The sequence below is a fragment of the Reyranella aquatilis genome (assembly GCF_020880995.1).
Lineage (GTDB): Bacteria > Pseudomonadota > Alphaproteobacteria > Reyranellales > Reyranellaceae > Reyranella > Reyranella aquatilis.
Genome location: NZ_JAJISD010000011.1, coordinates 1 through 57671, shown reverse-complemented (window position 1 = coordinate 57671; position 57671 = coordinate 1). Strand labels below are relative to the sequence as shown.

Annotated in this window: 43 protein-coding genes and 1 pseudogene (1 of these 44 running past the window's edge); 23 read left to right on the top strand and 21 right to left on the bottom strand. The window is 62.6% G+C overall.

The window, feature by feature from the left end:
• The 4 genes from LJ725_RS22300 to LJ725_RS22285 all read right to left on the bottom strand — a co-directional run.
• A protein-coding gene (locus LJ725_RS22300) for a nucleotide sugar dehydrogenase (RefSeq protein ID WP_230553154.1) crosses the window boundary here: on the bottom strand, nt 1-852 show its 5' portion. Its footprint begins 432 nt before the window's first position; 852 of the gene's 1284 nt are visible here — the first part of the coding sequence; its start codon is at nt 850-852; its stop codon lies beyond the left edge, outside the window.
• Between the two features lie 43 nt (nt 853-895).
• Entirely contained in the window at nt 896-1060 is a 165-nt protein-coding gene (locus tag LJ725_RS22295; RefSeq protein WP_230553153.1) for a hypothetical protein, read from the bottom strand.
• A 345-nt stretch (nt 1061-1405) separates the two neighbouring features.
• Entirely contained in the window at nt 1406-2758 is a 1353-nt protein-coding gene (locus LJ725_RS22290; RefSeq protein WP_230553152.1) for an aminotransferase class I/II-fold pyridoxal phosphate-dependent enzyme, read from the bottom strand.
• Complete coding sequence (locus tag LJ725_RS22285) at nt 2755-10176, bottom strand: type I polyketide synthase (RefSeq protein ID WP_230553151.1); 7422 nt, start codon at nt 10174-10176, stop codon at nt 2755-2757. Before LJ725_RS22285 ends, LJ725_RS22290 begins: the two co-directional genes overlap by 4 nt.
• Before the next feature lie 372 nt (nt 10177-10548).
• Here LJ725_RS22285 and LJ725_RS29235 point away from each other — a divergent pair, with 372 nt between their 5' ends.
• The 6 genes from LJ725_RS29235 to LJ725_RS22255 all read left to right on the top strand — a co-directional run bounded on the left by LJ725_RS29235 (nt 10549) and on the right by LJ725_RS22255 (nt 18661).
• Complete coding sequence (locus LJ725_RS29235) at nt 10549-12471, top strand: glycosyltransferase family 2 protein (protein WP_230553150.1); 1923 nt, start codon at nt 10549-10551, stop codon at nt 12469-12471.
• 2 nt (nt 12472-12473) lie between these two features.
• Nucleotides 12474-14006 (top strand): glycosyltransferase family protein, encoded by a 1533-nt coding sequence (locus LJ725_RS22275; protein WP_230553149.1) that lies wholly within the window; start codon nt 12474-12476, stop codon nt 14004-14006.
• On the top strand, nt 14003-15565 hold the full coding sequence (locus tag LJ725_RS22270; RefSeq protein WP_230553148.1) for a glycosyltransferase family 2 protein: 1563 nt from the start codon (nt 14003-14005) through the stop codon (nt 15563-15565). Before LJ725_RS22275 ends, LJ725_RS22270 begins: the two co-directional genes overlap by 4 nt.
• Before the next feature lie 136 nt (nt 15566-15701).
• Nucleotides 15702-16652, top strand: a complete 951-nt coding sequence (locus LJ725_RS22265; RefSeq protein ID WP_230553147.1) for an OmpA family protein — start codon at nt 15702-15704, stop codon at nt 16650-16652.
• 137 nt (nt 16653-16789) lie between these two features.
• Nucleotides 16790-17362, top strand: a complete 573-nt coding sequence (gene rfbC, locus LJ725_RS22260; RefSeq protein ID WP_230553146.1) for a dTDP-4-dehydrorhamnose 3,5-epimerase — start codon at nt 16790-16792, stop codon at nt 17360-17362.
• 90 nt (nt 17363-17452) lie between these two features.
• Complete coding sequence (locus LJ725_RS22255; protein ID WP_230553145.1) at nt 17453-18661, top strand: polysaccharide biosynthesis/export family protein; 1209 nt, start codon at nt 17453-17455, stop codon at nt 18659-18661.
• A 168-nt stretch (nt 18662-18829) separates the two neighbouring features.
• On the opposite strand, the gene LJ725_RS22250 is transcribed toward LJ725_RS22255, so the two are convergent.
• Together LJ725_RS22250 and LJ725_RS22245 are read right to left on the bottom strand one after the other, a co-directional pair.
• Nucleotides 18830-19165: a hypothetical protein gene (locus tag LJ725_RS22250; protein ID WP_230553144.1), complete on the bottom strand. Its 336-nt coding sequence runs from the start codon at nt 19163-19165 to the stop codon at nt 18830-18832.
• A gap of 376 nt (nt 19166-19541) precedes the next feature.
• Nucleotides 19542-20480, bottom strand: a complete 939-nt coding sequence (locus tag LJ725_RS22245) for a glycosyltransferase family protein (protein WP_230553143.1) — start codon at nt 20478-20480, stop codon at nt 19542-19544.
• A 218-nt stretch (nt 20481-20698) separates the two neighbouring features.
• Between LJ725_RS22245 and LJ725_RS22240 the strand changes: the two genes are divergently transcribed.
• Nucleotides 20699-21931 (top strand): LLM class flavin-dependent oxidoreductase, encoded by a 1233-nt coding sequence (locus tag LJ725_RS22240; protein ID WP_230553142.1) that lies wholly within the window; start codon nt 20699-20701, stop codon nt 21929-21931.
• A 37-nt stretch (nt 21932-21968) separates the two neighbouring features.
• On the opposite strand, the gene LJ725_RS22235 is transcribed toward LJ725_RS22240, so the two are convergent.
• The gene (locus LJ725_RS22235) at nt 21969-23069 is read right to left on the bottom strand and encodes a glycosyltransferase (RefSeq protein ID WP_230553141.1); all 1101 of its coding nucleotides are present in this window, start codon (nt 23067-23069) and stop codon (nt 21969-21971) included.
• 121 nt (nt 23070-23190) lie between these two features.
• On the opposite strand from LJ725_RS22235, the gene LJ725_RS22230 reads away from it, so the two are divergent.
• On the top strand, nt 23191-24813 hold the full coding sequence (locus LJ725_RS22230; protein ID WP_230553140.1) for a hypothetical protein: 1623 nt from the start codon (nt 23191-23193) through the stop codon (nt 24811-24813).
• On the opposite strand, the gene LJ725_RS22225 is transcribed toward LJ725_RS22230, so the two are convergent.
• The 3 genes from LJ725_RS22225 to LJ725_RS22215 are packed head-to-tail and all read right to left on the bottom strand — an operon-like array spanning nt 24810 to nt 28189.
• Nucleotides 24810-25994, bottom strand: a complete 1185-nt coding sequence (locus tag LJ725_RS22225; RefSeq protein ID WP_230553139.1) for a hypothetical protein — start codon at nt 25992-25994, stop codon at nt 24810-24812. The two genes, LJ725_RS22230 and LJ725_RS22225, sit on opposite strands and share 4 nt — an antisense overlap.
• On the bottom strand, nt 25994-26746 hold the full coding sequence (locus tag LJ725_RS22220) for an SDR family NAD(P)-dependent oxidoreductase (protein WP_230553138.1): 753 nt from the start codon (nt 26744-26746) through the stop codon (nt 25994-25996). The genes LJ725_RS22225 and LJ725_RS22220 overlap by 1 nt, the downstream gene beginning before the upstream one ends.
• Nucleotides 26747-28189: an FAD-binding oxidoreductase gene (locus LJ725_RS22215; RefSeq protein ID WP_230553137.1), complete on the bottom strand. Its 1443-nt coding sequence runs from the start codon at nt 28187-28189 to the stop codon at nt 26747-26749.
• Nucleotides 28190-28207: 18 nt separating this feature from the next.
• Here LJ725_RS22215 and LJ725_RS22210 point away from each other — a divergent pair, with 18 nt between their 5' ends.
• Entirely contained in the window at nt 28208-29071 is an 864-nt protein-coding gene (locus LJ725_RS22210; RefSeq protein WP_230553136.1) for a decaprenyl-phosphate phosphoribosyltransferase, read from the top strand.
• Nucleotides 29072-29077: 6 nt separating this feature from the next.
• Here the strand turns inward: LJ725_RS22210 and LJ725_RS22205 are convergent, their stop codons facing one another.
• Genes LJ725_RS22205 through LJ725_RS22195 form a run of 3 tightly spaced genes read right to left on the bottom strand, consistent with a single transcriptional unit; the run spans nt 29078 to nt 31735 of the window.
• Nucleotides 29078-29470 carry a GtrA family protein gene (locus tag LJ725_RS22205; protein WP_230553135.1) on the bottom strand — a complete coding sequence of 131 codons (393 nt, stop codon included), beginning with the start codon at nt 29468-29470 and terminating at the stop codon, nt 29078-29080.
• 10 nt (nt 29471-29480) lie between these two features.
• Nucleotides 29481-30791, bottom strand: coding sequence for an NAD(P)/FAD-dependent oxidoreductase (locus tag LJ725_RS22200; RefSeq protein ID WP_230553134.1), 1311 nt, complete (start codon nt 30789-30791; stop codon nt 29481-29483).
• Between the two features lie 2 nt (nt 30792-30793).
• The gene (locus LJ725_RS22195; RefSeq protein ID WP_230553133.1) at nt 30794-31735 is read right to left on the bottom strand and encodes an NAD-dependent epimerase/dehydratase family protein; all 942 of its coding nucleotides are present in this window, start codon (nt 31733-31735) and stop codon (nt 30794-30796) included.
• Between the two features lie 461 nt (nt 31736-32196).
• On the opposite strand from LJ725_RS22195, the gene LJ725_RS22190 reads away from it, so the two are divergent.
• On the top strand, nt 32197-35568 hold the full coding sequence (locus tag LJ725_RS22190) for a glycosyltransferase (protein ID WP_230553132.1): 3372 nt from the start codon (nt 32197-32199) through the stop codon (nt 35566-35568).
• A 5-nt stretch (nt 35569-35573) separates the two neighbouring features.
• Here LJ725_RS22190 and LJ725_RS22185 read toward each other — a convergent pair whose 3' ends face one another.
• Nucleotides 35574-37421 (bottom strand): glycosyltransferase, encoded by a 1848-nt coding sequence (locus tag LJ725_RS22185; RefSeq protein ID WP_230553131.1) that lies wholly within the window; start codon nt 37419-37421, stop codon nt 35574-35576.
• Nucleotides 37422-37429: 8 nt separating this feature from the next.
• Nucleotides 37430-38116: a hypothetical protein gene (locus tag LJ725_RS22180; RefSeq protein ID WP_230553130.1), complete on the bottom strand. Its 687-nt coding sequence runs from the start codon at nt 38114-38116 to the stop codon at nt 37430-37432.
• Between the two features lie 79 nt (nt 38117-38195).
• On the opposite strand from LJ725_RS22180, the gene LJ725_RS22175 reads away from it, so the two are divergent.
• A complete protein-coding gene (locus tag LJ725_RS22175; RefSeq protein ID WP_230553129.1) occupies nt 38196-38567 on the top strand; it encodes a hypothetical protein in 372 nt (123 codons plus the stop codon).
• Between the two features lie 191 nt (nt 38568-38758).
• On the opposite strand, the gene LJ725_RS22170 is transcribed toward LJ725_RS22175, so the two are convergent.
• Entirely contained in the window at nt 38759-39781 is a 1023-nt protein-coding gene (locus tag LJ725_RS22170) for a hypothetical protein (RefSeq protein WP_230553128.1), read from the bottom strand.
• 292 nt (nt 39782-40073) lie between these two features.
• On the opposite strand from LJ725_RS22170, the gene LJ725_RS22165 reads away from it, so the two are divergent.
• Genes LJ725_RS22165 through LJ725_RS22155 form a run of 3 tightly spaced genes read left to right on the top strand, consistent with a single transcriptional unit; the run spans nt 40074 to nt 43586 of the window.
• On the top strand, nt 40074-41447 hold the full coding sequence (locus tag LJ725_RS22165) for a hypothetical protein (protein ID WP_230553127.1): 1374 nt from the start codon (nt 40074-40076) through the stop codon (nt 41445-41447).
• Nucleotides 41448-41494: 47 nt separating this feature from the next.
• Nucleotides 41495-42592, top strand: coding sequence for a GDP-mannose 4,6-dehydratase (gmd, locus tag LJ725_RS22160; protein WP_230553126.1), 1098 nt, complete (start codon nt 41495-41497; stop codon nt 42590-42592).
• Between the two features lie 31 nt (nt 42593-42623).
• The gene (locus tag LJ725_RS22155) at nt 42624-43586 is read left to right on the top strand and encodes a GDP-L-fucose synthase family protein (RefSeq protein WP_329958384.1); all 963 of its coding nucleotides are present in this window, start codon (nt 42624-42626) and stop codon (nt 43584-43586) included.
• Here LJ725_RS22155 and LJ725_RS22150 read toward each other — a convergent pair.
• Nucleotides 43579-44193 (bottom strand): class I SAM-dependent methyltransferase, encoded by a 615-nt coding sequence (locus LJ725_RS22150; RefSeq protein ID WP_230553125.1) that lies wholly within the window; start codon nt 44191-44193, stop codon nt 43579-43581. The two genes, LJ725_RS22155 and LJ725_RS22150, sit on opposite strands and share 8 nt — an antisense overlap.
• 82 nt (nt 44194-44275) lie before the next feature.
• Entirely contained in the window at nt 44276-45358 is a 1083-nt protein-coding gene (locus LJ725_RS22145; protein WP_230553124.1) for a hypothetical protein, read from the bottom strand.
• Between the two features lie 375 nt (nt 45359-45733).
• On the opposite strand from LJ725_RS22145, the gene LJ725_RS22140 reads away from it, so the two are divergent.
• From LJ725_RS22140 to LJ725_RS22120, 5 genes are all read left to right on the top strand, one after another.
• Nucleotides 45734-46834 (top strand): hypothetical protein, encoded by a 1101-nt coding sequence (locus LJ725_RS22140; RefSeq protein ID WP_230553123.1) that lies wholly within the window; start codon nt 45734-45736, stop codon nt 46832-46834.
• Nucleotides 46835-47106: 272 nt separating this feature from the next.
• Nucleotides 47107-47304, top strand: a complete 198-nt coding sequence (locus tag LJ725_RS22135) for a hypothetical protein (RefSeq protein ID WP_230553122.1) — start codon at nt 47107-47109, stop codon at nt 47302-47304.
• Between the two features lie 372 nt (nt 47305-47676).
• On the top strand, nt 47677-48465 hold the full coding sequence (locus LJ725_RS22130) for an ABC transporter permease (protein ID WP_230553121.1): 789 nt from the start codon (nt 47677-47679) through the stop codon (nt 48463-48465).
• Nucleotides 48466-48700: 235 nt separating this feature from the next.
• A complete protein-coding gene (locus tag LJ725_RS22125) occupies nt 48701-49837 on the top strand; it encodes a hypothetical protein (protein ID WP_230553120.1) in 1137 nt (378 codons plus the stop codon).
• Nucleotides 49838-49943: 106 nt separating this feature from the next.
• Nucleotides 49944-50087: a hypothetical protein gene (locus LJ725_RS22120; protein ID WP_230553119.1), complete on the top strand. Its 144-nt coding sequence runs from the start codon at nt 49944-49946 to the stop codon at nt 50085-50087.
• An 86-nt stretch (nt 50088-50173) separates the two neighbouring features.
• Here the strand turns inward: LJ725_RS22120 and LJ725_RS22115 are convergent, their stop codons facing one another.
• The gene (locus LJ725_RS22115; RefSeq protein ID WP_230553118.1) at nt 50174-51253 is read right to left on the bottom strand and encodes a hypothetical protein; all 1080 of its coding nucleotides are present in this window, start codon (nt 51251-51253) and stop codon (nt 50174-50176) included.
• 874 nt (nt 51254-52127) lie between these two features.
• Between LJ725_RS22115 and LJ725_RS22110 the strand changes: the two genes are divergently transcribed.
• Nucleotides 52128-53261 (top strand): FkbM family methyltransferase, encoded by a 1134-nt coding sequence (locus tag LJ725_RS22110; RefSeq protein ID WP_230553117.1) that lies wholly within the window; start codon nt 52128-52130, stop codon nt 53259-53261.
• A gap of 846 nt (nt 53262-54107) precedes the next feature.
• On the opposite strand, the gene LJ725_RS22105 is transcribed toward LJ725_RS22110, so the two are convergent.
• A complete protein-coding gene (locus tag LJ725_RS22105) occupies nt 54108-54344 on the bottom strand; it encodes a hypothetical protein (protein WP_230553116.1) in 237 nt (78 codons plus the stop codon).
• A 148-nt stretch (nt 54345-54492) separates the two neighbouring features.
• Here LJ725_RS22105 and LJ725_RS22100 point away from each other — a divergent pair, with 148 nt between their 5' ends.
• The 3 genes and pseudogenes from LJ725_RS22100 to LJ725_RS22090 all read left to right on the top strand — a co-directional run bounded on the left by LJ725_RS22100 (nt 54493) and on the right by LJ725_RS22090 (nt 57396).
• The gene (locus LJ725_RS22100; protein ID WP_230553115.1) at nt 54493-54681 is read left to right on the top strand and encodes a hypothetical protein; all 189 of its coding nucleotides are present in this window, start codon (nt 54493-54495) and stop codon (nt 54679-54681) included.
• A gap of 288 nt (nt 54682-54969) precedes the next feature.
• Nucleotides 54970-55275: pseudogene (locus LJ725_RS22095) on the top strand (DDE-type integrase/transposase/recombinase); the annotation flags it as partial.
• Between the two features lie 396 nt (nt 55276-55671).
• Nucleotides 55672-57396 carry an ATP-binding cassette domain-containing protein gene (locus LJ725_RS22090; protein WP_230553113.1) on the top strand — a complete coding sequence of 575 codons (1725 nt, stop codon included), beginning with the start codon at nt 55672-55674 and terminating at the stop codon, nt 57394-57396.
• 70 nt (nt 57397-57466) lie between these two features.
• On the opposite strand, the gene LJ725_RS22085 is transcribed toward LJ725_RS22090, so the two are convergent.
• The coding region (locus tag LJ725_RS22085) for a phosphomannose isomerase type II C-terminal cupin domain (RefSeq protein WP_230553112.1) at nt 57467-57671 on the bottom strand (205 nt) is incomplete at its 5' end.

Here is a 57671-nt window from a genome sequence, read left to right as displayed (position 1 = left end):
CCGGCGGCCCGAGTGGATGACATGCGGGTGATAGCCCACTTCTTCGGCCTTGTGGGCGATGTAGAAAGGATCGACGCCGATGCAGTGCCCGCCGACGAGGCCGGGCTTGAAGGGCAGGAAGTTCCACTTGGTGCCGGCCGCGTCGAGCACGTCACGTGTATCGATGCCGAGACGATCCGAGATGAGCGCGACTTCGTTGATTAGCGCGATGTTGATGTCGCGCTGGGTGTTCTCCAGCACCTTGGCGAACTCGGCCACCTTGATCGAGCCGGCGCGGTGCGTCCCGGCCTTCACCACGGCGCGATACGTGGCATCGACGATCTCGAGCGTCTCCGGCGTGTCGGCCGACACGATCTTCAGGATGCTGTCGAAACGCCGCTCCTTGTCGCCGGGATTGATGCGCTCGGGCGAGTAGCCGACGTTGAAATCGACCTTCCATCTCAGCCCGGATGATTTCTCGAGCACGGGGATGCAGACGTCTTCCGTAACACCGGGATAGACCGTCGATTCATAGACCACGATGTCGCCGCGCTTCAGCGTTCGGCCGATGGTCTCGGAGGCGCGCTTCAGCGGGCCGAGGTCGGGTTGCTTGCTGGCATCGATCGGCGTGGGAACCGTCACGATGTGGAAGTCGGCGGCGGCCAGATCCCGGGGATCCGACGAGAAGCGCAGGCCCGGTGCCTTGAGCATTTCGGGCTCGACCTCGCCGGTGCGGTCGTGGCCGCCGGAGAGTTCGGAGATGCGGCGCTGATCGATGTCGAAGCCCAGCACCTGGTAGCCGATGCGACCGAAGCCGGTGGCGACAGGCAGGCCGACATAGCCGAGCCCGATGACGGAGATCTGACGTTTCATCGCGACAATTTTTGACAGGTCACGGCGCCGCTGGCATCCAATTTCAGCCGTCCTTTGCGTCCGGAGGCTCTTCGCGGGCGAACTGCCGGAGCTGCGCGATCATGCCCGCTCCATAGAGCCCCAGGGTCACCGCGATCCAAACGAGGCCGAGAAGATCGCCATAGCCGAGGTTCAGGCCGGCGACCTCGAACAGGGTGGGCGGCTTCACGAAGAATGCAACGTTGAGGGCGAGCGATACGCCTCCGTCACACTTGATCTCACCTGTGGGCCTGGATCGACCATCAATCCCGGCATTGCTCCCAGCAGGTCGACCGGAGCCTGCTGTTCTAGGTCTTGCAGGAAGACCAAGAGACCGTCCACGTCCGAGACGTCCAGGCTCGCGCCCTGGCAGGTCGGGCCGTTCGCGTGACTGCCGTTGTCATGCGCTCCCGACGTTCGCCATTTTGGCCAAACAGGTCCAGCGTACGATCAGGTGCGGCAAGCGACCGTACGAGAGCGGCGCCGCTCCCGCTGGATGCGTCGGTGATAACGATCGTTGCGAAGTCCATGCCTGTCAGCGGCCGACGATGGCGCCGACGATCGAGGAGTTGCTACGGATGCTGGGCAGTTCCTCGGCTACCGCGTCGATCACGCTGTTGATCTGCACCGGGGTGTGCTCCGACGTGACGAAGAAGCGGAGGCGCGCCTGGTTTTCAGCGACGCCCGGAAACACCGCCGGAACGACGTTGAAGCCCCGCTTCAGCAGTTGCTCCGAGAGCATGATGGTCTGGCCGGAATTGCCGACGATCACCGGCACCACGGAGGCGCCAATGCTCAGTCCCGTATCGAGACCGCGCGACCTGGCCTTCGCGAGCAGCGAGCGTCCGTTGCGGCGCAGCGCGGCGGCGCGTTCCGGCTCCCGCATCATCACGTCGACCGCAGCGGTGGCTGCCGCGGCGACGGGAGGCGAAAGGCCGACGCTGAAGACGAAGCCCGGCGAGGTGTACCGGAGCAGTTCGATCAGAGCCCGGCTGCCGGCGACATATCCGCCTGCCGCGGCCAGCGTCTTGCTGAGGGTGCCCATCCAGATCTCGACGTCCGCGGGATCGATGCCCTGTTCCTCGGCAATTCCCCGGCCGGTCGCGCCGAGCGCACCCGTCGCGTGTGCCTCGTCGACCATCAGCCAGGCATTGTATCGCCGCTTCAGCCTGATCAGGCCGGCCAGGTCGGGAACGTCGCCGTCCATGCCGTAAAGCCCTTCGACGACGATCAGCGCCCGGCGATAGCGCGCCCGATTGAGGCGGAGCGCCCGCTCGAAGGCGTCGAGATCGCCGTGCGGACAGAGAATGCGCTTCGCGCCGGAGAGCTTGGCACCCTCGACGATGCTGTTGTGGATAACGGCGTCAGCCACGATGAGATCTTCGGGGCCAAGCAGTTCGCCGATCACCGACACGTTCGTGCCGTGCCCGCTCACGAAGGCGATCGCGTCCTCGGTTCCGCTGAGGCGGGCGAGGGCGGCCTCCAGGTCGCGATGGACCTGTCGTTCGCCCGACGAAAGCCGGCTGGCGGACACGGAGGTGCCGTAGCGGTCGATCGCGGCCTTGGCCGCCGCCGCCACTTCGGGATGGCCGTTGAGCCCGAGATAGTCGTAGGAGGAGAAGTTGACGATGGTACGCCCGTCGATCGACGTGGTGTTCGACGCGCGGCCGTCGTGCAGCCGGTAGAAAGGGTTGCTGATGTGGGTGAGGTCACCCACCGCCTTCCAGACCTTAAGGATCTCGTATTCGGGCAGGCTGGAGAAATCGAATTCCCTGCGGGCACCGCCCGCCGTGGGATTCGGGCGGGTTGGGGCGGCGGCGGTCTGGCCCAAAGCCTGCCGTACGCGATCGACGGTTTCCTGTGCGGCGTTCGATCGCGGCTGGTTCATAACGGGCCGTCTATCTGCTTGACCCTCTGGAGGACGGCGCTGACGGCCGCCCTTTGCTCGGAGGGCGAGGCCGCCTGGGCTTCCTCGGCCAAGTGGCTGGCGGACAGCGCTGCAAGCGAGCCGGGAACGGCATCGCGGGGCGCTTCGCCCGTCACCAGCGGCGTGACACGTCGCGCGACGTCGGCCGGCGTGATGCCGCTCGCCAACGACATCATCGGCAGCTCGATCTGCAGGGATGCTTCGACCGTCGTGCGCAGTTCCAGCATCATCAGCGAATCCATGCCGATGTCGGCTAGCGGCCGATGGCGATCGATCTCCTTCGGGGGCAGGCGAAGGACACGCGCGATCTCGTCGACGACGATGTCGAGAAGCGCAGCGGTCGCTTCCTCCGCGGGCATCGCGCGCAGGCGCTCGAGGGTGACGGCGGCCTGGCCGGACTGCCGCGAGGCTCCACCGGCATCGATGGCGTTGAAGGTCGGTGCGCGAACTGCCGCCAGTTCCCGCTTTGCCATCGTCCAGTCGACGCGGGCGATCGCGCAGACGTCGGCAATCTGCCGGCCATCGGCGTCGAAGGCCCAGTCCAGCCCGTTGAGCGCCATGCGCGCGGGCATGAGCGTCGAGGCGAAGCGGCGCTTGAGGCTCGCATTCGCCTCGATGTGGCGTGCGAGATAGCCAGCATCTTCGATCGCTCCCCAGGCCACGGCAAGCGCAGGTAGTCCCCGGGCACGCAGGCGTCGGGCGACACCTTCGACGTAGGCGTTGCCGGCGACGTAGTTGAACTGGCCCGGGTTGCCGAACAGCGTGGTGGCCGACGAGAAGAGCAACAGGTAGTCGAGTTCGAGCCGATCGGCGAGACGTTCGAGATTGAGTGCGCCGCTCGCCTTGGGGCGTAGAACGGCTTCGATCGATTCCCGATCCGTGCCCTGAATCAGGCGGTCGTCGAGAACCATGGCGGCGTGGACGATACCCTTGATCGGCCGTCCCCGGCCGAGCTGATCGATGAAGCGGTCGAGGGCGCCCGCGTCGGTGACGTCGACCGCTGCGACTTCGACGCTCACACCCTTGCCGCGCAGGGCTTCGACCTGTTCGGCAACGGCATCGGAGAGATGCCCCGAGCGGCTGACGAGCGCCAGGTGACGGGCGTCGCGGTCGGCGAGCCACTCGGCCGTCGCAAGTCCAAAGCCGCTGGTGCCGCCGATCACGACATGCCAGCCCTGCGCGTCGACGGGGAAGCTGTTGACCGGCGCTGCGGCGCCGCTCGCCTGGCGTGCGGGCGACACGATGATCTTGCCGATATGGCCTGCACGCTGCATCAGCCGGAAGGCCTCGGCGATGTGCGCCCCGTCGAAGATGCGGTGCGGGAGAGGCGAGAAGTCGCCCTGCTCAAAAAGCCCGACGATGTCGGCGAAGAGCTGCTGCGAGAGCGACTTGTGGGCTCCGATGAGTTGGTCGACGTCTACTCCGAAGTAGCTCAGGTTGCGGCGAAGCGGCCGCAGGCCGAGATGCGTGTTGGCGTAGAAGTCGCGCTTGCCAAGCTCGATGAACCGGCCGAACGGCTTCAGGCAGTCCATCGAACGGATCATCGCCTCGCCCGCCAGCGAGTTCAACACGACGTCGACGCCCTTGCCGCCTGTGAAGCTCATGACTTCCTCGGCGAACGCCAGGGTGCGGGAGTTGCAGACAAAGTCCGCACCGAGATTGCGCAGAAGTGCGCGCTTCTCGCCGGTCCCCGCGGTGGCGATGATCGTTGCGCCGCGACGCTTGGCGACCTGCAGGGCGGCGAGGCCCACCGCGCCGGCGCCGCCATGAATCAGGACGGTCTCGCCGGCTTCCAGACGCGCCAAGTGGACGAGCGAATAGTAAGCCGTCAGGAAGGCGACGGGCAGGGTGGTGGCGTCCTCGAGTGAAAGCTGGCTTGGCAGTTTGCTCACGGCAAAGGTGCGGGCGATTACGTGGCTGGCGAAGGCACCTGGCACGAACGCGAGCACACGGTCGCCCACGCTGAAGTCGTTCACCCCGGGGCCGACGCTGACCACGGTGCCGGCGCACTCCATGCCGAGGCCGGGCCCCGCGTAGCCGTCCTCCAGTGCCTCTTCAGGCAGCAGCCGCAGATTCCACATGACGTCGCGGAAGTTGAGACCCGTCGTGGCGACCTCGATTTCGACCTCGTCCGCTTCGGGAGTCTTTCGCGGCTCCGGAACCCAGCCCAGGACGCCGCGGCCCGCGCCTTGGCGCGGCGCCAGGCGCAGTGCTACCCCGTCGGCAGGCGTCTCCAGCGGGCGTGGCGGCGTGGCGCCCCGCTCGACCCGGAAGACGATGCGCTGCCTGCCCGCGAAGAACAGTTCACGTTCTTCCCCAGGTGCCAGCATTTCCTCCGCGGCTTGCTCGACGACGCGCTGCCTCGGCTTGCCGGCGAGGCCGACACATCGGATATGCAGGCCGGGATACTCATTGCGGGCGACGCGGGCCGCAGCAACGAGGGCACACCAGAGGGGCTGTTCGAGCGGGGCGGTCTCGTCGTTGCCGAAGTCGACCACGATCCAGAGCCGGGCGGGTGCATCCGCCAAGCGTCTGCACAGTTCGCCAATGTCGTCGAGATGGCCACCGAGGGTCGCGACGGGATCTCCGCCGTCCCCGGATGCCGGGATCGCCAGCACGAAGTCGGTGGGCGCAGGCCGGTCCGTCCGCGAGGCGTCACCCGGGGCGGTCGCCATGCGCAGGTCAGCCGCTGTTTCGCCCTGCCACGCAAAAATGACAGGCTCGGAAGAGGCCGAAGCGGTCCGATCCGCCGGCCCGCCTGAGCGACCGCGGACGATCACGCCGATCCGCGCCTCGCCCTGGACGGCCGATACGGACACGCCCGTGAATCCCGCGCCGGCGAGCTCTTCGATCCATTCCTGATCGGTCAGCAGGGCTCCGACAGGAAAATCTGTACTGGCAGAGCGGCTCCACCAGCGGCGCCGGCTTCCGCGAACGATGTCCCAGAAAATGCCAGGCGCAAGTTCGCCGGCGATGATCGGCGCCTGCGGCCGCAACAGCCGCGTAAGGACTGTGAGCCCTTCGTCCCGAACACAGGCGATCTCGCTCAGTGCGTCGATCGCGAAGGCCAGATCCAGTGACGCCGGCGCGAGCGTTTCGAGATGCGCCCACGCCATGCAGCGCACCAGCGGTGCCTCGTGGGCGATGGTGGCCTTCGCCTGTTCGAGACGATCTTCGTCGAGATCGGTCAGGATGATCTCGACGTTCGGAAGCCGTGCACTGAGATCGACTGCCGTGGAGGAGTGGTCGGCGCCCACCATCAGCAATCTCAGGAGGTGCTTGCCGTCTTGGCGCGACACGGCAGCCAGCACATCCGTCGTCACGGCATCGCGAAGCCAGCCGATCTGGTTCGAGGCTACTCCCAGATTGCGCCAGTGAGCCGAGCCGAGTTCACTCACGGCGCTGGGATCGCCCTTGCTCAGCCGGCCGATAATGCTCTCGAGACGCGAGACGCTGGCCGCCTCGGCCGCCATGGTCGGATGACGCACCAGGAGCGTGCTCGCGATGGAGTCTATCTCCGGAAGATCGCACGTGGCCGAGAGCGTACGCACGCCGTCGCGTTCGGCGGCAAGGTTCTTGGCTTCGAGGTGCCAGAGGAGGGCTGACCGAAGATAGCTCGACCAGGGAGAATCGTCGTCCGACGCGGGCTCGTCCACGCGCTCCGGGGAACTGTCCTCCAGCAGCGCTGACCAGCTCGCGCGCAACGCTCCGGCCTCCACCAGGAGGAGCGCCTCGGAGAGCGCGGCCGCCTTGCCGGCGGGGCGTTCGAGGTCGACGTTGCCGGGCGTAAGGGTGGACGGCGTGCCGGGACGGTCGAGCATCCAGGAAGCCGTGCGATAGCTGAGCGACTTGGGATCGACGGCCAGTTCGGCCGGTGCCTCGACAAGCCTGACGTTCTGAGCCGCCACGACGATCCTGCCGTTCTCGTCCCAGAGATCGATGTCCACCACCATCGAGCTGAGCGACTGTCGGAGCGTACGCGCGGTCACCCGGGTGGCGATGGCGCCGCTGTCGAAAACGCGGACATTGCCGAAGCGGACAGGCAGCATGCGCTTCATGGGCATGTCCGCCACGCCGGCTTCCTCGGAAGCGAACAGGGCGTGGAATGCGGCATCGAGCGCTGTGATGTCGATAATCTTCGTCCCGGCCACGAGTTCGCCGGGATCGTCCAAGGCGGCGATTGCCAGCTTGGGCTGCGGGAAGACCACCTGCCGGGTCCGTTGAAAGGTCGGTCCGTACTCGAAGCCGAGCTCGCGCGCCCAAGCGTAGACGCTTCTCCGCGGGACGACGATCGCATGGTCCGGCGCTTCCGGAACGACGACCGTCTTTCCGACGATGGGTGAGCGCCCGACGATTCCGCGCGCATTGAGAGTCCAGCCGCTGCCGCCTCCGCCGCGCTGCCGCGAAAGGAGCTCGACGATTCCGGTCTCGTGGGCAAAGCGAACCGATGTCTCGAAGGAGGTCTTTCCCTCGAAAACGAGAGGACGGAGGATGTCGAGATCGCGGAGTTCCAGGGCCCCTTCGGGATAAATCTGCCGCGCCGCGGCCAGCATCGTCTCGACATAGGCCGTCGCGGGAAGAACGGGAACGTCGCCGACCTTGTGATCGGATATCCACGGGAAGAGGGCGGGATCGACCGTCGAGAACCACTCCGCACCGTCCAGCCGCGGACGCGCACCCAGGAGTCGATGGTTGTGCGCCTCCGCAAGAAGCGGGGTGGTGGCTTCCTCGGTCACAGGAAGTTTGAGGTGCGTGTGTTGCCAGGGATAGAGCGGCAGGACGACGGCCGCGGCAGGTGCGGGACCGAAGAAGCGCTGCATCTCGACTTTGCCGCCGGACAGGGCAATCCTGGACGCCGCGCGCTCGATCGGATCCGACGCCTTCTGACTGTCGCCCTCGCTCATCGTCTCGACGACGACACCGCGCGTCCCCGACTCGCGCAGCACGTCGCGTACGTAGCTCGTCAGAATGGGGCGAGGTCCGATCTCGACGAACACACGCATCCCGTCGCTGAGCAGGACGTTCAGGGCGGGTTCGAACTGCACTGGCTCGCGGACGTTACGCCACCAGTGCTCGGCGCCGAGCATCTCCGGTGTGGCGATCGTGCCGGTCACCGAAGACACGAAACGCTTATGGACCGGCAGCGGTCTCAGCCCCTGCAGTTCGCGCAGCAGCGGCGCCCGCACGGGGTCGATCAACGCGCTGTGGAATGGATAGTCGAGATCGAGGCGTCGCGCGCTTATCCGCATGTCGGACGCCGCCTGCAGCACGCGGTCGATGTCGGCGATGCTTCCGGACACGGTGACGCTTCGCCAGCTGTTGACGGCGGCGATCTCGACGCCGGCTGCGCCTGCGGTCTTGAGGAAACGGCGCGCCTCGCGGTCGCTCAACATGAGCGCGGCCATGCTGCCGCTGCCGCGAACGCCTTCCTGATGGCGGCTGCGGGCAATCACCACGTCGATCGCCTGGTCCAGACTCAGGGCGCCGGCGCACCACGCTGCGGCAATCTCGCCGACGCTGTGTCCGAGCGTGGCCGCCGCGACGACGCCGCGCTCTTCGAGCGCACGCACGGTAGCAACCTGCAGGGCGAGCAGCAGAGGCTGCGAATAGGTCGCCCGCCGCAAGCGGACAGCCAGGTCTTCGGCGAACAGCGTATCGACGATGGACCAGTCTTGGACCTTCGAGAAACGGGCGTCGATGTCCCGCAGAGCGTTCTGGAAGACCGCATTCGTCCCCCAGGCGTCGCGTCCCATACCGGCCCACTGCGAGCCGTTGCCGGAGAACAGGAAGGTCAGTGGCTGGTCGCTGCCCAGGGCTTGCCCGGTGAGAACGGATTCCGAATCTTCTCCCCTCGCGAAGGAGGCGAGATGGTGACGGATCTCGTCGGTCGTCCGCCCCCGGGCGACGAGGCGGTGCGGCAGTGCATCGCGAAGGTAGGCGCTGGCCGAAATGAAGGAGGCGGCGTCGCGCGTGGCAGCGGGCCACTTCTCGACATAGTCGGCGGCCAGGGCCTTCAGGGCCTCGCCGCTGTGCGCCGTCAGCAGCAGGGGAGGCGGCGTTGCGGTGTTGTTGACCTGTACGAGGTGGGCGACCGTCCGGTCGCTGCGCAGGATGACGTGAGAGTTGGTGCCGCCGAATCCGAACGAGTTGATGCCGACGAGTTCCGGTCCACGCTGGTCCGGCAGTTGGCGGTTCTGGCCCACGACCTGGAGGTTGAGGTCGTCGAAGGGGATGTCCGGATTGGGCGCCCGCTGGTGCAGCGTCGCCGGGAGGAGGCCGCGATCCAGAGCGATCACAGACTTCAGGAGACCTGCCAGTCCCGAGACCGGTTCCAGATGGCCGACGTTGGACTTGACCGAGCCGATGGGGAGCGGGTGCGTCCTCTTCTGGCCAAGGCCCTTGCCCAGGGCGTCCGCCTCGATCGGATCGCCGACCCGTGTGCCGGTTCCATGCGCCTCGACGAAGCTGAGGTCGGCAGGATCCACGCCGAAGTCGCCGTAGACCTGCTCGAGAAGCCGTCGCTGCGAATCGGCGGAGGGCAGTGACATGCCAGTTGTGCGACCATCCTGGTTCACGCCGGAACCCACGATCACGGCATGCACGCGGCTGCGGGCCTTCAGCGCCGACGACATCGAACGGAGCACGACGACAATTGCGCCCTCCGCGCGCACATATCCGTCCGCCGAGGCGTCAAACGGGCGGCAAAGCCCGGTCGGCGAAAGCATCGACGCGCGTGAAAAGCCGATGTAGGAAAACGGCGACAGAAGGAGGTTGACGCCCCCGACGATGGCCGTGTCGATCGAGCCGTTGCGAATGGCTTCTGCGGCCATGTCCAGGGCGACCAGCGACGAGGAACAGGCCGTATCGATCGCAAGGCTCGGACCCCGCAGATCGAAGGTATATGAAATTCGGTTTGCCATGATGCTGAGCGAGTTGCCCGTCATCATGTGAATTCCGGCCGCCGACGGATCGGCAAAGAAATGAGCGGCGTGGTCGACCGAAGAGGCACCCACGTAGACGCCGATAGGTTGGCCCGCCAATGTCGAGGGGCGGATACCCGCATGGGCAAGCGCATCGTGCGCCACCTCGAGCAGGTGCCTGTGCTGCGGATCGACCTGCTCCGCTTCACGCGGGCTCATGCCGAAGGCGGTTGCGTCGAAGCCCCAGATGTCGTCGATCACGCCGGCGGCGAAGGAGTAGCTTCGTCCAATCTGGTCTGGGGAAGGGTGAAAGTACGCCTGGGTCGGAAAACGGTCCGGAGTGATCTGGCTGACGCTGCAACGATTGTTGCGAAGCAGCTTCCAGAATTCGTCGCTGTTCCGAGCACCCGGGAGGCGGCAGGCGTAGCCGACGATGGCGACCTCGTCGCGACGTGTCATTCCGAGGCCTGCCTGCCGGCGTACTTCTCCGTGGTGTTCGACCGTACGCAAGTCATCTGAAATCCCCAGCTCCCAACGGCGATGCCTTAGCCACTTTCATGGTCAACTTCAAACCACTATGCCGCGATTAAACGGTGATTGTGGTGTTCTTGCGTCAGCCGTGCCGATCAGTCTCTGCTTCCCTTCGGACGGCGGTTGGGGTTGGTATATTGGACGCTGCCTCGCAGCGTTACTGAATCGCAGCATCTTCTGGGGACAACGGGAAAGTGAGAGACGCGTCAGCTTCGAAAGCGACCCCGGCAGGCCACTTTGATTGAAAAGCGGGCCCCGCTCCGAGCGGACGGTCTCCCTGTCTCTCGAGTTGCAGATCGTGTGCAATTCGATATCCCGGCAGCGGTCGATACGTCAGCAGGCGGTTGGCTGCGCCTCCGCTATCAGATGGCTCTGTGCCGGTCGGCGGCGCGACCGGTCATTCGCTTCGATCTCGGTGGCGAGGAGATTCAGGTGGCGATGGGTGCGGGGCTGTTCGGGGCGGGTGAATGGGTCGGTCCGATTCCACTCCTTGCCCGCCACGTCCGGATTGCCCTGCCGCCCGGATTGCCGGCCACCGGCTTTTCGCTGACCTCCTGTGAAGTGCTGGCATTCCCCAAGGTCCTGGCGCTTGCCGGGAGGCGGAGCGTCTTCAGGACGATTGCCGCGGCCGGATTGCGGTTGCTGGGCCGGAGGGCAGACGCCGTCGGCCTGCTCGAAGAAACGCTGAATGCGACGCCGATGTCCCGGTATCATGAGTGGCGCACCAGTAGCGAGCGACCGCTCGATCCACAGGGCCTGGACGCCAGCGAGGAAGGCTTGCGGGAGGGCCCGCATCTCCGCGTGCTGATCGGCGCTGAGGGCGGACGCGGCCGGGAAATGCTGGCGGCCACGCTGGCATCGCTCCGGCGTCAACCCTACGCGAATTGGTCGCTTTTCGTTGTCGGCGATGCCGTATCGCAGGCCGGCGATCCGCCATGGACGTGCATAGAGGGTTCGGACAGCGCAGCACGACTCTGGGCCGGTCTCGAATCCACGGACCTCGTCCTGCCGATACTCGCAGGGGATACCGTTCCCGATTTCGCGCTGGCCACCCTTGCCGGTTTCGCTCTTTCTCATCCCGGCGCGTCGCTCTTCTACGCGGACGAGGACTCGGTCACCACCAGCGGGCGGTATGTCGCTCCGGAACTGAAGCCGGACTGGAGCCCGATCCTTCAGAACGCCCGCGCCTATGTCGGCCGGGCCGTCTACTTCAGGCGGCACGGCCTCGAAGGGCAGGGTTTGCTTTCGGCGGCGGATTTCATGCGGCCTCTGACGTGGAATGGGCTTTTTGCGCGCGAACGAGGACCCGTCGGGCACATTCGGCGTGTCCTCCTCACGAAGAGGGTCGAAGCTTGGCGGCCTGACGAGGCCGTCACGGCCATTCCAGCCCGGACTCCTGTGGCGGAGCAGCAATCGACCGCAACGCTCATCGTTCCGACGCGGGATCATGCCGACCTTCTGGCAGTATGCCTTGCCAGCTTGGGCAAAACGAGCCCGGACGATCTCGAACTGGTGATCGTTGACAATGGCAGCGAGCAGCCCGCTGCGCTCGAGTTGCTCGAGCAGTTCCGCAAGAAGCCCAACGTTCGCGTTCTCGACGCTCCAGGGCCGTTCAACTTCGCGTCCCTCTGCAACCGCGGCGCAGCGCTGGCGCACGGGAGCGTCCTCGTCTTCCTCAACAACGATACAGAAGTGTTTCAGCCCGAGTGGCTCTCTCGCCTCGTTCGGTGGGCGGTACAACCTGATATCGGCGCAGTCGGACCGAAGCTGGTGTACGGTTCCGGCCGGGTGCAGCATGCCGGGCTGGTGCTCAGCCTCGGGGGATATGCGGCGCACATCGACGCCGGCGCGAGCCCGGCCGAAGAAGGTTATCTTGGGCGCCTCTCGGTCCCGCACGAGGTCTCCGCGGTCACCGGCGCCTGCCTGGCCGTCGAGAAGGAGAAGTTCGACGCCGTTGGCGGGTTCGATGCGAAGAAGTATCCGATCGAGCTGGGCGACGTGGACCTTTGTCTGCGTCTGGCCGAGCGCGGATGGAAAAGCGTGTTCACCCCTGAAGCGGTCCTGATCCATCGCGAGTCGGCGTCGCGTGGCAAGACGGCCGCGAAACGCTACGCGTGGGAGCGGCGGCACTTCCAGTCCGACTGGAAGGACGTCCTGGCCGACGATCCATATTTCCACCCGGCGCTGTCGCTTGCGGCGCTGCGGACGAGCCTCGACCGCTAGCGGTGCGTATCCAGACACCATCGAGGTATGCCCCGTACGGCAGGAAATCCGACCGGATTCGACGCCGCCTTCAGCGCGCGCTGGAGGCGGCTGCCGCATGGCTCGGTGGGTTCCTGGTGGAAGGCGTTCTGCTTGGGAAAATACTGGGCGGCGTGCTGTGGCCTGCGGCGTTGCACGTTCTCGCGCCCCGTCTGGCGGTGATGGAGCTGGGCTTCGATCGGGATTTCTATCTTCGGCAGTTCAGTGACGAGCGCCAGCGCGAGCGCGTCGCTCGCGCGCCCCTCCTGCACTATGCGCTGATCGGCTGGCGGACGCAGCGTGCGCCAGCGCCCGGCTTCGATCCGGCATTCTATCAGCGTCGCACCTTCGATCGGCCGTCGGGAATGGACCCCTTGTTTCATCATCTGGGAGGGCCCGACGCGCGCAAGTCACCCAGGAACGAGGTGGAAGCGCGAGCCGATCGCGCGCCGTGGCGGGAAGGGGCCGAAGCGGTCCTGGTGTTTCATCACGGTCGCGGCGGTGGCAGCAGCCATTTCCTGGAGATTTACGAGCGGACGATCGAACGGGAAGGACGCAACGTCTTGCGCGCCCGCGCCGTGTTGCGCGCGCCTACTCTGACGGTGGTGAACGACAGGACATTCGATCTGGCAACGGGCCTTGCCCGGCTGCTCGACTTCGGCCGCCGGCACGGCGTCAGCAGAATAGTGGTCAATCACATCGTCGATCGGCCGACCGCGATGATCGGATGGGTTCGGGATCTCGCGAAGGGGCTCGACGTACCCTACGACGTCATCCTCCACGATTATTTCATGCTGTGCCCGAGGGTCGATCTCATCACCGGAACAGGCGAGTTCTGCGATGCCGCGCCCCCCGAGGCCTGCCTTGGATGCGTGACCAAGTACGGCGCGGAAGCACAGGACTTCGACCCGCTGTCGTGGCGGCGCGACCATCTCGCCTTTCTCGCGGGAGCCGGCTGCGTCATCGCGCCGAGCCGGGATCTGGCGACGCGGATGCAGCGCTTCCTGCAAAGGGAGATCGCCGTCTGGACACCCGAATGCGAATCCGGATTTCCCGCGGAACGGATACCCCGCCTGGCGCCGGACGAGAGTCTGCGTGTCGTCACCCTCGGGGCGCTGAACGTCGCGAAGGGCGTGCGTGTCGTCGCGGCTTTGGCGGAGGCGGTGGACAAGGCCTCGGCGCTGCTCGACATCGCCGTTCTGGGGGGTGTGTCGGAAGCTCTTCCGGCGAGCGTCTCGGTCAGTGGTCCCTATCGGTCGGAAGAACTGGGGAGGCTGCTCTCGCGGGCATCGCCGCATCTCGTCCTGCTGCCGGCCATCTGGCCGGAGACCTGGTCCTTTGTCCTCACCTCCGCGCTCGAACGAGGATTGCCGGTCGTCGTGTTCGACATCGGCGCACCCGCGGCGCGCCTGCGCGCGCTGGGACGCGGCCATATCCTGCCAGTGGACATTTCGAACGACGCCGGCAAGCTCATGGCCGCGCTCCTCGAACTGCGCCAATCGTGGATCGTGCGATGAATGACACGCGTTCGGCCAGGACCATGGGCGAAGTCCTTATCGAGGCGCTGCAGCATTCAGGTCTCGCTTCCTTCGCGGCGAGTATCCTCCCTGGGTGGGCTGACCAGCTCTGTGTTCGAAACGGCCTTCCGCGTGGCACGGTCGATGTCGATCACTATGAGCGCATGTCGGGAAGGAGGTTTGCGTCCCCGGCTGCCGCCACTTTTCATTATCTGTCTGTCGGATCGGCGAGGGGCTGGTCTCCCCGAGCGGATTTTTCGCCGGCGCGATATCGCCGTCTCAATCCGGATGTCGAACTTCAGGGGTATGAGCCCTTCGCGCACTGGCTGAGGTTCGGTCAGGCAGAGGGGAGGGACGCGAAGGTCCCCGAGGACCCGGCGCCGCTCGACCTCGCACGTCTGCTCGCGTACCGCCGCCCCGATCGCAGCGCGGCAAAGGTCGATGTGGTCATGCCCGTATACGGCAGCCGTGCGCTCGCGTTGCAGGCGATCGACAGCGTGCTCGGGGCCGAAACGCGCGAGGCCTACGAACTAGTGGTGGTCGACGACGCATCGCCCGATCCAGCGCTGCGTCGCGAACTGGAGGCGCTGGCGGCGGCTGGCCTGATCACCCTGCTCGTAAACGAGCGCAATCTCGGCTTCGTGCAATCCGTCAATCGCGGCTTTGCCGCCCATGCCGACCGCGATGTCGTCCTGCTGAATTCGGACACGAAGGTGTTCGGCGATTGGCTCGACCGCTTGATGGCGGCGTTGCGAACGGCGCGCACGGCGACGGCGACGCCGCTTTCCAACGCCGCGACCATCCTCAGCTATCCCGCGACGCTCTGCGACAACCGCCTCCTGCCCGATGACCGGGTCGCGAAATGGGATGAGTTCTGCGCGGCACTCGACAGGCCGCCCGTCGAGATTCCGACGGGTGTGGGATTCTGCATGGCAGTCAGCCGGCGCTGCCTCGATCAGATCGGCGCTTTCGACGGCGAGCGCTTCGGGCGTGGATACGGCGAGGAGAACGATTTCTGCCTGCGGGCGACGGCGGCGGGGTGGCGTCATGTGGCGGCGACCGGGCTGTTCGTCTGGCACCGTGGCGGGGCGTCATTCGGGGGCGAGCGGGACGCGCTCATCGAGGCGGCGCAGGCCATCCTCGAGCGGCTCCATCCCGGCTATGCCGAAACCGTGGGCCAGTTCATCCGGCGCGATCCTCTGCGTGCTGCCCGGACGGCCATCGATCTGGCCAGGATCCGGCGCGATCCGCGCCCGAAGCGCCTCCGCCTGGGGATAAGCAGGGCGCGGCCCTCGACCGAACTACTCGAAATCGTCCTGACACCCGATCTTCCCCCCTATCGGGGACAATATCGACTGATCCCGGCGGGGAGTGGCGCCTATCCCAATCTGCCCCGCTGCAGCCAAACCTCTCCTGTCTCGTACCTTGTTACCGTTCTTGAGGGCCTCGGCGTCCAGGAGTGCGTCGTCGGAGAGGAATCCGATGCCATTCAGCCTCTATTATCGCTGCTCAGAGAGGCTTGCCGGGGCTGCGGCGTCGATTGGAACTCCCGGCGATGAGGGCCAACTGTTGCCTCGCAGCAACAGTCCGGCACTTTGCGAAGACTAGGGCGCAACTGTCGCCGGGCAGGGCCCACCGCTTGTGGTAAGGTTCACGTAATACGGCGTCGTTTTACCTTCAGTGCTGGGGAGAAATATGAAGAAAGCTGGTTTGGCTTTGCTCGGACTGGGCATGCTGCTGCCGACCGTGGCCGGTGCGCAGGCGATCAATGCACAGGAAGGCTTCTACATCGGCGCCGGCGGCGGTGCCGCGTGGTTCATCGGCTCGAACCCCAATACGACGACCTCGACCGGCTGGTCGGCCGGCGGCAAGGTCGGTTACGACTTCGTCGGTCCGCGTCTCGAACTCGAAGCCGGATACGGCGAAATCCCGACCTCGGCCAACATTCCGGGCACGGCGATCAACGGTAAGGTCGGCCAGCTCACCGTGATGGCGAACCTGCTGTATGATTTCATGCCGACCTCGATCATCACGCCGTATGTCGGCGCCGGTGTCGGCATCGCTTTCATCGACAGCAACGCCGCGCTGGGCAGCACCCAGTTCGCCTATCAGGCGATGCTGGGCGTCGCCTACAACGTGAGCGAACAGTTCCGCTTCATGGTGGAAGGCCGCTACGTCGGCACGACGAACCCCAGCGTGAACACGCCGATCGGCAATGTCACGTTCCAGAACCAGAACATCCTGGCCCTGGCGGGCGTGACCTACAAGTTCGCCGCGCCGCCGCCGCCGCCGCCGCCGCAGGCTGCTCCGGTCGCGCCGCCGTCGTTCATGGTGTTCTTCGACTGGGACCGCGCGAACCTCTCGGCCCAGGCGCTCACCACGATCAAGCAGGCTGCCGGCGCCTATAAGACGAAGGGCAATGCCCGCATCACGGCGACGGGTCACACCGACACGTCGGGCGCGCCGGCGTACAACATGGCGCTGTCGCTGCGTCGCGCGAACGCCGTCAAGGACGCCCTGGTTCGCGAAGGCGTGCCGGCGACCGCGATCGCGGTGGTTGGCCGCGGCGAGCAGGGCCTGCTGGTCCAGACCGGCCCGAACGTCCGCGAGCCGCAGAACCGCCGCGTCGAGATCGTCATCCAGTAAGCTGCCACAGCTCTGGGCGACCGAGAAAAGGAAAAGGCGGCCCTTACGGGCCGCCTTTTTTGTGGATGACCGGACGGCCGTCTCATTGCTGCCCTTTCGAGCTTCTATCGTCAGCCAAGCAGGGGGGCAGACGCATCGTGGACGTGGTGAGATTCGAAATCGAGGGGCCGATTCTCTTCACGCCCCTTCGACACGGAGACGAGCGCGGATTCGTCTCGGAGACGTTCAGCGTCCGTCGTCTCGAACAGCACACCGGCCCACTCTCAGTCGTGCAGGACAATCACACGCTGTCGCGCGCGGCGGGTACGTTGCGCGGGCTTCATTTCCAGGCCCCGCCCATGGCCCAGGCCAAGCTGGTGCGGGTGGTGCGAGGCGCGGCCTACGACGTAGCTGTGGATATCAGAGTCGGTTCTCCGACATACGGGCGTCATGTCGGTGTCGAACTGAGCGCCGCGAACTGGCGGCAGTTCTGGATACCGAAGGGCTTTGCCCATGGGTTCTGTACCTTGGAACCTGACACCGAACTCGAATACAAGCTCACAAGCTACTATAGCCCCGAGCATGATCGCGGGATCGCCTGGGACGACCCCGATCTTGCGATCGCCTGGCCCCACAAGGCTGACGGTCCGCTGCTTTCGGCTAAGGATCGCACGCAGCCGGCTTTTTCCACACTGCCGGCCTATTTTCAGTGGTCCCCAAGCCAGAAGTGATATGCTCGACGACAGGGTGCCTCCGGTTCTTCGGAACACGGGGCGGAGGCACGATCTGGATCACTTCACCTGTCGTGAGTGCGTGACCGCATGTCGTTGTCAAAGCTCGTCGTCCTGCTCGTAGGTGCCTTGGCCCTGGCCGGGTGTGCTCTTCCCTCAGCTGGTCCGACGAAAAGTCAGGTCGAACGATCGAGCGATCCCACACTCGACGTCTATCTCGTCAAGGTCACGCCGGCGGTAGTGCGGGCGCTGGCGCAATACAAGACCGACGGTTTCCCGGGATCCTTCCGATTGCAGAACCATCGTCCGACGGTGGCTCTGCAGCCGGGCGACGTGGTCGGCGTCAGCATCTATGAGGCCGGCGGGTCACCCTTGTTCGGCAACTCGACGGGTGGCGCCGCGACGCAGCTTCCGTCTACGGGGGCGCAGGGCACGAACCTGCCCGGACAGTTGATCGAGCCCGACGGCCAGATCCTCATCCCGTTTGTCGGTCGGGTGCGGGTGGCCGGTCGTACGCCTACCCAGGCCGCCGACGAGATCGCCCGCCTTCTCGCGCCCGAGACCGTGAAGCCTCAGGTCCTGGTCACGGTCCTCAACAACAATTCCAATACCGTCTCGGTGGGCGGTGAAGTCAACAAGGCGGGTCTCGTTCCGCTGACCCTGCGCGGCGAGAGGCTGCTGGACGTCATCGCGCAGGCGGGTGGGCCGCGCTACCCGGCCTTCGAAACCGACGTGCGGGTCATGCGCGGCGGCACGGTTGCGTCGATTCCGCTCCAGCAGGTTCTGGTCAGCCCGCCTGACAACATCGTCGCGCGGCCCAACGACACCGTGGTGCTCACGCGCAATCCCAAGACGTTCGTTGTCCTTGGCGCCGTCACCAAGGTCGCGCAGTATGGAATGGAGGCTGAGCGGGTGACCCTCGCCGAAGGCATTGCCCGGGCCGGCGGAACCATGGACGCCTATGGTGACCTTTCAGGCATCTACCTGCTGCGCAACGAACCCTCGGCGCTGGCCCGCTCGGTCATCGCCTCCGACACCGCCGCGGTGGACACGGCCTATGTCCAGACGAGCGAGACCCGCAATCTGAGCGGGCCGCAGACCCGCGTGATCTATCGCATCGACCTCACGCAGACCAATGGTTACTTCTTCGCGCAGAACATGGAGTTGCGCGACAAGGACATCGTGCTCGTGGCCAATGCCGAGACGGCCCAGATCCAGAAGGCTCTGACGCTGTTGCGCGGCTTTACCGGCGCCTACTTCGACGTCAGCCGCGGAGCGACCTACTACGCGCCCCAATAGCGCAGGTCCGGGCGACCGACCTGGCACTGACGAGGCATACATCGCGCCCCATGGGGCATGGCTTCGATGGAGCATGAGAAGGGCGTGCGTCGGGCCAGGGTAAGGCTCTGGCCTTCCGGGAGCCCTGCGGGATCGTCGGCGCCGAGCGGAGGGCGACGCTTCAGAGCCTCAAGGATCGTTCTCGTAGCCCGGTCGGGCAGGGGTCAGGATCAGCCCGTCGGCAGGGTACGGAATACCCGGCAGACCGTCAGGAGGCCGGATCGCCTGACCGTAGGACGGCATGTCGCTGCCCGGCAGACCGGTGGCATAGGGGTACAGCGGAGCGTCTGGCGTACTGCCGACGGTCGAACCGACTGCCGATCCTCCGATCGGCTGGCCTACGGTCGATCCAATGGCACCGCCGACCGCTCCTCCCTCGGCTCCCTGACCCCCTTGCGCGACCTGTTGCGCCAGCGCGGGCATGGCCAGGACGAATCCCGTGAGCAGGAACAGCGATGCCTTCATGGAAGCCCTAATGTGCCCGCAGGCTGGTGACCGATGATCGGGAGTTTGGCGCGCCCCGGCGCCCGCGACAATCCTTCTTGCCGCCGACCTCATCTCGCGAGCGTTCTCAGGGTCTCGTCGACCACCGCGAAGTGCCGGGGCCAACTCGGCGCTGACCGTGCGCCTTGTCTCCGAATCCGCCGCGGCATAGTCGAGTATTGCGGCACGCCACGCTTCGGTGTCGGTCGCCGGCAGGTAGTCCGGAGTGTCTGCGCCGACTTCCTGGAACACCGGCAGGTCGCTACTGAGCACGGCGTGCCTTGACTGAGGGCCTCAGCGAGAGAGAGGCCATATCCCTCGGCAAAGGAGGGGAGCAAAAGGGCGCGCGCTCCCTCGATCAGGCCAGCGATCGCCGCATCGGGCAATCGTCCCAGCTCCTCGACCTTGCCGCGAGGGGGTGCGTTTCGCCCATCATCTCGATGATGTGGCGATTCTTCCATCCGCGGCTTCCCACGAGGAGCAGTCTGGGTGTCTCCTGTCCGTGCTCGGCGTACAGTTCGCGCCACAGGTTCAGGACCAGGAGGTGGTTCTTGCGCGGCTCGATCGTGCCCAGCATCACCAAGTAGGGCTCCGTGGGCGGCTGATGCGAGACATCTACCTTCCTGCAACGGGTGATGCCGAGCGGCGCGACCACGAGCTTTTCCGGCGCCATGTCCCTGCCGAGCCGTTCCTTGAAAGAGACAGCCGTAGCCCATGAATTCACGATGATCGCGTCCGCCAGCCGGGCGGCATTCTCCATGCGGCCGCGGTTGCGATCCTCGGCACCGTCGGGGAAATTGGCCGGCATGAGGCTCGGAAGGATGTCGTGAACGAAGTAAACAAGCTTCAGGTCGCCGGCCGCTTTCGGCCCCGCGATAAGCGAGGAATGCTCGATCTGAAGTTGGGATGGAATGACGTAGATCGAGCGCCCTCCATGCGCCGCGACGAGCCTTCGCAGATCGCCCCAAGGTCTCAAGATCAGCACGGTGTGAATCCAGAGCGCGAGCAGGACGATGCGGAGATAGGCCCGCGTCGATCCCACGTCGCCTTCCCAGTAGCCGGCGATTTCCCGCACGAAGCGGATGGCCAGACGCCCGTCCACGGATCGAAGCCGGCGGAAGGCGTCGAGAACGGTAAAGTGCAGCCGATCCGCCGCAGTCGCGATGAGATGCTCGGCGTACGCCAGTTCGACCCGCGGGATGCCCGTCGGCGTTCTCGACCACGCGGCGAAGACCAGCCTCGACAGGTCGAGGATCAGCTGCGGCGGCACCGGGGGGCGAGGTGGATCACTTCTCACGGGCAGGTCCCAAGCCACAGAGTTAATTGGATAATTCAAGGTTATCCAGTCCGCCTATCGCCGGCCGGGCGCGACCGTCGCTCGAGCCAAGGGGAGTATCCCTCCCGGTCTTCGTCCGCTGATCGAAATCGGCCCCTCCATCCCCTTTCTGCAAGGGGGTGGATCGCGGCATGATCGGCCCTCGAATGTGGATGTGAACAGTCACCGGGGATCTCAACATGCAGCGGCTCAAATTCGGCGCCTTTCTGGCCCCGCACCATCCGATCGGCGAGAACCCGATGCTGCAGTTCCGGCGCGACCTCGACCTCGTCGAGCAGCTCGACGGGCTGGGCTACGACGAATTCTGGTGCGGCGAGCACCATTCCAGCGGCTGGGAGATGATCGCCTCGCCGGAGATGTTCCTCGCGGCCGCCGGAGAGCGCAGCAAGCGCATCAAGCTCGGCACGGGCGTCATCTCGCTGCCCTACCACCATCCCTACAACGTCGCGCAGCGCATGGTGCAGCTCGACCACATGACGGGCGGCCGGGCGATCTTCGGTTCGGGCCCCGGCGCTCTCGCCTCCGACGCCCATACGCTGGGCATCGACCCGATGCTCCAGCGCGACCGGCAGGACCATGCCATCGGTATCATCCGTCGCCTGTTCAGGGGCGAGCGGGTCACCGACAAGACCGACTGGTACACGATGCAGGATGCCGCCCTGCAGCTCCTCCCGCTTCAGGAGGACATGCCGTTCGTGGTCGCCTCGCAGATCAGCCCGTCGGGCATGACGCTGGCCGGCAAGCATGGGATCGGCATCATCTCGATCGGCTCGATGTCGAACGAGGGGCTGTTGGCGCTGCCGACCCAGTGGAAGTTCGCCGAGGACGCGGCGAAGAAGCACGGCCAGACGGTCGACCGCCGGAACTGGCGCGTGCTGCTCTCCTGGCACGTCGCCGAGACGCGCGAGAAGGCGCGCGAGGAAGCGCGAGTCGGACTGCACCGCTGGCACAACGAGTACATCGTCGGCACGCTGCAGCGGCCCGGCGCCGAGCCTTTTGCCGACCCGGACGAGGCGGTGGACAAGACCGCGTTCACGCCGGGATCCGCAGCCACCATCGGTACGCCCGACGACCTCGTGAAGGTGATCAAGGACGTCTATGCCAAGAGCGGGGGCTTCGGCACGGTCGTCGGCTTCGTCCATGACTGGGCCAACCCCGAGAACACCCGCCGCAGCTGGGACATGGTGGCGCGCTACGTCATTCCCGAGATCAACGGCTACGTGACCAAGCTGCGCGAGTCGCAGAAGTTCCTGATCGAGAACCGCGGTGTCTTCGAGCGGGCGCAGCAGGCGATCATGGCCAAGATCATGCAGACCGATGGCGGTGCGGAAGCGCTCAAGGCGACCAAGTCGCCGCGCTTCGCGGCGGCCTCGGCGGCGGTGCCGGACTTCGAGAAGGAAAACGCCCGCTAGCCGAACTCACGAAGGGGCGGCGCCCGCGGGCGCCGCCTCAGTTCTGCTGCTGGCGCCAGACGAAGATCGAGCTCATCGTATAGTTGAAGGTGGCGCCGACGATCACGCCGGCGATGCCTGCGATCCACCAGCTCTCGTTCGACACGAAGAGCCAGGACGCGACGCCGATGTTGGCCAGCGCGCCCACGCCGCAAACCACATAGAACTTCAGCAGTCCCCCCAGCGCCGACAGGCCGCGCAGCTTCATGTCGCTGTACGTCAGGAGGTTGTTGATCAGGAAGTTCGACGTCATGGCAATCACGGTCGCCAGTGACTGCGCCACTTCGAAGCCCAGTCCTGCCAGCATGCCGATCCGCAGCACGACGAGGTGCAAAGCGAGGCCGATGGCACCCACGATCATGAAGAACAGGAAACGCACGGAGATGGCGCCGCCGGTCAGGCGGTGTACCAGCAGGCCCAGGAAATCCATCATGGCCCGGCTGTCGAACTTGGATAGGCCTTCCTGCCGTGAGCGGAAGTGGTAGGGGACCTCGGCCACGCGGACCTGGCCGCGCGTACTGGCGAGTATGTCCAGCAGGATCTTGAATCCGGACGAGATCAAGCTGGGCGCGACCGTCTCGAACACCTCGCGCTTCAGCGCGAAGAAGCCGCTCATCGGATCCGAAACCTGTCGGCCGATCACGATCGAAGAGAGGTGGGTCGCGACCTTGCTGGCGAAGGCACGGCGAGCCGAGAAGCCCTCCTCGGCGCTGCCGTCGCCCACGAACCGGCTGCCGATCACGATGTCGGCCTCGTCGTTCTGCAGCTTGGCGATCATGGCGGGAAGGATGGTCTCGTCATGCTGGAGATCGGCGTCCATGACGGCCACGTAGGGGGCCGCCGAACTCAGGGCGCCCTCGATGCAGGCACCGGCGAGGCCGCGGCGGCCGACACGGCGGAGGCAGCGCACGCGCGGATCGTCCTGCGAGAGCTGCTTGGCCACCTTCCAGGTGCCGTCGGGGCTGTCGTCATCAACGAAGACGATCTCCCAGGCAATATCGCCCATCGTTTTGTCGAGCAGGGCGACGAGACGAGGCAGGTTTTGCGACTCGTTGAACGTCGGCGCGACGACCGTGACCGTCGGAGAAATTGATTGCATCCGCAGGCACTATATTGCGGCCCCCGGCACCGTCCTACTGCGATTTCCGATGCAGATGGTTCTTGTCTGGCAAGACGGCGGCCCTAGACTTCGGCCAGATTTCCGGCGGCCGGTGCAGTGGATGGTTCGATCGTTTGGGGGAGCGGGCAGGGGCCCCGACCGTCTCGTGGCGTGGGCGCCGACTCTTTGCCTCGGTCTCGTCGTCGTCCTGGTGCTGGCCTACACGGCGGCGGGCGCGATCGTACGCCCGAACATGTACTCCGACAGCGGCTGGGGGTTCGTCGGCTGGTACACGCAGGCCCGCGCCTCCGCCTTCAACTATTCGCTGGGTCCCGACCTTTCGGACATTTCGCGTGAAGTCGAAGCCTTCATGAGCACATGGACGCCGGGCCAGCACGTGTTGCCGGGGCTGGTCGAGAGGCTGGGCATGAGCCTCGGCCTCGCGATCATCGTCGTGGTCGCGGCGTTCTCGGTGCTTGGGCTGTTCGGCTGGTATGCGCTCTATCAGGCTTTCGGCTTTCCCGCGCCGACGATCTGGGTGACGCTCCTCATCATCGTCTGCAACAGGTTCTTCAACCTGTCCTTCACCAACTATTCCGGCGGCGAATCGCTGCTTTTCGGCGTCGCGCCGTGGTTCATCCTCATGGTCTGGCGGCTGCGCGACTTCCGTTGGTTTTCCGTGATCCCCTTCGTGGCCGGAACGGCGGTTCTGGTCTTCGCCAAGCTGAGCGGCATCATCATCGGTGCTGCGGTCGTGGGCGGCGCCGCGGTTTGCGGCGAAAGGGCCTGGGCGACCTGGGACACGCTGCGCAAGCTGGTCGTGGCCGGCATCGCCATCGCCCTGATGGGCGTGATCTTCTATTTCAGCTGGTACACGCGCGGCGTCACTGCGGCCTCGATCCCGACGACCCTCCATCCCGACGGGCTTGTCTTCTACGTCTCGCTGGGCGTCGCGTGCCTGTGGAGCGCCAGCCTTTCGCTTCTCGACCTCGGAAACTACCTGTTCCTCAATCCCGGGCGGCAGGTGCTGAAGTCGATCGACGCCGTGGTCTATGCCTTCTTTCCTCTGGCGGTCGCGACTTTCGCGGTGTCCTGCGTGCGGCTGCGTCACGGCTACGGCGAGTATCTGCGCTTCGCCTTCGCCACCTGCGGCGCGATCCTGGTCGTGTTCCTCGGAACTTGGATGGCCGCCAAGTCGGTGAGCTTCGACGAGCGGCACTTCCGTATTCCGGCGCTGCTGCTCTTCATCGGCGTGGTCCATGCCTTCATCTCCAGCCGCTCGTGGAGTCTCCGGGTTTCCTTCGCCGCGGTCGCGGGCCTGGCGTGCCTGTACGGGGTCACCTCGTTCGTAACGCGCACCATTGCCAATTCGCATTACCCGATGGGCGACCGCGGCTTCCGGCAGATGAATGCGACGGCCGAGGCGATCGCCTTCATCCGCACCATCGACCTGGCCGGGCCGGATGCGCGGAAGACGCTGATCTTCCTACCCTCGCCCGAGATTGCGCTGGAGGTCCGCAATGCGCGGAACTGGTCCAACCTCGCCGATTTCGACTCGCTAGAGGACCTGAAGGCGCAGGCCTATCGCGGCCGCATCGACCGACTGTACGTCTTCGTGCAGAGGAAGCTGCTGGGCAATGGCAAGGCCGATGCCATCCTGCGGTCCTTCGTCGACTATCCGATCGACGGCTGGACCATGGTGCCGCTTGGCGACATGGTCTGCTTCTATCAGGTCCGCAGCTAGCGGGCATTGCTGTACTTGTAGAAGCGGACGATCTCGATCGGCATCAGATTGCCCTCGGAGTAGCGGTTGCTGACACCGCCGAACAGGCTGTTGACCGGACTCGCGAAGGAAACGAGGAAGGCCAGGATGGCGATCCCCCGCAGATCCTTGAGGCCGAGGCGGGCCCAGGCGGCGACGGCCATCGACACATAGACAAGCGGCAGGGTGTAGGCGAGGCTTCGGTCGACGTCGAGCACCATGAACGATGCCGCCACGATCGCGCCGGTCACGCCGAGGATCGCCAGCAGCGAGAACCACCAGCGGTTCCGCACCAGCAGGATGCAGGCGACGAGCGGCCACAGCCACAGGCCCGCCAGCACGTGCGGCAGCTCGTACTGCAGGTTCGGCAGGTTGATCGGAAGGACGCCGAAGCCGACATCGTTGCCGGCGCCGATCGGGATGTGCAGCCCGAAGCCGAACATCAAGACGAGGCGGATGGCCCCCGCGACCAGGATGGCCGTGGCCACCGTGATGGTCTGGAGGTTGAACCAGTCGGGCCGGCTTCCGTCGCTGTCGCGCATTGCCCAGTAGATGACGAGCAGCGGCGACACGATGACGGCGCGCTCGTCGGTGAAGCAGGCAGCGATTACGGCGGGAAAGATCACCGCGGGATGGCGAAAGGCCACCGCCACGGTGAGGAAGGCGAAGGCGAAGGCGTCGCCCATCCCGCCCAGCTGCAGGAATGCCGCCTTGCCCGCGTAGATCGAGGAAACGCCGAAGACGCTTGCGAGCGCCACGATCCGGTCACGGAACAGGTCCATGGCGATCTTGCCGACCAGGAAGAGCATCAGCACGCCCAGCCCGAACTGGATGGCCAGCAGGCCGCGCCAGTCGATGTGGAGGACCTTCAGGGTGAGCGGCAGGGTCAGCCGGAACGCCAACTTTGCGTCGTGCAGAGCATGGTCTTTGTACTGGTCGCCCACGGTAGCCAGCGGGTTGGCGGCCTGGCGCTCCAGCACCGGCCAGAAATTGACGATCTGGCTGTCGGTGCCGAGGAAGAAACTGATGCGCGGGAAAGAGATGAACAGCGACAGCCCGAGCGCGACCGTCACGCCCCAGACCAGCCACAGGCGGCGGCCGGCAAGCAGGCCGAAGGCCCGCTCGAGCGTCGACATCACCGCGTCGTAAATCTCTTTCAGCATCAGATGTTGAGCCTGTTGAAGATGAAGTTCGGTAGGTTGCGCACGACGAACATGATGAGCTGCCACTTGCGCGGCAGGTAGGCGACCGGCGTGCCGCGCTCGATCGCGTTCACCGTGCCCTCCGCCACCGACTCGACGGAGGCGAGCTTGCGGCCCTGCGCCTTGTACGGGGCGGTCATCGGCGTGTCCGTGGGGCCGGGCTTGATCAGGACGATCTTTACCCCTGTGCCGGCGAAACGGTGCTGCATGCCTTGCGCGTAGCGATCCATCAGAGCCTTCGAGGCGCCGTAGACGTAGTTGGCGCGACGGCCGCGATCCCCGGCGACCGATCCGATCAGGGCGAGGGTGCCTTTGCCGGCGCGTTCCATTGCGCCTGCGAAGGCCTCGGCGAACAGAACCGGGGAGACGCCATTGACCTCGAGCGATTCGCGCGCGCGGGAGATATTGTCCTGGCAGGGTTGCTGCTGCGACAGGACTCCATGGGCAATCAGAGCAACGTCCACCGGCGCCTGCGCCGTCCAGCGCGCCACGGCGTCGGCGATGGCCTTCGTCGACAGGAAGTCCATCGTCTCGACCGACACCCCGACATCGCCGCCGCGTGCCTGCAGATCGGCGGCGATGCGCTCGGCAAGGGCGACGTTGCGCGCGACCAGGATCAACTCGACCGGCCCCTGGCGTACCCACAGGCGGCAGCAATGCTCGGCTATGGCGGAGGTCGCGCCGATCACGACGATGCGCTTTTTCTTGTCCACTCAACGCCCCATCAGACGGCGGGACATGCCGGAGCTCATCCCTGGATCGCGGAATCTCTCAAGCTCCGATGCCTTTGGATAGCTCGCCTCGAACAGGTCGCGCGGCATGCGGGCGTCCTTGGCGAGATAAAGCCGCCCGCCGGCCGCCCGAACCACGGCGTCGAGTTCGACAAACAGCCGCTCGGTTCGTGCCCCTCTGTTGGGAAAATCCAGGGAGAGGGTGATGCCCGGCATCGGAAAGCTCAACAGGCCGGGCGAGGCACGCTCGCCAAAGGTCTTGATGACCGCCAGGAAAGATCCCTGGCCGGACTTCGCGATGATGTCGAGAATCTCGCGCAGGGCCGCCGGTCCCGCGTCGCGGGGCACCACGAGCTGGTACTGGTAGAAGCCGCGCGGCCCGTAGAGCCGGTTCCAGTCCTGCACGTCGTCGAGCGGGAAGAGGAAGGTCTCGAAGGGCCGCCGCCTGGTCCCGCCGCGGTAGCTGTTCAGGTGATAGTAGAGCGTGTTGAAAACCGGCAGCGAAAGCTGGTTGAAGAGCGAGAGGGGCGGCGTGAAGGGAACGGCGCGCCGGCGCGGCACCGGCGGTTTTCCCGACTGTTCGACGGCCGGATTGGCGCGCAGGAATATCCCGCGTGTCCGCCGGCCGGAGGTGCAGTCGAGCCAGGACACCGTATGCTCCCAGAGCGGCTCGGAATCGTCCGCGAGGGTCAGGAATTCGTCGAGGGTGCGATATGGCAGGATCTCGGTGTCCAACCACGGTCCCGTCACGGGCTGCAGCTGCAGTTCCGCCACGGCGATCAGCCCGGTCAGCCCGATGCCGCCCACGGTGGCGGCAAACAGGTCGGGGCGTACGCCGGGGCTGCATTCGACGATCTGGCCGTCGGTTCGCAGCAGCCTGAGGTTCCGGACGTGATGGCCAAACGACCCCACGCGATGATGGTTCTTGCCGTGCACGTCGTTGGCGATCGCGCCGCCCACGCTGACGATCTGGGTCCCCGGGATCACCGGCAGGCTCCAGCCGCGGGGGATCATGGCGCGCTGGATTTCGCGCAATTGCACGCCGGCCTCGCAGACGAGCCGGCCCATCTCGGGGTCGAAGGAGTGGAAACGGTCCAGGCGCCTGGTGTCGAGCAGCGTTCCGCCGGGGTTCAGGCAGGCGTCGCCGTAGCTTCTGCCCATCCCGATCGGAATCGCGGGCCCGGTGTCCTGCAACTGGCGGGACAAGGCCGAGTAGTCCGACAGTTCGACGACTTGATGAGGCTCCGCGCTCAGGCGTCCCCAGGAGGAAACAGGTCTCATCCGTCCTGTGCCCAGAAGCGAATTGATCGCGCCGATGCTACTTCCTCCGCCGGGTGAAGGCCACGCCAATAACGCCGCCGGCCGGCCTGGGCGGGCGCTGAGGGATTGCCAGAGTCCGGGAGAGTGCGCATAGATGCCTGCCATGCGGGGTGGCTTGGGGCAATGAGTTCGTCTGCGTCGGGCGGGATGATCGTGGGGCTGATCCAATTGGTGCGGCCCCGCCAGTGGGTGAAGAACGGCTTCGTCTTCGCGCCGCTGGTCTTCGCCCGCGAATTCACGAATCCGGCCTCCATCAAGCTGTCGCTCCTGGCCTTCGCGCTGTTCTGCGCAGCATCGTCGGCCTGCTACATCGTGAACGACCTGCACGACATCGAGCGCGACCGGCGTCATCCGACCAAACGCTTCTCGCGCCCGCTCGCCGCCGGCCGCGTCTCGCGCGGCGGCGCACTGGCGCTGCTGGGCCTGATCCTGGCGGCGCTGGCGGTGGCCGCGGTCTTCCAGCCCTACGTCATGGCCGTGATCGCGGGCTATCTGGTTCTCAACATCGCCTATACCTTCGTGCTGAAGCAGCAGCCGGTGCTCGACATCTTCAGCATCGCGATCGGCTTCGTGCTGCGCATCTGCGCCGGCGCCGTGGTGCTCGACCTGCCGCTCTCCGGCTGGATGCTGATTACGACCCTCTGCCTCGCGCTCTATCTCGCCGCCGTGAAACGCCGGCAGGAGCTGCTCGGAAGCGGCTCGGACGGCCGTGAGGTGCTGGACAAGTATTCGCCGGCGCTCATCGAGCGATATGCCGAGATGTCGGCGACGGGCGCGTTGGTGTTCTATAGCTTGTTCGTCATGTCGGCGAACCAGAAGCTGACGGCGACCATCCCCTTGGTGATCTTCGGCCTATTCCGCTACTGGTACGTGGTCGAGCGGCTGGGCGCCGGCGAATCGCCGACCGATGCGCTGCTGTCTGACCTGCCGCTTCTGGCGACGGTCCTTGCCTGGGTCGGAGTCTGCGCGCTCGTCCTCTACGCCTAGGGGCGGCTACCTTCGTGCGAAGGTATAGAAGCGGTGGCCGACGAAGCTCGTGACGGCGGGCGCCAGCACGCCGATCAGATGGGCAAGGTCTTCGGCGTGCCAGGTGAAGCCGATCGCGGGAAACACGATCCGCGCCAGTCCGACGCTGATCAGCCACACGAAACCCATTGCCACGAGATTGACCAGCACGAAGCGGCGGACCTCCGAGGCGACCGACCGGCCGGAGGCCTCGAAAACGAACCGGCGCGCCAGCAGATAGGCGGTTGCCATGCCCAGCGTGTAGGCAAGCGCCACGGCCGCCTCGAAAGACATGATGTGATTGAGCGCGTAGCGACTGATCAGGTTGACGAGGGCGGCAATGCCGCCGGTGACCAGGAATTTCAGGAACTGGAGGTTCATCGACCCCAGTCTAACGATTCTCGGCGCGCCAGACGCCGGGATCGTCGATCGCCTGCGCCATCAGCCTGCCGTAGCGCACGCTCTCGGAAATGCCGCGATCCTCGGGATAATAGAAGCAGGTGTCGGCGATCTGCAGGCCGTCGATCGCAGTCTGCACCTTCGGGATCTTCGCGAGGAAGCCCGGCTCGCAGACGGGCTGGGCATAGTTGAGGCGGCCGACCTGGCTTGCGAGGAGATCGCCGGCCTGCAGGGCGGGGTTGAGCTTCTGCAGGTAGCCGAAAGCCTCGGCGACGAAAGCCTCTGAACTGCGGCCGAATTTGGGATGCGTCTGCGGCATGTAGTAGGGCACGTAGACGACGGTCTCTGACAGGTGCCGCAGGTTCGAGAATTCGACGATGCCGGGGATCTCGATGTCGGCGTCGCTGATGTTCAGCCAGAAGTGCTTCGTGACCGGCTTGCCGAGTTTGAAGAGCACGCAGACGACGCCGATGTTGCGGATCGCGTCGTACTTCGCCTTGGCCTCGGCCGACAGGCCCGGCACCAGTTTCGACACGAAGGGTGTTGGCACGGTCGAGATGACGGCGTCGAACGACTGGGCGGCGCCATCGACGACCAACCCTGTCACGCGGCCGTTCTCGCTGGTGATTTCGCTGACTCGTGCGCCGAGCTTCAGCATGCCGCCGTGGTTCTCGACGGCGTCGACCAGCGTATCGATCAGTGTCTGCGAACCGCCGTCGATGTAGCCCAATTCCTCCTGCAGGAGTGAGGCGCGCGAGGTACCGACGCGCTTGATGCGCGTCCAGATCCAGGCAGCCGAGATGTTGTCGGCATACTCGAAGAACTTGAGATCGAAGAGGCGCCGCCACAGCACGTCGTAGGCGCGCTGCCCGCTCCATCGGACGATCCAGTCCCGCGCATTGACCTTCTCCAGCGACGACCAGTCGTTCCGCCGGGTCGACAGGAACATCTGCAAGCCGTAGCGGATCTTCGAGATCAGCCCGAGCTTGGGAAAGGTGAGAAGGGCGAGCGGATCGCCCCAGCGATGGTGCCTGCCGTCGACGAAATAGCCCATCGACGTCTTGCGCCAGACCATGCGGTCGCCGATGCCCAGTTCCTGCATCAGCTCGAAGGTCGGCCGGTCGGACTTGCAGACGAAATGGTAGAAGCGCTCGATCGACAGGCCGGCGAAGTCGAAATGGGCCGCCATGCCGCCCGCCACGCGGTCGGCTTCGAAGACCGTGACTTCGTGACCGGCCTTGAGCGCATGGTAGGCAGAGGCCAGTCCCATGGCGCCCGCACCGATGACGGCGACGCGGGCCATCCTCAGAACTCCAGGACGACGCTGGAATAGACCGGATCGCGGAAGGTCTCGCGCAGACCCTCGAGGATCGGAGTCGATTTCACGCCGAAGAGGCGCGGCCAGTCGATCACCTCGAAGGTTTCCGGAACCACCAGCGCCGCCAGCTGGCTCACCGTGAAGGGCGGATTGGAATCCACCATCGCATAGAGTTGCAGAAGGGTGCGGAACAGGCCGTAGGGGATGCGGATGATGGCGGCCTTGGCGCCGCTCGCCTCCTTGAGCGCCCGGATCAGGTCGATATAGGCGATCTGCTCCTGGCCGGAGATGTTGAACACCTGCCCCGGCCGAGGCTCGGCGATGCAGGCGGCGATGATGTTGCAGAAATCGCCGACATAGAGCGGCTGGCGCAGGTACTGGCCGTGGCCCGGGATCGGGAACACCGGCGTGCGCGCCATGAAGCGCGCCAGCCAGCCCAGATGCTTGCGGTCGAACCAGCCGTACATCAGCGTCGGGCGCAGCACGCAGGTCGGGATGCCGCTGTCGAGCGCGAGCTTCTCCTGCGCCTTCTTGGACTCGGTGTAGAAATCGTGCGCCAGCGAGTTCACCACCGACGAGCTGATGTGGACGATCTGGCCGACGTCGTGCCGTCGCGCGGCCTCGAGCACCCGTTCGGTCGCGACCACGTTGTTGGCGGTGAACGGCGCCTCGGTGAGTGCCGCGATCTGGGCGTGGCAGAGGACCAGGGTTCCGGCGCCGGCCAGAGCCTGCTGCCAGCCATCGTCGGTGGCGAGGTCGGCCTCGACCAGGCGGACGTCAGGATGGAGTTTCCTGAAAATCGCGTTGTTGGCGGGATGCTTGTCGATGCCGATCAGAGGCCCCATGCCCCGCGCCTTCAGGCGGGGGATGAGATTCTGCCCGGCGAGGCCAGCAGCGCCCGTGATGACGATCGGGCCTCCTTCAGGCATTCAGCGACCTCGTGCGGCAGGTCGATTTCGGAGCCGATGCGCTCGAAGCTCGTTTCCCGAGGGACCTGGAGGGACAAGGGGCCCGGGAAATGGCATCGCACGAGCAGTTTCGATCACGATCTGGAAAATTGCGGGCCGGGAAATCCGGTAGAGTGGCAGTCGCGTCATAAACCTGTGCGGCTCAACGTCTTGAGCTCCTGAACTGTTAACTTGGAGTCATTCAGGAAATCGGTCAACGCCCACGCCGGCCAGCATTGCGTCTTACTTGCTGCCTCATTCGTCCATCAGAGAAATGCGCCGCTTCTGTGGCGTGATGGACCGAATTTGGATGCCTCCGTGGGAAGGATTCCGGGGGAAAATGGGCTAAGCTGCTCTTATCCATTTTTGTGACTTGTGCGCCTGTTCGCAGGTGCGTACTAGGTGCGATCTTGATGTCCATCAGTGAGGCTGGGAGCAGGCGAGTGGATACTTTTGCGGGTGGTGGCTCAGTCAAATTGGGCAGCGCAGCGCTCGAAGAGATCCTTTGTAGGGTTGCTCCCGTCGGAATCCTCGGAAACCTCGTTCCTCACGCCGTCGATGCCTGGTCGATCGAGTTTCCGGACCTTGGCTCTCTGCCGCGCTTCGAGGACGAACCGGCGCGGCTTCGGATCTGTATCGCCACGGAAGACATCGTCGGTCCGGTCCGCAACGGGGGCATCGGAACGACCTACTCGGCCCTGTCCGAACTGCTCGCAAAACTCGGACACGACGTCACGATTCTCTACCTCAAGGGGCAGGAGGTTGAGAACGGGACCATCGAGCAGTGGATCGAGTTCTACGCCGCGAAGTCCGTTCGCTTCGTGCCGGTTCCTAACTATGCCGCCGTCGACCGCTTCCAGACCGGCGCCGATCGCTGGCTGCACGCGCCATACAACATGCTGAAGTATCTGACCGACCATCCGATGGACGTGGTGCACGTCTCCGAATGGCGCGGGTCCGGTTATCTGTGCCTTCTTGCGAAGCGGCAGCACCTGGCCTTCCAGGAAACCCTGTTCGTAGTGAAGACGTCGTCTCCCTGGATTTGGAACAGGCTCTACGGCTCGCAGCCGCTGGACCGGGTGGACGATCTCGCCAAGGTCCATGCCGAACGTCGCAGCGTCGAGTTCGCCGACATGGTCATCGGCGGCAGCCTTCATCTGCTGCGCTGGATGGCCAGTCAGGGGTACAAGATCCCTCGCGACCGCACTTTCGTTCAACCCAACGTGGCCACGTTTGATCATCTCAGCGGTCTGATGAACGCCCGCAACTGGGAGCGCGGCAAGCGCCACCCGATCGACGAAGTGGTCTTCTTCGGGCGCCTGGAGGCGCGCAAGGGGCTCTTCACGTTCGTGCAGGCCATCAAGCGCCTGCTTCGCCAGGGCCAGGCGCTGCCCAAGAAGATCACGTTCATGGGCAAGCCCGGCGCTCGACTCATGGCGAGGCCGGACCAGGACATCATCGACTACATCGCGGAGGAGACCAAGGATTGGCCGACGACGGTCGAGGTCCTCAGTGACTTCCAGCAGTACGATGCATTGCAGTATCTGCTGAGCGGAAACCGACTGGCGGTGATGCCGTCGATGATCGAGAACTCTTCGCTCGCGGTCTATGAAGCGGCGATCTGCGGCATCCCGTTCATCGCTTCGGCCTCCGGCGGGACGCCGGAGCTCGTCGCTTCGATCGATCACCCCCATGTTCTTTGTGAGGCGCATCCCATTCCGCTCGCGGAAAAGATCGAGGAAGCGCTGAGGCTCGGCGGGTATGTGGCGCGGGCCAGTTTCGACAATGCCGAGAACCTGGAGCAATGGCGTCGGTTTCACCTCGATCTTGGGCGTGGGCTGTTGAAGCAGCTGTTGCCGCCGATCAGGAAAGGCGCCGAGATCCTCTCGACCGTATCGGTGTGCATCTATCACGCCGGTTCCGACGAGAAGCTGCAGGCGACGCTGGCTTCCATCAAGGAGCAGGATCACCCGCCGGAAGAGATACTGATTGCCGTCGACACGGACAATGTCGACGGGCTGGCGAACGCCCAATCGGTTGCGTCCGCCGCCGGGGTGACGGCCACCATCGTGCCAGCCTTCGACTTCGACGCTGGCCATGCGTTCAATCTCCTCGCCGGGCAGGTCAGGTCCGAATACATGCTGTTCCTGTGGGCGGGATCCACGATCCGTCCGATGGCCTTGCGCGCGCTCACGAAAGTCGCCGCATCGAGCAATGCGAACCTGGTGAACTACTTTTTCCGGGTGACGCACGTCGGGGATCAGTCGAGCCGCGACTATCTCAGTGCGATCGTATTCGGCAACGTCGCCCAGAGTTTCTTTCGCACGGACGTGACTTCGCTGCCGCTGCTCGTGCGGCGCCACACCTTTGCCGAACTGGGCGGCTTCAGCACGGACTATCGCGTCCTGGCGCACGACCATGAGCTGGTCGCCAAGGCCCAGATCAGTGGTGTCCATTGCGAGACGGCGCTTCTGGAACTTGGCACGGTTCCGGCCTGGGAAGAGGAGTGGCTCAAGGCGAAGTGCTACGACCAGTCGGTCGCGCAGTTCAGGGCGATCCGCCCGGAACTGGCGGCGACGCCGCTGGCGCTGCGCGAACTGCTTCTGATGGCGAAGGGGCTGCAGAAATCGGGCGGTCGTCGCAAGGTTCCTGGAAAGGCGCAGACGGTCAAGAAGGTCGAGGCCGAAGTCGAGGGACCCATCGGAAGATTGCTGATGGCCTTGTCGCGCGACCTGCATGAGGAGCCGTCCGACGGTGGGCCGAAGAAGCCTGCGCCAGCGGGCCAACAGGCCAAGCAGCCCGGCGGACAGGCGGGCGCCGGCAAGTCGCCAGGCCAGACTGCAGAAGCCGGTCGCCCACCCTCCAAGGCGCCCGGTTCCCCTGGCGGCGGGCTGGTCAAGTCCAAGGTCGTTGCGGCGGATATCCGCAAGGACAGGGTGGCTGCGAAGCAGGCCTCCCTGCGCGGCGCCGGTCTGGTGCAATTGATCGACGAACTCTCGGCGGACCCGCTGGAAGTCCCTCCGGCCAAGCCGGCGGCGCTGACGGCACGCGCGCGAATCAGCGACCCCCGTCCGCCCGTGAAGCCGTCGCGGCAGGCCGGGCCTCAACCGGATCGGCTGCATTCGGGCGAAGGCAGGAACTACTCGGGACGCTTTCTCGGCGTGCACCAGGGTATCGCCTACGGCTGGGTGCGGAATGACGACCAACCCAAAACGCCGGTCGTCGTCGATGTCATGGTCGACGGGAATGTTCCCCAGGAAGTTCGGGCCGATATCGATCTGCCCACGGCCGTGGTCATGCCGCCGCAGATGCGGGGCCACGGTTTCGCGATCCCGCTTTCCAAGAAGTGGCGAGGCCTCTTCAGCAGGAAGTCGACGAAAGACGTTTTGCTGCGCATCAATGGCACCGATATCGAGATCGCGCGGCTCGCCATTAGGCGTAACGCGGACCAGCTCGAGGAAGCCGGCTACGACGGCCATTGCGACGCCGCCGACGCCGTCGATGGAGTGCTGCGCGGATGGGTCTGGCAGCCATCCGATCCCGACGCGGTCGTCGACATTAGCGTCTTCGTGGACGGCAAGTTCCTGACCCGCGTGGCGGCCGGCAGTGTGCGGGACGACGTGCGGGCGGCCGGCATCGGAAGCGGGCATTACGGCTTCGCCGTGCCAGTGCCCAAGCCACTGTGCGACGGCACGCCCCGGCAGATCGACGTCGTCGTCGCCCATGCGGGGTTGCTCCTGAAGGGCGGACAGTTGACGATGGTCGGGGAACGGTTTTCCGTCAGGGAACGAAGCTGGCGGCTCCGGGCCGCCTGAGGCGTCTACAATTCCTCGAACTGGAGGTTCTGCGCGTATCTCGCCAGGAGCTCCGCATCGAAAGCGCCGGCATAGGCCTCGAACACGAACAGGCGCGCGCTTTCCTGGTCGAGCTTGTTTGCTGCCATGTCGGCCCGGGTGGTGTCGCGGTGGTACCGCACGGCGGGTGACTGCAGGGCCCCAATGCGCAGACCGGCAGCCTGAGACTTCGCGAGCGTCACCCAGTCGATAGAGGGATAATCGTATCCCGGATCGCGAAAGCCACCCGATTCCAGGAAGGTGTCGCGCCGTACTGCCATGGCGGTGTCGCCGAATGCGTTGAAGAACAGGCCTGCCGAATGAGCCTGCCCTATGAACATGAGTCGCCCCGTGGACGGAGCCTCCTCGGAATCTCCATCATCGAACAGATCGAGCGCCGTCACGACGATATCGAAGCCTCCGGCGGCCACGGCCCGCGCCAGACGCTCGACGCCCGATGGCAGGTAGTAGTTGTCGTCGTCCAGGAAAAGCACGGTTTCGTTGCTGGCTTGCGCGAGCCCTAGGTTGAGGGCGGTCGCCTGCGGCACGGCTCTGGCCAAACGGACGATACGCAGATGAGGCCGATTGCCAGCCCGCGATCGAATCTCCTCCTCGATCGAAGGATGGTTGCTCGCATTGTCGAGTACGATGATCTCGACGGGGGTACCGTCGATGCTGTCCGGGATGCTCGCGAGTGCTCTTGTAAGCTGCACCACGCGGTTGAAGTGGACCACGCACACGGTGACACCCCGGGCAGGTGGCGCCTGAGACGCCGGTCGAAGGGAGCATTGGGCGAGTTCGATCACCAGCCGGCCCCAATCCGTCATCGGCGGTGCGGTCCCGGGCGCGGCGACTGGCTCGCCGGCGAGGACGCTGCGCAGCGCGGCCTCGGTCCGGTCGACCAGACCCGGGCCGCCGGCCGAGGCGGTCGGAAGAACGATGAGGTGATGGGCTACAGACCGGAGGACATCTGCATCCTCGTCATCGTCCACGAAGGTAATCGCCAGGCGACCTTGTTTGCGGACGTACGACAGAGCCTCGGCGCGGTCTCCCGTATCGATCACCTTGAAGGGGAAGCTCCAGCGACTTCCTCGCATGCCGAGCCATTCCCTGCCGATCCCCTGGACGTCGCTGCGTGCGGGACCGAGGAGGGTCACCATCCGATCTTCCAGCAGCCCGTCGCTCGCGACACGCTGGATGGCCTCGGTGAACTCGACGATTCCGCTGCCGCGCCGGACCGGACCCACGAAGACGATCTCGGCGATCGCGCCTGTCGTCGGTCCTTCGGTTCGATCGGGACGGCGGGGCAGGGACGCTTCGATCATTCGCAAGGTGTCGGCGGGCAGGATCGCCTGCAGAGCCTCCCCGATCGGACCGGGAGCAATCAGTGCGTCGGCCATGGCAAGCGCCTGTCGTTCGAGGGCGTCGGCGATCAGTGGCGACAGTCCGGTTGCCTGGTCATCGGTGCGGAGGAAACGACGGCGGGACGGCGTATCGCACCACAAGGCAACGCGGGTGCCGGAAAAGGCCTCGCCGCAAGCCCTGGCCATCAGCACGCCCTGCGCCAGGCCCCCGTTCAGAGGTGCGATCACGAGATCCGGATCGAGGGCGGCCAACTTCTCTCCGAGACGATATGCGGCGAGCATCGGCTCGGCGGCCACGGCGCGATTGAGACCGGTGAGCGTGGGGGAGGCTCGAAGGTCCTCAGCCGCTGCACCGTCGTAGAGGCTTACATCGTGACCCAGCTGTCGCAGCAGCGCCGCCAGTCCGGCAAATCGATTCGTGCTGCCGGGCCAACTGGCGGATCGGTCCCGGTCTACGAGGGCGATCTTCATCGATCGAACTACAGGCGTGCGACGAAAGAGGCGTCGAGTGCGACGTCTTCGATGGTCAGGGACGTTATCTGTCCGGCAGGAAGCGGAAAACAGAATCCATGATAGCCGTCGCGCCGGCCGTCGACGACTTCGGCGCGATAGAGGGTCGCACGTTGGCGTCCGATGAAACGACCATTGCAGTAGAGTTGCAGGTTTCGACGAAGCTCCGGTCGCGCGGTATCGAGAGCCCAACCACTTATGCGACCTGGGAACAGGCTGTCGATCTGCAGTTCATACGAAGCGGCACGATGCTTCTGGGCGCCGCTTCCTGCTGGTGCAACGATCGAAGCAGGAGGCAGTTCGACCGTGGATCGTCCTTGCAAGACGTACACCGCAGCGGCTTCTCCCGAGGCGGGGATGGGCAGCGAGAATCCGCAATGTCCATCGCCCATGCCTGCCCTCTGAACATCGGCGCGATAGCGGTCAGCCAGCGTCACAAAGCGGCGGCCACCGGGATTTTGCAGCGCGACCGTCAGCCGCTGCAGCGGATTGCGACGATCGAATGCCCAACCGTGCAGGCGGCCACGGCTTGGCCCATCGACACACCCGACGATGTGTGGGCGTCGTAGCAACTTGAAGAGGCCAGCAATGATTCGTGCCGGCATTATTGCCGTGGTGCTGCAAGCGACTCCAAAGCGACTGCTGAAGGTCATCATGAGCTTTTTGGAAATGACTCCGTAGCGTCAACTTTATAGACTAGATCATCTGCTCAAAGGGCTGATCTGGGGGAAGAGTATGCTGCTTTTTATCGACCAACCGAAACATATCCGCGTGCTCCGGAGCATTCCGGACTCGTCGGGCGCCATGAAGCGGGAGCGTCTCGGGCTGATCGCCAAGGGCACGCTGGAGCCGACGCCGGAACTCGAAGCCGCGGTGCAGCCCGAGGAGAAGGAAGAACTCGCCAAGGCAATCGAGATGTTCCGCAATGCCCAGGGTATCCAGAAGCGAGCGGCAGCCCTCGGCTTCCCGGAAACAATGCGGATCGTGGTGGACTACGTTCAGAGCGAAGCCAGCGAGAGCGAGAAGAAGATCATCATCGCAGCTCTGATGGAAGGTGTGCGGCTGATCCGGAAGGCTGCCAAGCAGGAAGCCGAACAAGGCATATAAAGTCGTCTCAGCGGGCGGTAGCGGCATGCTCCGCCTGAGCAGGGCATGCCGCGAACTGACTGGAGCAGGATCTTAGCGTCGCGCCGTTCCCGCACATCAGGGGTCTTGGCATCTTCGTTGTCACTAGCCGCGATACGCGTACCTTCCGATAGCCTTGTCTGGCTTGGGTGACGCGTCCGAGTAGGCGCCGATCAGATATCGGCGTCGGCGGCTTCCGGGATCGGTGCTCCCTTGGCACGGCAAGCAATTTCGGCGCCCCTGAGGGCTTCACGCAGCCGCGGCGAGCGCTCGGAGTCCGCTTCCTCCGGGTATTCCGACCTTACGAATTCGAGATAGGCCTGGGCTGCCTTCGCGCCCTGCAGCTTGCGGATGAGCCGGGCTCTCGACAGTGCCATGAGGAAACGCCGGGCGGGGTCGGTCGAGCGTTGCAGCGCCACGGCGGAGAGCCGAAGCTGCTCCGACGCGTCCAGTCTTTCCTCGATCCGGAGCGTCGCCTCCTGGGGGATCTGCTTCTTGCAGAGAAACACGGCTGTCGAGCCAATCTCGCCGACGAAGGTGAAGTACTCGGAGAGGGCCTCCTGATAGGTCTTCACGTACGGCAGCAGATCGTAGAAGTAGTCCTGCTGGATGACGATCGAGCGGCCCGGAATCAATCGGGAGTAGTAGTTTTCGACGACGAACTTGTTGATCTCCGGCAGCTTGAGCACATCGAGAAAGAGGATCTCGATGGGGTGGTTTATGGCTCCGGTCTCCTGGATGTCGCCGAGCCGCAACTCCACGACATTGACGACAGGGGCGATGTTGCCCTGCACCAGATCCGAAAAGGAATCGCCGGGAGCCCCGCTGAACTCGAGGCCGTTCCGCTTGAAGAAGAGGGGCATGGTGGGCGTGACGATGCCCCGTTCGAAGGAAACGATCGGGCGCTGCCACTTCTTGACCGACGCCGGAAGATTGGGATTCTCGTGCAGTCCTTCCCCGAAACACCGCGTCGACGCACCCAGGAAGATGCCTGCATCGACGATCAGGCCTTCGCCCTCGTAGTACCTCGCAGCCAGCCCGTAGAGGAACCGACGCTCGGCGACGGACATCATCGACGGCACCGACAGTACCGACTTCGGCAGCACTCCAACTAGTCGATTGAAGGGCGGCATGAGATTTGTGGTTCGCAGGCTCAGTTTTGAGGGCTGCATTTCAGTAGTAGAGGTGTCGCTCATGGTCACCTTGATCTTCCCTAGAAAAGTCGCAAAGCTCAGCAGAGTGAGAGCGGGATGCAGTCCTCACGTTGTGATCCGGCCGTTTCAGCGCGGACTGTTCGCCAACCGTGGCCAAAACTATCAAGTAATGGTGAACAGGTGTAACATGCTATACGTACAGCCCTAGTGACGCGTTAATTTGTCGAGGATACTATCGCGTAGCTACTTCAGAGCAAAGGCGCGAGGCTGGCTGGAGCTGCCTCAGGCTGTCCACGGATTTTACCGCACGCGTCGATCGAGGAGCATCGGGTTTATGCCTGATACGCATGATTCTCCGTTCAGCAGAGATACACAGCAGGGGACTCAGCGTCCTCGTGAAATGCCCCCGTTTACCTCCGACGACAGCGACTTCGCTGATCCAATCGTGCGGGGGCCAGCTGGCATACAGACCGTTCTGCCGGCGACGAAGGAAAAGACAGATGGTCGCGCGCTCAATGTGGATTTGCCGCCGCTACCGCAGCGCAAGCCGCGATCGCGACGAAAACTGGCATGGTCTTTTCTGCTGTGCGTCATTTTGCCGACCGGGCTTGTTGCACTCTACTATTACCTGTTCGCTGCAGACCAATACGTCGCTGAGTTCAAGTTCGCCGTCATGGAGTCCAGCCCGGTACTTCCGGGAAGTCCACCTCCGATTAACGCTACATCTCCAAGTGCTGCCATGGGCGGAGCTGGCGGGTTTGCTCTGATGGGCGGCGCAATGCTGGGCGGCTCTACCGCGACGATGCAGAATTACGTCGTCACCGATTACCTGCTCAGCAGACAGGTCGTTGAGGAATTGCAGCGCCGTATCGACGTTCGCTCGCTTTACGACAGCGATGTGGTCAAGAATGATCTCTGGGCACGCTTTGCCAGGAGCCTACCGATGGAGCGGTTCCTTGTTTACTGGAACCGGATGGTCACGGCGAACTACGATCCGATGACGGGACTGGCCGTTGTGACTGTCAGGGCGTTTTCGCCACAGGACGCTCTGTTGATTGCCAATACAATGGTTATGCTTTCGGAAGATTTGGTAAACGGTGTCGCGAAAAGACCGCAGATGGACTCCGTGCGATTCGCCGAAGGCGAGGTCCGGCGGGCCGAGGAGCGTCTTAGGGCGGCACGTCAGGAGCTGACGGATTACCGGCTCAAAGAGGGGCTGATCGATCCGAGTGGGGCTCTTTCCACGAATGTAGCGCTAGTTCAGACCTTGCGCGGCCAGCTCATACAGCAGCAGGCCGACCTCGCCACTCTTCTGAGTCAGCAACAAAATCCGAATACGCCTGCGGCACAATCCCTACGCTCTCGCATTGCCGCCACCAAGGATCAATTAGACAAGATGGTGAAGGAGGTTTCGAAAGACAGGGAAGGCAACAAGGTCCTAACCGACCTCGTCGGACGCTACGAGCGGTTGGATCTGGAGCGTCAGTACGCGCAGGCGGGATACGTAGCGGCACAACAGGCGTTCGATCAGGCACGGGCTAATGCCGCGGCGCAGCACCTGTATCTTACCCCCTATGTACGTCCGGTACTTGCCGAGAGTTCGACATATCCTAGGCGGGGTCAATCAACACTCATTGCAGCGCTGGCTTTTTTTGGTATCTGGATAGTGGGTCTCATGGTTGTGCGTGCCGTCGGCGAGCATGTCTAATGCGGTGTATAGACGGAACGAACTGCGGATCCTAAGGGAGTACTGAAGTGGCTTCGCCAATTGCACTAATTACCGGCGTCACAGGTCAAGACGGCGCGTATCTTGCAGACTTGCTGCTCAAGAAGGGCTATGTCGTCCACGGCATCAAGAGGAGGTCTTCCAGCTTCAATACACCCCGCGTCGACGATATGCTGGAGCGGCAGGTCAAGGAGGGATTGCCGTTCTATCTGCATCACGGCGATCTCACGGACAGCATGAGTCTGGTGCGACTGATCCAGAGCGTTCAGCCAACTGAAATCTACAACCTTGGGGCGCAAAGCCACGTTATGGTGAGCTTCGAGACTCCGGAATACACGGCGAACGCAGACGCGACAGGCGTATTGCGTCTTCTCGAGGCCGTTCGAATTCTGGGTATCGAGCGCAGCGTCCGCTTCTATCAGGCGTCGACATCGGAGCTCTATGGAGCGACGCCGCCGCCGCAAAGTGAGACAACGACGTTTCATCCGCGCAGCCCCTATGCCGTGGCGAAGCTCTACGCGTACTGGATCGTGGTAAACTATCGGGAAGCCTACGGTATCCATGCATCCAATGGTATCTTGTTCAACCATGAAAGCCCGCTGCGTGGCGAGACTTTTGTCACACGCAAGATTACGAGAGCGGTGGCAGCCATCGTTCAGGGCAAGCAACAGGAGTTGCTTCTCGGCAACCTGGATGCCCGCAGGGATTGGGGGCATGCTGCGGACTATGTCGAGGGCATATGGCGGATCGTGCAACACGACGTTCCCGATGATTTCGTTTTGGCGACCGGCGAAGCCCATAGTGTTCGCGAATTTGTCGAACTGGCGTTTCGCGAAGTCGGAATCGATATTTCCTGGGAAGGTCAAGGCATAGGGGAACGAGGCATCGACAGAAAGACCGGCCAGACGCGCATTAGGGTGGATGCGCGGTACTTCCGTCCGACGGAGGTTGACTTTCTGTTGGGAGACCCTTCGAAGGCTCGGCGTTTGTTGGACTGGAAGCATCGCATCAGCTTCCAAGAGCTCGTAAGAGAGATGGTTGAGGTGGACCTTGCTCTCGGCAAAACGAGTCATTCCGTTGTTGGGCCCAAAGGTGTCACCTTACGGCTTTCTGAAGTCAGGGATTGAGAGTCACAGGCAGAGTTGAGGATAGTTGGCCATGACGTTTTCACTGAAGGGCAAGTCTGTCTGGGTTACCGGCCATCGGGGCATGGTTGGTAGCGCGCTGGTACGGGCGTTGAGCAAGTCAGAGGATTGCCGGATATTGACAGCGACCCGACAGGAGGTCGACCTAAAGGACTTGTCGGCCGTCCGACGCTGGATGTCCGACAATCGCCCTGACGTCGTGATTGTTGCGGCGGGTAAAGTCGGTGGCGTTCTCGCCAACAACTCTTTCCCGGCGGACTTTCTTTACGAGAACTTGGCGATCTCGACCAACCTCATACACTCTTCGTTCGAAGGGAAAGTCGAGAAGCTGCTTTATCTTGGCTCGAGCTGCATCTATCCGCGCCTGGCCGAGCAGCCGATAGTGGAAGAGTCGCTTCTCGCGGGTCCTCTGGAGCCAACGAACGAGGGGTATGCTGTCGCGAAGATCGCGGGCATCAAACTGTGCCAGGCCTATCGCAAGCAGTATGGCTGCAATTTCATTTCCGCGATGCCTACCAACCTCTACGGCCCGAACGATAACTTCGACCTCGCCTCGAGCCACGTCATGCCCGCGCTGATCCGAAAGATGCATGCGGCCAAACTCGCCGACGAGCCCGTTACGCTCTGGGGCACGGGAACGCCCAAGCGGGAGTTCCTCCATGTCGACGACATGGCCGATGCCTGCCTCTTTCTGCTAAAGAACTACGACGGATTCGGCCATATCAACATCGGAAGCGGGGTCGACTACAAGATCAGCGAACTGGCCGAGATGATTGGAGATGTCGTTGGCTACCGCGGCGGCTTCAACTATGACACCACGAAGCCGGACGGGATGCCGCGCAAGCTAATGGATGGGACCAAACTGGCGGCCATGGGTTGGCGCGCGAAGATCGACATCCACGAGGGTATTCGCAAGGCCTACGACTGGTACCTCAAGAATGTCGAGCAGACTGGATCGGCGCCCAGGCCTACTTGACGGCTTCCATGTTCAGGCTGACCAGCGTCCCATTGGTCTTGTCCATGTGCGGCAGGTAGGCTTGGCTGTAGTCATCAAGATTGTGGTGTTCCGTAGAACGCCAATCCCAAAGCCGGCAATGTGAGAATCCCACGCCCTTCAGGCGTGCTTCGAGCGTTTCCTGGTCGAAGAGGACGTAGTGAAAATCATGGTCGTTGCGCTGGCCGCCGATGATCAGTCCCATGATGTCGTTGATGCCGTTTGCCAACTTGCCTTCGAGATAGAGCCGGCTGCACGCCTTGAAGTCGGGGACCGCCAGGCGCAGGACCCCGCCGGGCCGCAGCACGCGATGCCATTCCCGAAGCACGTTGTCGACTTCGTGGCGCCCGAAATGCTCGAGGACGTGAGACGCATAGATGAGATCGACCGTTTCGTCCGACAGGAAGTCGAGACGGTCGATCAAGGCGACGCGATCTACATTGGGGTATTCCAGTGCATCGACGTGATAGAAACCCGGGATGTGTTTCGGGCCGCATCCCAGGTGAAGCTTCAGCGGCCCGGCGCTGATGGAAGAATCGCGGAACGCGGTTGATTCGTCGCGAACTGCCTCGGGTGAGTTTGGGTTCATCTTGAAGTCCTCCTGGTGCGCACTCCGGCAAACCTTCCAGGCGCACCGCAGCGCGATAGGAATATCTCACTTCAGCCCATGTCTACAATGCGGCAGGGAGCGCTTCTTCAGCTTCCAAAGGCCTCATGCGCGAACGTCGCAGATACTGCTTTTCGAGCTCGTTGCGTAGAATTCGGCTGCCGTCGGCACCGATCTGCACGTCGTTCAGATACTCGACGTGAAGATGCCTTTCGAGTTGCTCCAGGCTGCCGGCGACCGCGACGTTCGTCAATTCGCTGTTCCCCAGCGTTGCGGCGAAGGACGCGTAGTTGCTTCCCGTGCTGATGATGCGGCTCGCGCCTACCAGGAGGTTGAAGTCTAGGAAGGCCTTCTGGATCGGATAGCGCATGCGGAACGCCCCGGCATCCACAAAGTGACGCCTGCCGAACGTCTTAACGAAGTGATCCAAGGTATCGGGGCTGTCGGAAAAATAGACGATCTTCTGCCCTGCGGTGATCGCGGCTTCTATCGACTTGTAATAGAACTCGTTCAAGGCAGTCCGGCAGACATAGTGGCCCATCAGGAGAGCAAGCCGTTCAGGAGTGAGCGCGCCTTCGGCAAGCTTCGGCAGGTCCTGTCGGAGCATCTCGTCAACATCGCCGCGGCGAACGTGAAGACCGACATATTGTTCGTCACCGATACGCTGACCGGCAATCCCGATCGACCGCGTGATCGCGGGATCGTGGGGCAGGCGATCGTAAAGTTTGCGGAGGGTATTGTAGGTGTATTCCCGCGTTCGAGGCTCGTCGGCGAACGAGAAGACAACCGCATCCTGCTCATAGAATGTCGAAGGGTTCTCGGCAAAATAGGCCCTGTCGAAGGCCCGGGGCCGCATAGCCGCAAATTCCTTGTCCCGCAGGCTGCGCCGGGGGAGGGGGTAGCTGACCGGTCCCTCGAGAAAGACGAGATCGTCGCCACCGCCGGCCGCGTAGAAATCCCGCAAATTGAAGATCAGTGAAGGGCTGTAATCCGTGCCGTCGAACTGATGCCAGAACACCGGCAGGGAGGGCCAGACCATGACGACGCGCGCGTCGATCTGGTCGGCGAACCGCCATGCGTAAAAAAGATGCTTGAGGCGCGCGATTAGGCGATCACCTCTACGGACGAAAATAGTTGAGCGCGTCATCTGCTCGAACCCGTGTACTGTGCTGGGAACAGAGCAGGAAGTTGTATCCCAGCAGGAAGGCTGAGGCCATCCTGCCGCGCGATATTCACGACTTGCCGCAAGACCCTAGTCGATCACCATTTTTTATAAGCCAGTTCCTGGCAGAAGGCCACTCCAGTGCGGCGAAATCACAGGATAGGCCGCGAAAACCGATGGTTTCATACTCGGCCGATTCGTGGGCCCAAGCGCAACGTTTGTGACGCCACGGACGCGAAGCTATAAACTCGCGGAAGGTTCCAACACCTTAGGTATCGGAGCAGGCACCATGGTGCACGCTTCGATCTTCTAGCATTGGATCGAATATATGCTTCAAGAGTATGTTGCCAGGAGCAGGGCATGCATCTGAGTTCCGCGAGATCGCGCCGGCGGCGTCCGACGTTCTTCATGAAGCGAAGCGATCGCCTGATCGCGCGACTGAAGCACCTACTGTACGGCCTGCGATTCGCGAGGCAGGTCGACGGTCAAATGATCATGGCGTGGACGCCATTGCCAAATTGGTTTCAGCAGTTTGATACCAAAGATTACCACGTCAATCTGCTATTCGACATTCGAGAGTATTACGCGTCTGGCGGTAGCCGCGATCTGATCTTCTTTGACTCGGTGACGCCTTTTCCGGCGGGCCTGCTCAGCCTGCAGGGCCCTGAGTTCGAGACGATGAGGCCCTCGAAGTTCGAGCGCGAATTCTTTCTGAAAGATAACCCGACAGTCTACAGCGGCGTATATCACGGCTACCAGTTCGCCGATGAAGGAAAGAGCCAGGCGGCGTTGGATGCCGAGGTCCGCGAAATCTACGCGGAGCTTCCTCACGACCCCGTCGTGGCGCGAATTCTTGCTAGTGCTAAGGTGAGAATGAATACCGAGAACTACGCCGTGCTTCACGTCCGCAAGGGCGATGTCGGTGAGATGCTCAAGCGAGATCTTCCGCTGCTGGCGGAAGATGCGCTCGATATGAAAGCGCTGCGCCTTACTCTTAGTCACTACGTGAGCAGAACTGCGCCGTTCGAACTCTACTACCCGGAAATTCAGAAATGTATCGACGGTGGTCTCAAGCTACTTTTCACGTCCGACTCGCCGGAAACTCTAGGGCATTTCGCGGAGAAATTCGGCGCCAAGCACTTTATCGACATCAACCGATTCGTGCGGGCAAGATATCCGATTCAAAAGGCGTTCCTCGACTTCAACATGATGATCGGTGGCACGAAGGTCATCAGTACAGGCAGCACGTATGCCGCGTTCGCCGCAAATTTGGGGGGCAGCCCGTTGATCAGCGTGGCGATGACCGGATCTGTTGATCAGTCTGTTCAGTTTCTTTTCGATGAGTACTGTCCCGCTCTCGCCACAAACGCGAAAGTGAGGCGGGTTCTGGAGGAGGAGATTGCGGGCGTGTATAAAACGAAGGGTAAGACTCCGAACCCTTCGCTTGCGCCGCCTGGCTAGTGGCACTAGCTTCCGCTGCTCTCGTTCGCTGCCGCACTCTTGTTGGAATACACACCGGGCTGTGAGCCCGATTGAGCACGGTCGTGACGGCCATGATGCGAGGTGTATTTGCAGGACGGCAGCTTTCACAGTGCTCATGTCATGTCCATTTGTCCTTGCTCCCAACTCAGGACAGGAATCGAGTGGCTGAGCCTTCACGGAGTAGTGCTCCAGCTTCGAACCGTTGGCTGCCCTAAGCGGCTGCGGTATAGATTGCCAAGAAGGAGCCCAACATGATCGCAATTAATTTTCCTCATGAAAGCGATCTGACGCTCAAGGACGACGGCATGAACGGAATGGCTCTTCAGGCTGCCGTTGCGATCACGACTGCCGTTATTGCGAAGGGCGAGTCGGGTCTCGATCATGCGACTATCCGAGCCCTCTTCAGGAATATCGCGACCGATGCGAAGACCATCATGGCAAGGAAGTAGGGACCCAACCGCTTGAAGGCCAAAGCGGGTGCGTTTGCCCTTCCCAGTCGAGTGAAATGCATGGAAATGGTTTGCACAGGGATTGATGCCGGCTTTTGCGTGCAGATTGGATCCATCAGGCCCATTTTTTACGGGCGACATTCAGCTGGATACGCCAGAAGGATTTCTTCAGAAGCTTCAGCATCTGCGTGCGAATCGACGTTCGATGGGCGTCAACGAGTGGAGCACCCGCTCCGCCATTATCGATCGAGCGCTGGTGGAACTGGGGAGTAGGCTTGTGATTGAACCCAATGCTGCACTTCGGGATCTTCGGACGGAGGATCAGCAAACGATGGTGTCGAGGGGGCGTCGTGGAGAGACCGGGGTGGGCAAGTGACTGGATCCCGGGCCCGTAATTTGTTTGATGGCTTGCTGTCTTGGGCCTCAAACCTCATCTTCCTGATGGGGACCTCCTTCGGCGAGCGTTATCGGCGAAGCAAGCTCTCGATCCTGCTGGCGATCGGCGAGCCGCTCGGCGTAATCGCGATATTTGCCGGGACGCATTCTCTGATCACCTCTAGGGCCCCCTTTGGCCCCTCAGTGGTCCTCTTCTTCGCGACGGGCATTCTGCCGTTCTATCTGTTCTTTCACATCTCTTGGCGCATGCGCGCCTGGGACCACTTGCGCCGGTTGCCGAGAGTGACGGAAGTCGACCTGTTTCTCATTCATGTCCTGGATGAGTTGCTAACCAAGGTCGTCATTATCATCATCCTTGGGTTTGCAATCTGGCTGACCGGCATAGAACAGGCAATTCCGCAGGATCCTTTGCGGTGCCTGCTGGCATTGCTCATTATCGCTGTGCAAGGGGCAGCCGTCGGGCTGCTCAATGCCGTGATCGCCGGCTTCTTTTTCTCGTGGCTATACATTTACGCCATACTAATCAGGGGCTGGATGGCTTTTTCCGGTGTGCTGTTCGTGGTGGACTACATGCCACCCGCGCTGCGTGAAATCGCAATCTGGAATCCCATCACTCACGCCATCACATACTATAGGTTTGGCTACTATGCTGATTATCCGCACCGTACACTAGAGATGGAATACTTGCTGTGGTCCACGGCAGGCCTCTTTTTCTTCGCTATCGTAGCCATTGTGAGCACGAGGCCATATCGCTCGACTGTGTAGTGGTCTCCGCCTCGGGGGCAGCGGCGGACGTTCTACAAATGAAGGGTAATGATGACGGCCTTGAGGTGTCGGAGGTTATACGCCCGCGTGCATCCGAACTGAGTACTGACGGGCACCGCGGGCAGATCGCAGTATCTCGTCGAAGTCGGAAATCTCTAGCGCCTGTATTGCTGCTGGGCGAGTTTCGAACTTGCTATCTACGCCGGAAATTGCAGATTTATACTTTGGAAGAGATATGGCAGCCATCACGGGGTCACACGCCATGCACCGCTTACTCACCATTTTAATCCTGCTGGTAACGTCTGTCTTTGGACAGGCGCGCGCCGCTGATCTCTTCACAGAAGAGATGGTGGCCTCGACGGGCCTCCAAGTATGGCGGCTTGCCCCAATGCCGGCTGAGGATGGGATCCAGAATTACATCCACCACCCGGTCTCTATCGCCTACAACACCGACAGCGCCAGGTCGATACAGTCGCGATCGAAGCACGTCCAGTACGCTTGGCTGCAGTGGGCTAACAGGTGCGATCTATGCGCCTCGAACACTTTCAATCACAATCCGAACAGTTTCGGTCCCGTGCTCTACGCTAAGGGTTTGCAGGCTAGAACGAGTTACACGAGCTATGAGCGTGCCGATGCCGCCACGATGGCGGCCCTGCTCTCCGCCTTGGGAGAGGACTGGCGCGGCGTAACCAGAGCCGCGGGAATACCGGACGAGCACGTAATCTCGTATGCGGCCGCCGCAGCCGACCCAGAAAGATATTTCACCAATTTCCACGTCGTTGGGAAGCGATCCTTCATGACGGCTACCGATCTTGTTGTCCTTGCCCCGGCAGTTCTTTCCTCCGGAACGGCGCGGGTCTGGGGCATCCTCTGCGATTGCGAATTCGCCGACATGCGGCCGGCGTCGCTACTGACCCCATTCATGGTCAAGATGGCGGAGGCGGTTCACGCGAGAGGCTATAAGTTGGCACTTGCCCCCAATGATCCGCTCGGCTCCGGCATGACAGGCGGCTATTGCGGAGTCGGCGTGGGAACAAGGAATTGCGATGTCACCAACCTCCCTGAGATCGCTTCGATTGTTGACGGTATCACGATGGTGGCCAACGTTCCTCCGCCCAAAGGCCACACATTCAGGTCCTCGCTGGACGCCCGCCTGGCGTTGTTCGGTGGGCCGAAGAAGTCGCTCATGCTGCAGTTTGTCCTGGGGATTGACAAAACCACTCTGGACAACGCCCGCGAGGCCCACGACTTCATCAAACGAAACGGCATCCGAGACGTGTTATTTTCACCTGTCTACGACCGTGCGACGGGGGAACGATGCAGCCATACGGGGCAGAAGATCGGCATCGTACTCGGTCTGCCGCCTTGCTAAGGCCGATGCGCAGGTTGATTAGGCATCCAAACGCCGTGCGAGCGAAAGACTGCGTTGGACAATTTGCTTCGTACCGGGCCAGCCGTTGGAGTGGTAGGCTCAGATCATGACGCTGAAGGCGCTTTGCGACTTCTCGCTGCATCTCTTGCTCGATGCTATCGCTTGGTTCCACAATGACTCAGTCGAGTACACCATTGCTGCGATGATTCTACTCGCCATGATAGTGCAGGGTCTTCAAGCCGCGAATTGAGCGCGGCGATAGACGCCGCCGCTCAACTACCGATACTGTTCTGCTTCTTGGCAGAATTCGACTTTCGAGACTACGTCAGCGGCGGTTCAATCGGTCTTGGCCTGCGGTGACGACAATGCGGACGGTGTGCTGTCGGCTGCTACGGCAACATATTCCGTATGTCTCGAACAAAGTTCCTTGGTTGCCGCCCAAGCCGCCTTACTGCGCGCGTTGAAATCTTCCGCCTTAAGCTTGGCGCGGCTCGCTCGAAGTTCATGCAACTCTCTCAGGATGCCTGCTGGCGTCGCTAGATCTGGCCCATGAGGATCTTTTCTCTCCAACGTGTTGGCGGGGCGACCTTGGAATTGTCCGTGGAACCAATACTCGGAAAGGAACTGCAGGCTCTCGGGGCCGAACTCGTAGTTTTTCCCAAACCAGCTCAACCGTCCGAGCGTCTGATAGATCTTTCCATTATAGGCACACCAGATGAAGTTATCGCGGTCAGTACGCATCCGTGACAGTCTATTGTCGGTAATTCCTGCACCAGCAAACTTGTCGAACTCCTCTTTGACGGCGAAGAAGCAGTTTCCATTCGTTACGGCGATGAGTTCGTATCCCTTCGTCTTGGCGAGTTCGACCAGGGCGGCCGCCGAACAGCCCTCATTGATGCTCATGTCCCGATCTTGGATGAAGACCACACAATTAGGCACTGTAGGGTTAAACTCGATCACCACAACCCTTGGCCGGTACTCGACAATGGATTCCCAGATATGCCAGTCGATGCCGTCGACGTCGATACTCAGTAGATCGAAGTTCTTTGGAATCGGAGTCGTCGCGAGGTGATAATCGATGGTATCGACGCCCTTCTCGAAACCAATCATGGCGCAGAGGGGGATGACCTTATTGTTGCCGGGATAGTTCTCTCGGATCTGGTGACACCGTTCCGGGTTGCCCTCGATCATGACGGCGCTCCAGCCTGCATTGCGGATCAGGTTGCAAGTGTTTGACAGGAACACGCCGTCCCAAGCGCCGAACTCGACGCACCACTTGTTCTGAGCGCCAATGATGCGGAAGATTTCCGCTAGAATTCCGTCTTCTCCCCCCTGCGAGTAGACGTTCTTATAGGCCTTCGCCAAGGCATTGTTGTTTTCCGAATCGCCCCGCGGGAGGACCTTGATCACCGGCATACTTGGTCACCATTTTACTTTTGCTACTGCAACCGTAGTGACTGCCCCGGAGCGGGTCAATATGGTTACCATAGGGGGCTCCAGTACACTGTCCGCCCTCTAAGCTCCTAATTGTCGCAGGTCTGATAGCTGGCCGCGCCTTCACGCCAAACAAGAGGAAATGTGTCTAGAATCTTACACCAGTCGGCAATGGCTGTGCTTCACTTGTCAGTTATCTCGTGACCTGTTTCCCCCAAACTCTCCTGTAGTGGACTAGGGTCCGTTCGGGGAGAGCAAACATGAAACGGAAGTGATCTAGCGAAGAGTAGATCAGCGGAATGCTTAAGCTGCACAGTGCTGGGGCGAAGCCTTCGGAACTTTGCCGCCTGCACGGGATCAGCGAAGCGACGGTGTAAACCGGCGAGGCCGATACGGCGTCATCGAAGTATGCATTGAGACCAGGGCTCCCTTCGTCGTGCGCGGGAGGTGAACCGGCGGCGGTCACTCGTCGTCGCCAGCGATCAGCTCCGCAGCAGCCGCTGGTTCCGGCCGCTCAACGCGATCGATGACTTCAACACTCCGCGAGGGCCGGCAAGAGCACTAGGACGGACGCTGTGCTCGATGGGGCGCCGCACCATTAGCTACCAGAGAAAAAAGTGGAGCAGACTCAACCTGCCGACGGATGAATAATGGGCAGCGGGTCGCACGACTTCGTCCAATGACCGGAGAACTCATTCGAGTCTTGACGGGACAACATCAGATCAAGCCTATTACACACTGTTGCCAATCGCGTGGCAGCCTAACCTCGGCAGACGCTCCACTTATCGATGCGGAAACTCTGTTCAGACAACCAGGGCCACTTCACAGTCCTCCAGCGACAGAATAAGGGATGTCTATGGCAGCCGTAGCACGAGACCCGTCTTTTGCACTCAGTTACCTCCAGTACATGAATGAGTTTGGCTTCCCGAGAGGGGGCATCATTCATGTGGGCGCAAACAATGCCTTGGAGTGCAAGTTCTACAACGCCTATGGCAAGGTCCCTGTAGCCTTCTTCGAGGCGATGCCGGACGTTTTCGCAAAATCCAAGGAAACGCTTGAGCGGTTTCCCTTGCAGCGTATATTTCACGCATGCTGCGCCGATGTGGATGGAAAGCCGGTAACGTTTAACATTTCCAACAGTCGTGGGATGGCTTCGAGCATGTTGCCAGCCGGACGGCTCACGGAGTTGCACCCCGGCATTCACTATATCGACAAGGTCGAGATGAAGACAAGCCGTGTGGAAACGATCCTGCGGCAGCATTATACGCCAGAAGACTTCAACCTCGCTGTGATCGACACGCAAGGGGCAGATCTTCTTGTGCTGAAAGGGTTCGGAGCGTTCCTTGATCGCCTGGAGGGGATCTACGTCGAAATCTCGGAGGAGCCGCTATATGAGGGCGGTGCGCGCTTTGATGAGATACGGCAGTATCTTGTCGACAAGGGATTTGTCCTCACGAAGATGTATTATAATGCAGTGTTTTGGGGGAATGCTTTCTTCACTCGGCGAGCCCCTATCTATCTGCATGAAACTCGTTCTGCCGTCTCCGTTGGTAAGCCTGTTTCGATGAGTAGTACGCATCTGACATATAAGGCTGAGAACGGGAATGATGGCAATCCGCTGCAGCGGCACAAGCTGTTCAGCACCAAGAGCCAGAAGGATGCTTGGTGGAAAGTAGACTTGGAGGCTCTTACGCCGATCAAGAAAATCTACCTATTCGATTATGCTCCACAGGCTGCTCGGTCCGCATCTATGGTCGTCGAGGTCAGCGAAGACGGAGAGACGTTCGATATCGTATACGACCGGAAGGTCACGCCTCGGCTTGGCGCCGGCCCAACTGTAATCCACTTGGCCGGCAGGAAGGCCCGCTGGGTGCGGGCACGCCTCACCGATAGGGAATACCTGCAAATGCAGCAGATCGCTGTCGTGGCCGACGACGAGGCCGTTGCCCGGCATGGCATGGGGGTGGCCAAGACACAGGCCGCAGTCTAAGTCTCCAAGTAGCTAAGGCACTCTGGCGCCAAGTCTATGCACGAGACAATTCAGCTACTCCCCCGAGATTCAGACAGTGGCGTGAGTTCTGGAGATGAGGCTGCTGGTCTTCACTTGACGAGAGCGGCGATGACAAAGCGGAAGCAGCACAAGCCTTAGTCAAGACGCGGGTTGTGCTTGAGGCAATAAAGGGCGAGCAGACGGTTGGCAAACTGGCGAGCCAATTCGGCGTCCATCCGACGATCGTGCATCAATGAAAGGAGGCACCGGTCGAAGGGCGGCCGAGGCCGTTCAGCGTGGCCGCACCACTTTAGAGCCGGTAGATGCCGGTCGCATCAACGAGCTACATGCCAAGGTCGGCGAGTTGAGCGTGGAACGGGGCGAGGCACCTCAAACTGATGGCCAGGATCGCCCTTCAGTTCTTGGAGACACTACTCTACGCGGCAGGGGATATGACGTGCACCTGAAGGCCAGAGGTCATGCGGTGAGCGTCAAACCGGTTTGCCGCCCGATGTGACTGATGGGCTTGATACTGATCTGCCAGCAGCCTCGGACCAGAATCCTAGCGAACAAGCATTATCCATCTCTGCCGCGGCGCGTTGGCAGGGATCGGCTCAATCAGGACGGTGTGCTGATATCACCGACATCTCGGTGGCCACGGATTCTGGTCGAAATGTATCGAGCAACGCTATGCCTTGCGGTCCGGGCTTACCCGGCCCTCCCCCCCCCCCGACAGCCCTTGCAGTGGAATACGCCTCAATTCAAACCGACTGGCAACCTGCAGCTTGAACTACCGCCAACTTTTTACACCTTGAGAGTAGCTCTTTGGTCAGGTAGCAAATACACCTAGCTGGCTGGGGGCGAGTTCTCTTCCTTCGCTACCTTTGGCACCAAGGTGCTCATGGCATCGGCCGCGATATTCTTAAAGAGCGCCCTGATGGTCGCGTAATCGGATGGCTTTATGGAGTCGCTCTTAGCGATGATGGCCGTTGTAATTGCAACGGCAGCCTGCAGGGACATTCCACGCGAGCCATCGGCCGTAAGCGCGAATTTGCTTCCGGCCGGAAAATTGACTTCGGTCATCTTGCCCTCGCTAGTTGTCTTGTCACGGTGATTGAGCTGAAATACTGCGCGAAACACACAGCGCACATCCTAAATGAGCGCGTTGGTATAAGAAAGACATTCCAAGACCAAATGAGAGCCGGCCCAGGGAAGTGGGAAAGCACGCCAAATGGAGTTTCTGTCGGGTCGCGTGCAGAAAAATGTCCCTCGCTCCAGAGAGACGATGGTGAAAAATCTTCGCGGGAACCATGTACCGGCCTTCAAGGCGAAGGTGGCTCTCGCTGCGATCCCGGCCGAGGTGACGCTGGCTCAGTTAGCTGAGAATTTTGACCGCCACCTGTACGAGATGAAAACGTAGAAAGATCAACTTCAAGAAGATACTGCCGACGTGTTTGATCCGGTCAGGGGTAGTGGAGAGATGCAACCCGAAGTGGATGTGAGATCGTTACATGGCAAGATCGCAGTGCTGACGCTGGAGAGCGGTTATCGAGAAAGAGCGCTCAGCAAGGCCGGCCTGTTAAGCCCAAGGCCATTATCGACTGCAAGTACAAGCTGCCGATCGCGAGACAGCGAAGGCTCCGCGTATCTGCTGCGTCGGATGTCGGCGGTCGACTTGGAGGTTGTGCGGTCAAACTAGGTTTGACCAATCGACTTTACCTACATCCCGACGGCTCATGGCTCCGTCTATCTGGTCGGCGTGCTCGATTGGTTGAGCCCCCGCGCGCTGTCGAGGCGGCTGTCAATCAACATGGAAAAGGAGTTCTGTGTTGAGGCTCTCGAGGATGCTTCGGCGCATCGCAGCAAGCCGGAGTTGTTCAATACCGACCAGGGCAGCCCGCTCACGGGCGCGGCAATTAGCGGCGTTCTGGTGAAAACCGGCATGGCAATTAGCATGGACGGCAAAGGGCGATGGCGCGAGAATGTTTTCGACGAGCGGCTATGGCGTAGTTTGACGAACCCCGCGAACTGCACGACGAATTCAATCAGCAGGGTTATCGGGGCGGCATGATCTTTCGTAATTGCGTTCGGCAGGGTGGGGCTTGTCCCAGAACGGAAAACCAGGTCACAAGCTGTTTGACGTTGGAGGCATGCGACGGAGAGTTTGCCTCCATGAGGTCGAGCGGATCCTTGGCAACAGTGCGGGAAGGAGGAACGTGGGCCCGCTCAGCGGGCAGTTGATGGTATCGAGTGCTACTGGACCCCTATTTCGAGTGCCTCGTGCCTGTGTATGGCAGAAGGCAGTGAGCGACGGCAGGTTTCGTCCTGTGTCGCGGCATTTTATCCCGGTGCTCGTTCGTTGGTCGGAGGAGGGCCTCCTCCGATGCGGAAGCACCTGACGGCGGAAGCGATGATAGTTCTCAAGTCAGTCGAAAAGACCTTTGGCGCGGGCAAACATCGTCGAAAGATCCTCGATGGAATCGAAGCGGAGTTCGAGCCGGGGCGTCACTATGTGATTCTTGGCGCTCGAGGCGCAGGCAAGACAACGTTGCTGCGGATTATCGCGGGAATCGCGAGTGCAACGCGCGGCAATGTCCAGCGACGCGGAACGATCTCTTTGCCTCTCGGCACAGCCGCTGGCTACGCGTTGGGGAAGACGGCGCGGGAATTAGCGGCTTTCTTTGCGAACCTCTACGAGGTCGATCCAAACGACGTCGTTGCTTTCGTTACGGCGTTTTCGGATTTGAACGATTCCATAGACCTTCCGGTGGCATCGCTGCCGCCGTCGCAGCGTGCGTTGCTGAGCTACGCGATTGGCTATGCAATCCCTTGTGACTTCTATCTTTTTGATGATTCCGTCACATTTGGGTCAGCGAGTATACGAGCGGCTTTTCTGCGAGCGTTCGAGTCCCGCCGTGCCTCCAGCGCCACGATTCTCGCCACCCGGAACATTCGAGACGTTGGAAAGTTGGGCGAGATAGGGTGTCTGTTACACGATGGACGCTTGCACACATTCGGCAGTGTCGAGAAAGCGGTCCAGGTCTACCAGCGCCTGGAGATCGCGGCTCTGGATCCTGGCCGTGCTTACGCTCAAGGGCTCATCGGAACGAGCGGGCCGAAGAGTGCGCATTCGTACCTCAAATCGCATCTGAAGGAGAATGGGAACGACGTTGGAGCCCATGAGCTGCTGGCGAGCTTGTCCGTGCGCCTGGGTGCTTCATCCGATGCGCTGACTGCCTCGCATGAGGCTTTGAAGCAGGGGTCGACATCCGCGGATATGCATCTGATCCAGGCGAAAGCGGCGGCGAGCAACGCAAGGTTCCTCGAAGCCATGGAGCGCGCGAACATTGTTCTGGAGATGGTGCCTGACCATCGCGAAGCGCGGGTTGTGGTTGCGCGGTGTCAGGAAGCCCTGGGAAATTTCGAGGACGCTGCTCAAATATGGTTGAGCCTTTCCGATGAGGCATCAGCGCTGAGAGCCTTCATGAGAGGCGGCAATTGGAAGGCCGTGCTGAAGTTGACGAGGCGGTCCCTCGAGACAAAGCCACGCGACACTCGTTTGCTGGCAATGCAAGCGCGGGCGCTATTGGAGGTTGCTGATTGGGAGGGTCTTGTTCGGGGGATTGAAGACCTCGCTGATATCCAACGAGAAGAGGCGCTCAACATCGTTTATAGGCTTGTACGGAGCGAGAACTGGAGCGCCGTTCGGGAGGTGCTCCCGCGGCTTGGACGATTTGACCTCTCTCTCTTTCGGGGTACTCGAAACGTAGATCTCATTATCCGGCTGCTCGGACGAGGAAGCGCTGCCGAACATGCAGCGGGCCGTCACGTCGAAGCCCAGCAGTTGATAGATGTAATCGCGGCGATAGACCCAGGCCTTGCTGTTCCGCTGCCGCAGGCAAAGGCTACCTCAACTGTCCCGGTGGGGACGGTTGGGCCTGAACAGCCTGCGCTGGGAACGGCTGAAGAAATCGTGCGGGAACTTTATCGACTGAAGGTCGGTCGAGGCAGCGTAGAGCTTGTCGAGTTCAATGAACGGAACCGGGCCGCTTGGGTGGCGGCCAAGGCGTTGGTTGGAGATATCGACGGCGCCGTTCCCGAGGACAATAGCAGAGCGAGCGATCCGAAGGACTAGGTGCATAACAGTCAGACTTGTCCAAGCGGCCGAATCCGTTTGAGGATTTGAAACTCTTCAGTCACGAGCCTCACACCCGGGCGTATATGTCCTCGTAGCGGACGATGTCGTCCTCCTCGACATAGTCGCCGGTCTGCACCTCGACCACCTCGAGGAGCTCGCTGCCGGGATTGGCGAGGCGATGGACGCCGCCGATCGGGATGTAGGTCGATTCGTTCTCGCGCAGGGTCATGACCTTGCCGTCGAGCGTGACCTCGGCGACGCCCTTCACGACC

Bases quoted from the DNA above. Each gene is read 5' to 3' on its own strand.
- LJ725_RS22270 (WP_230553148.1), top strand. From the start codon at position 14,003: ATGAATGACACGCGTTCGGCCAGGACCATGGGCGAAGTCCTTATCGAG.
- LJ725_RS22225 (WP_230553139.1), bottom strand. From the start codon at position 25,994: ATGCTGAAAGAGATTTACGACGCGGTGATGTCGACGCTCGAGCGGGCC.
- LJ725_RS22125 (WP_230553120.1), top strand. From the start codon at position 48,701: ATGGCAGCCATCACGGGGTCACACGCCATGCACCGCTTACTCACCATT.
- LJ725_RS22145 (WP_230553124.1), bottom strand. From the start codon at position 45,358: ATGACGCGCTCAACTATTTTCGTCCGTAGAGGTGATCGCCTAATCGCG.
- LJ725_RS22175 (WP_230553129.1), top strand. From the start codon at position 38,196: ATGCTGCTTTTTATCGACCAACCGAAACATATCCGCGTGCTCCGGAGC.
- LJ725_RS22205 (WP_230553135.1), bottom strand. From the start codon at position 29,470: ATGAACCTCCAGTTCCTGAAATTCCTGGTCACCGGCGGCATTGCCGCC.
- LJ725_RS22195 (WP_230553133.1), bottom strand. From the start codon at position 31,735: ATGCCTGAAGGAGGCCCGATCGTCATCACGGGCGCTGCTGGCCTCGCC.
- LJ725_RS22215 (WP_230553137.1), bottom strand. From the start codon at position 28,189: ATGGCAGGCATCTATGCGCACTCTCCCGGACTCTGGCAATCCCTCAGC.
- LJ725_RS22255 (WP_230553145.1), top strand. From the start codon at position 17,453: ATGTCGTTGTCAAAGCTCGTCGTCCTGCTCGTAGGTGCCTTGGCCCTG.
- LJ725_RS22115 (WP_230553118.1), bottom strand. From the start codon at position 51,253: ATGCCGGTGATCAAGGTCCTCCCGCGGGGCGATTCGGAAAACAACAAT.
- LJ725_RS22135 (WP_230553122.1), top strand. From the start codon at position 47,107: ATGATCGCAATTAATTTTCCTCATGAAAGCGATCTGACGCTCAAGGAC.
- LJ725_RS22120 (WP_230553119.1), top strand. From the start codon at position 49,944: ATGACGCTGAAGGCGCTTTGCGACTTCTCGCTGCATCTCTTGCTCGAT.
- LJ725_RS22150 (WP_230553125.1), bottom strand. From the start codon at position 44,193: ATGAACCCAAACTCACCCGAGGCAGTTCGCGACGAATCAACCGCGTTC.
- LJ725_RS22290 (WP_230553152.1), bottom strand. From the start codon at position 2,758: ATGAACCAGCCGCGATCGAACGCCGCACAGGAAACCGTCGATCGCGTA.
- LJ725_RS22090 (WP_230553113.1), top strand. From the start codon at position 55,672: ATGATAGTTCTCAAGTCAGTCGAAAAGACCTTTGGCGCGGGCAAACAT.
- LJ725_RS22230 (WP_230553140.1), top strand. From the start codon at position 23,191: ATGGTTCGATCGTTTGGGGGAGCGGGCAGGGGCCCCGACCGTCTCGTG.
- LJ725_RS22265 (WP_230553147.1), top strand. From the start codon at position 15,702: ATGAAGAAAGCTGGTTTGGCTTTGCTCGGACTGGGCATGCTGCTGCCG.
- LJ725_RS22100 (WP_230553115.1), top strand. From the start codon at position 54,493: ATGGAGTTTCTGTCGGGTCGCGTGCAGAAAAATGTCCCTCGCTCCAGA.
- LJ725_RS22285 (WP_230553151.1), bottom strand. From the start codon at position 10,176: ATGACACGTCGCGACGAGGTCGCCATCGTCGGCTACGCCTGCCGCCTC.
- LJ725_RS22185 (WP_230553131.1), bottom strand. From the start codon at position 37,421: ATGAAGATCGCCCTCGTAGACCGGGACCGATCCGCCAGTTGGCCCGGC.
- LJ725_RS22155 (WP_329958384.1), top strand. From the start codon at position 42,624: ATGACGTTTTCACTGAAGGGCAAGTCTGTCTGGGTTACCGGCCATCGG.
- LJ725_RS22240 (WP_230553142.1), top strand. From the start codon at position 20,699: ATGCAGCGGCTCAAATTCGGCGCCTTTCTGGCCCCGCACCATCCGATC.
- LJ725_RS22200 (WP_230553134.1), bottom strand. From the start codon at position 30,791: ATGGCCCGCGTCGCCGTCATCGGTGCGGGCGCCATGGGACTGGCCTCT.
- LJ725_RS22250 (WP_230553144.1), bottom strand. From the start codon at position 19,165: ATGAAGGCATCGCTGTTCCTGCTCACGGGATTCGTCCTGGCCATGCCC.
- LJ725_RS22180 (WP_230553130.1), bottom strand. From the start codon at position 38,116: ATGATGACCTTCAGCAGTCGCTTTGGAGTCGCTTGCAGCACCACGGCA.
- LJ725_RS22110 (WP_230553117.1), top strand. From the start codon at position 52,128: ATGGCAGCCGTAGCACGAGACCCGTCTTTTGCACTCAGTTACCTCCAG.
- LJ725_RS22235 (WP_230553141.1), bottom strand. From the start codon at position 23,069: ATGCAATCAATTTCTCCGACGGTCACGGTCGTCGCGCCGACGTTCAAC.
- LJ725_RS22140 (WP_230553123.1), top strand. From the start codon at position 45,734: ATGCATCTGAGTTCCGCGAGATCGCGCCGGCGGCGTCCGACGTTCTTC.
- LJ725_RS22165 (WP_230553127.1), top strand. From the start codon at position 40,074: ATGCCTGATACGCATGATTCTCCGTTCAGCAGAGATACACAGCAGGGG.
- LJ725_RS22170 (WP_230553128.1), bottom strand. From the start codon at position 39,781: ATGAGCGACACCTCTACTACTGAAATGCAGCCCTCAAAACTGAGCCTG.
- LJ725_RS22210 (WP_230553136.1), top strand. From the start codon at position 28,208: ATGAGTTCGTCTGCGTCGGGCGGGATGATCGTGGGGCTGATCCAATTG.
- LJ725_RS22105 (WP_230553116.1), bottom strand. From the start codon at position 54,344: ATGACCGAAGTCAATTTTCCGGCCGGAAGCAAATTCGCGCTTACGGCC.